This window comes from Sphingomonas sp. CCH21-G11 (assembly GCF_001555965.1).
Classification (GTDB): domain Bacteria; phylum Pseudomonadota; class Alphaproteobacteria; order Sphingomonadales; family Sphingomonadaceae; genus Sphingomonas.
This window is the reverse complement of the sequence record NZ_LSHX01000015.1, coordinates 1-55152: the sequence shown is the minus strand read 5'-3', so window position 1 is coordinate 55152 and position 55152 is coordinate 1. Positions and strand designations below refer to the sequence as shown.

Below are 55152 nucleotides of genomic sequence, written 5' to 3'. Positions count from 1 at the left end.
TCCGCAGGCACACTAAGCGTGCGGAAGCGCCAGCCGAGCAGGTCGACGAGCAGCAGCTTGCCCACGCTGTCCTCCCCGAAGGGGTGGATCGCGCGCAACGCCTCGACCGCGGCGAGCGTGCCGACGACGCCCGCCGTGGCGCCCAGCACGCCCTGATCCGCGCAACTGGTCTCCGCGCGCCCGGGATCGTCGCCGACGACGCAGCGATAGCAGGGGCGGCCCGTTTCCCAGCCGCGATAGAGCGCGACCTGCCCCTCGAACCCGCCGATTGCCGCGCTGACCAGCGGCACGCGCGCGGCGTGGGCGGCGTCGGCGACCGCCAGCCGGGTGGCGAAATTGTCGCTGCCGTCGACGACCGCGTCGACGCCGTCGAGCAGCGCGGGCAGGGTGGCCGCGTCCGCCCGGATCGCGTGTGCGTCGACCGCCACGCCGGGGTTGAGCCGCGCGATTGCGGCGGCGGCGGCATCGACCTTGCGCGCGCCGACCGCTGCGTCGCCGAACAGGATCTGGCGCTGCAGGTTGGACAGGTCGACGCGGTCGTCGTCGACGATACGCAGCCGTCCGATCCCCGCGGCTGCGAGATACTGGATCGCCGGGGTGCCGATGCCGCCGACGCCGACCACCAGCACCGTCGCGCCGCGGATGCGCCGTTGCCCGATGCCGCCGATTTCGCGAAGAATTAGGTGACGGGCGTAGCGATCAAGTTCATCATCGGCGAGCTCGGGGCCGGGTGAGGGTGCCGCCATCGCCGCTACCATTCGAAGACGAGCGTCGCGCGATACCAGCCGGTCGTGCGCGCCATGCGCTGGGTCAGGTTGTTGCGGGCATAGCTGACGACGATCCCGGCGGCATATTGCTCGACCGTCACGCAGTCGATCGCGTGCGGGATGGTGGCGCGGACCATGCCGTCTTGAACCAGCACCGCGACATCGGCGCGCACCACGCTGCGCCCGCCTTCGATCGCGGGTGGCGGGCATCGACCCGACCGGCTTTCCCCGGCGACATAGGCGGTCATTTCGGGCGCGATGGTCAGCGGCACGCGAAAGTCGAGCTGGGGCAGCGCATCCCACTGGATGCGCCCGGCGGGCCTATCGCCCTGGCCGCCCTGCATCGCAAGCATGAGTGCGAGCAGGGGACCCGCCGAGGGGACGATCGTCATCTGCCCGTGGAGCCGAAACCGCCGCTGCCGCGGGCGGTTTCGTCCAGCGTGGCGACTTCGTCCAGGGTGGCGCGCTGCACGGGGGCGGGGACGAGCTGGGCGATCCGCTCGCCGCGCACCACCTCGAACGGCGCATCGCCCAGATTGGCGAGGATCACCTTCACCTCGCCGCGATAATCGCTGTCGATCGTGCCGGGGGTGTTGAGGCAGGTAATGCCGTGCTTTAGCGCCAGCCCCGAGCGCGGGCGCACCTGGACCTCATAGCCCTCCGGGATGGCGAAGGCGAAACCCGTCGCCACCGCGTGGCGCGCGCCGGGGGCGAGCGTCAGGCTTTCGGCGGCGACGACATCCATCCCGGCGGCGCCCGACGTCGCATAGACGGGCATCGGCAGGCCGGCGCCATGCGCGAGCCGCTGGACGGCGATCCGGATCGGGGCGGGCGGTGTCATCGTGGCGGTTCCTGTCCGGTGGCGAGCTGCACGGCGGCGTCGACCAGCGCGGGGTCGCCCGCCAGATCGTGGCCCTTGCTGGGCAGGATGCGGAAATCGGTGTCGATGCCGCGCAGCGCCAGCGCCTCGGCATAGGCGCGCAGCAGCGACGGCGGGGTTTCGCGATCATCGCTGCCGACGATCAGCACCGCACGGAGCCCCGGCGCGACGCCGCCAGCGGTCTGCAGCGGGTCGAGGCTGGCCACGGGCTGGGTCCAGCCGCCGGCGGGGTCCGCCTTCGCCCGGAGCGCGCGCCATTCGGGCAGCGCGCACGGGCATGCCGCCAGCACCATCGCGCCGACCAGTTGGGGCCGGGTGCCGGCCAGATTGGCGACCGCGGCCGCGCCGGTGCCGATGCCGATCACGATCGGCCGCATGTCGGGGTGGCGCTGTTCGACATCGCGGATCGTCGCGGCCAGCAGGGCAAGGCGGTCGGCGGTCAGGTCGTCGCCATTGCCACGGCCTGCGTCGCCCGGCGAGGCGCGATCGGATGCAGCCTGATGGCCCGCGCGCAGGACCAGTATGGCGCGGCTTCCCGGCACGCGCGCGACAAGCGCCTGCGCCAGCGCGCGCTCGGCAATCCGCGTTTCGGCTCCGGGACGCGCGCTGACCAGGATGAACAGCGCCTTGCCGGTGCCGCGCGCGGGGCCGAAGCGTTCGGTCAGCAACAGCGTCGGCGGCGCATCGGTCACCGGCCGCGCTGCCGGGGCGGTCATGCACCCGGCAAGCAGCATCAGCGCCAGCAACGCGCCTGCGCGGCGGATGTCAAAGCGCATCGGCGATCCGTGCCGCCAGCCGCGCGGCGACCTCCTCCTTCGACAGGTCGGGCCAGGAGTCGACGCCGTCGGCGGAAATCAGGTGGACGGCGTTACGCGCGCCGCCCATCACGTCACCCGACACGTCGTTGGCGACAATCCAGTCGGCATTCTTGCGCACGCGCTTGTCGGCGGCATGGTCGAGCACGCCATGGGTTTCGGCGGCAAAGCCGATCAGCAGCCCCGGCCGCGCGCTGCTCGCGCCGAGTTCGGCCAGAATGTCGGGATTGGGGACGAGCGCAAGCGTCGGCGGCTGCGCGCCCTTCTTGATCTTGAGGCCGGCGGCGTCGGCGACGTGCCAGTCCGCGACCGCGGCGACCATCACGGCCGCGTCGGCGGGCAGCGCCGCGATCACCGCGTCGCGCATCTCGCGCGCGGTCATCACGTCGATCCGGTCGACGCCGGGCGGCGCGGGCAGCGCGACCGGGCCGGCGACCAGCGTGACGCGTGCGCCCAGTGCCGCGAGCGCGCCGGCAATCGCGAACCCCTGCTTGCCCGACGAACGATTGGCGATGTAGCGTACCGGATCGATCGGCTCGTGCGTCGGGCCGGCGGTGACCACCACATGCCGCCCGGCCAGCCGCCCGTCCGCGCCGCCGGCCAGCTTCGTTTCGATGGCATCGGCGATCGCCTGCGGCTCGGGCAGGCGCCCGGGGCCGTACTCGCCGCACGCCATCGCGCCCTCGTCGGGGTCGAGGACCTGCACCCCGTCGGCGACGAGCCGCGCGACGTTGCGCCGGGTTGCCGGATGCAGCCACATCCGCACGTTCATCGCCGGCGCGATCAGCACCGGCTTGTCGGTGGCAAGCAGCAGCGTGGTGGCGAGATCGTCGGCATGGCCCCCCGCCATGCGCGCGATCAGGTCGGCGGTCGCAGGGGCGACGACGACCAGGTCGGCCTGGCGGCTGAGCTGGATATGGCCCATCTCCGCCTCGTCCTTGAGATCCCACAGGTCGGTATAGACCGGGTTCTCGGACAGCGCGGCGAGCGTCATCGGCGTGACGAACTGCTGGCCGGCCCGGGTCACGACACAGGTGACGTCATGCCCGGCGCGGCGGAGCAGGCGGATGAGCTCGCATGCCTTGTAGGCCGCGATGCCACCCCCGACGATCAGCAGGATGCGCTTCATCGCGTGACCCTGTGCACCCGCACGCGCCGCATGTCGAGTATCGCGCGGGCAAGGTCGCGGATCAGGTCGGGCAGGAACGCGCCGCCAACGAGCCGCAGCGGGCTGGCCTGCACGAACGCGTCGAATGCCGCCGCCGCGCCCGTCAGCGGAAGCCAGTCGTCGCGCAGCGGGTCGACCGGCCCGGTGACGTCGGCGACCGCCGCTGCGTGAACGCCCAGCACGGCGGCGAGCACGAGCAGCGTCGCGCCCCACACCAGCGCCTCGCGCCGGTCACGGTCATGGAGCGCGGCCAGCGCCATCACGATCGGGTAGAGCGCGGCCAGTTCGCGGATCATCAACGCCATCGTCGCATAGCCCGCCGCCTCGACCGCGCGGCCGGGCCGCCAGCGCGCCATCGACAAGGCGATCAGGGTCCCCGCCCAGGCTTCGGGCCACAGATGCAGATCGCTGATCGTGAACAGCGTCAGCCCGCTGGCCAGCAGCGCCATCGCGGTGAACAAGCCAAGGCGCGCGCGGAACGCGGCCTGGAGCCGGTACGCCCAGGCGAAACCGGCGAGTCCCGCGACCAGCCAATAGGCCATCCGAACCAGATCGGCCGGGACGGCGGCGTGGAGGACGTTGAGCGTCGGCAGATGAAAGGCCGTGAACGGCCGGAGCGGCAGCCCGGCCTCGCGCAGCCGCCGCGCGGTCACCGGATAATAGCTCTCGCCGCCGCGCATCGCGTCGGTGATCGACTGGTTGAGCTCGATCGCGTCGCGCGCGCCGGCGGCCGCGCCGACGTTTTCCGGGGGCGACACACCGGCGAGCAGCAGGCAGCACAGCATCACCGCCAGGACGATGCCCAGCGCGGGCCGGCGTCCGATATGCGCATAGCGCCCCGGCACGCCCAGCCAGAGCGCGGCGCGGCGCGGGGCCGCCGATGCCATCAGCCCAGCAGGGCCAGCGTCGCGGCGACGCCGGCCGCCCCCGCGAGCAGCGCGACCACGACATAGCGCCAGCCGCCGCCGACGCGGACGACCTCAATCTCGCGCAGCGGCGGGGCGGGCGGCGCGCCGCCAGGGGCGGGAAAGCGATGCTCGATGTTGCGGATCAGCTCGGGCAGGCGGGCAAGCGTGCGCAGGTCGGTCATCAGCCGGTCGGCGATCGCGGCTTCGGGGCCTAGTTCGGTGCGGATCCATTCGCGCACGAACGGCGCGGCGGTTTCCCACAGGTTGACATCGGGGTCGAGCGAGGTCGCGACCCCTTCGACCATCACCATCGTCTTTTGCAGCAGCAACAGGTGCGGCTGGACCTGCATGTCGAATTCGCGGGTGATGTTGAACAGGCTGTCGAGCATCATGCCGACCGACATGTCCTTGACCGCCAGCCCGCGCATCGGTTCGCCGACCGCACGCAGCGCGGTCGCAAATTCGTCGACATTATGGTGCGGCGGCACATAGCCGGCCTCGAAATGAATCTCGGCCACGCGCGCATAGTTGCCGGTGATGAGGCCATAGAGGATTTCGGCCAGCCACACCCGCGCGCGCCGGTCGATCCGCCCCATGATGCCGAAATCAATGGCGGCGATCCGCCCGTCGGCCAGCGCGAACAAATTGCCCTGGTGCATGTCGCCGTGGAAGAACCCCTCGGCGATCGCCTGGCGCAGGAATGCCTTGACCAGCCTTTGCGACAGGCGGGGCAGATCGTGCCCGGCGGCGATCAGCGCATCGCGGCTGGACAGTTTGATCCCGTCGATCCACTCGAGCGTCAGCACGCTGCCGGTGGTGCGTTGCCAGTCGATGGCGGGAACCATGAAATCGGGCTCCGCCTTCATCCCCTCGGCCAGCTCCGACGCCGACGCCGCCTCGCGCCGCAGGTCGAGCTCGCGGATCGTCCAGCGCTTGAAGGTCTCGATCACCAGGCGCGGGCGCAGCCGGCCGGCTTCGCCGCCCATCGCCTCGACCTGGGCGGCGGCCCATTCATAGGTCTGGATCGCGTCGGCAAACTGGCGCTCGACGCCGGGGCGCAGCACCTTGACCGCGACGCGGCGACCCTCGGTCGTGACCGCGCGGTGGACCTGAGCAATCGAGGCGGCACCGATCGGGACCGGATCGATCTCGCTGAACAGCGCGTCGAGCGGCTTGCCGAAGCTGCGCATCATCGCGTCCGCAATCACCGGCCAAGGCAGAGGCGGCAGCGCATCCTGCAGCCGAAGCAGGTCGTGTGCGGCTTCCTCGCCGATCAGGTCGGGACGGGTGGCCAGCGTCTGGCCCAGCTTGATCGCGGCCGGGCCGATTGCCTGAAACGCGTCGGCATAGCGCGGCGTTGCCGGGATGCGCGCGCCGAAGCTGACGACCTGAATCAGCCGGCGGACCGGTGCCGGCGTGTTGGGATTGCGTGCGATGCCGCGCAGCGCGCCATGGCGTGCGAGGATGCGGCCCCATCTGACCAGCCGCCACAGATGCGTCGCGGGCGCCGTCACGCCGCGACCGATCGCAGATGTCGGGGCATCAGATCTTCCAGCCGCTGTGGATCGCGACCAGCCCGCCCATGATCGGTTCGACCCGGGTGCGCACGAACCCGGCCTCGCCGATCATCGCTTCGAACCGCGCCATGTCGGGAAAGCGCCGAATCGATTCGACGAGGTAGCGATAGCTGTCCTCGTCACGCGCGATCCATTTGCCCAGCCGGGGCACGAGATGGTGCGAATAGGCGTCGTAGACATCGGCGAAGCCGGGCCATTCGACCGTCGAGAATTCCAGGCAGAAAAACCGCCCGCCGCGGCGCAGCACGCGATGCGCCTCGCGCAGCGCGGCGGGGATGTCGGTCACGTTGCGGATGCCGAACGCGATCGTATAGGCGTCGAAGAAGCGGTCGGGGAAATCGAGGACCTCGGCATTGGCTTCGGTCCACACCAGCCCGTCGAGTCCGCGTTCGGCCGCGCGCTGCATGCCGACTTCCAGCATTGCCGGGTTGATGTCGGCAACCGTCACCGATGCGCCGGCTGCGGCGATGCGAAACGCGATGTCGCCGGTGCCGCCCGCCATGTCGAGCACCTGTTCGCCCGCGCGCGGCTTCAGCCGGCGGACGAACTGGTCCTTCCAGATCCGGTGCATCCCCGCCGACATCGCATCGTTCATCACGTCATACCGGCGCGCGACATTGGCGAACACCTCGCCGACGCGCGCGGTCTTTTCCTCGGGGGTGACGTCTTGATAGCCGAAGGAAACGGTGTCGGGCATATGCGCGGTATCACTCGATAGGCTGCGGGGCTGCGGCGTGCTGTAGCCAAGGGTTGAGCCGGGGGCAAACGCCGCCTAGGTCGGATCGGACATGCCAGAGCTTCCCGAAGTCGAAACGACCGTCCGCGGCCTGCGTCCGGTGCTGGAGGGGCGGCGGATCGCCCGTATCGTCGCGCACCGCCCCGACCTGCGCCGGCCGATTCCGGCGGATCTGGGCCAGCGGCTGACCGGCGCGGAGGTGATCGCGATCCGGCGCCGCGCCAAATATGGCCTGATCGACACCGATCGCGGCGACACGCTGGTCTTTCATCTGGGTATGTCAGGGCGGTGGCGACTCGACCCGTCCGAGCATCTGGCGCACGACCATCTGGTCGTCGATACCGATGCCGGCCGCCGTCTGGCGCTCAACGATCCGCGCCGGTTCGGCTCGCTCGACCTGATCGAGACCGCGCGCGTCGACACGCTGCCGGGGCTGGCGGGGCTGGGTCCCGAACCGCTGGGCCCGGCCTTCGACGCCGACCATTTGCGCGCCACGTTGAACGGCCGCATCGCGCCGATCAAGGCGATGCTGCTCGATCAGCGTGTCGTGGCGGGACTGGGCAACATCTATGTCTGCGAGGCACTGCATCTGGCCCGGATTTCGCCGATTCGCGGCGCCGGGACGCTGTCGCGCGCGGCCCATGTTCGGCTGGTCGCGGCGATCCGCGATGTCCTCAACGCCGCGATCGAGGCCGGCGGATCATCGCTGCGCGATTACGCGCGCCCCGATGGCGAGCTCGGCTATTTTTCCAAACAGTGGCGGGTCTATGGGCGCGAGGGTGAGGCCTGTTCGTGCGGCGCGACGGTCGCGCGCCGCGTCGATTCGGGGCGATCGACCTTCTGGTGCACGCGCTGTCAGCGGTAACCGGGCGCGGTCGGTTGACCGCGCGGGGGGAAGTCGTTAAGGGCCCCGGTTTCCGGAGCACGGGATAACCCTGCGCTTCTTGCCCATCAGATCAGGACTTCGAGGACGGCATGGCGAATACGCCGCAGGCGAAAAAGCGTATCCGGCGCAACGAACGGCGCACGGAAATCAACGGGGCGCGCGTCAGCCGCATCCGTACCTATGTGAAGAAGGTCGAGCTGGCCCTGGCGACCGGGGACAAGGCCGCCGCCACTGCGGCGCTCGCGGCGGTCCAGCCCGAGCTCGCGCGCGGGGTCGCCAAGGGCGTGCTCCACCGCAACACCGCGTCGCGCAAGTTTTCGCGGCTGACCAAGCGCGTGACCGCGCTCGCCTGAACCGCCACAGGTTTTTGAAAGACAGCGCCCTGCCGGAGAGTCCGGCGGGGCGCTTTCTTGCGTCCGGTGCAGCCGCGCCCGACGGGAATCGCCGTCGATTTGTGAATTGCGCGTGAAACCGCGAGTCGTGCGTGATTTGCTGGCTTGGTGGGCACTAAGTCACTGAAATAAAACAGTTAAACTTTTTATCTTGCTGCAAGTCCCGGCTATCCGATGTCAACCGGATTATTTCACTTTCTTGACATTCGCGGCTCTTGCTCGACTCGCAAAACCACCTCTAAACAACCTCTCCGGCCACCGACTCTGGGGACCAGATTGCGTTAGTTTTGTGAAAACAGGCGGATCGTGATTCCGGCTGTGGGGGGTTGTTGACCAATAAATAATCGACGGGCGGAGCCCTGCGCTTCGGTCGAGGGAGAGGTGCGTTCGCGTGACGGGATACCGCAATACGGTGAAGACTGAACCGGACGATACGCAGCCCGCGGCGTCGCCGGCGGAAGCGTGGGCGCAGGTGCGCCGCAACCTGCGTGCCCAGGCCGGCGCGCGCCTGTTCGATCAATGGCTGAAGCCCGCGGTGCTGGTCGGCGGCGATGCGGATCATGTTCGGCTGGGCCTGCCGTCGGCGTTCATGACCAACTGGGTCCGCAACCATTATGCGGACCGCATCCTTCACGAGTTCCGCGCCGCGCTCCCCGGGGTGCGTTCGGTCACGATCGACACGGTGACGGCGCCGGCGACGCGCATCCTGTCGGTCGACGACGAACCGCGCGCCGCCGTAGCGGTCGTGCCGCTCGCCGCGCCGTCGGCCGGAACCGACACGCCGCGTGCCGTCGTCGAGGCGCTGGTCGGCGACGATGTTCGTACGCAAAGCGCCGAGCGCGCGCCGTTCGATCCGCGCTTCACCTTCGACCGCTATGTCACCGACGCGTCGAACCGCGTTGCGTTCAACGCGGCACAGGCGCTGGCCGAACCGGGGCGTCCGCGCTTCAGCCCGCTCTATCTCCACAGCGCGACGGGGCAGGGCAAGACGCACCTGATGCACGCGATCGGCCACGCTTTTCTGGCGGCGAACCCCGACGCGACCGCGATCTACATGCCCGCCGAACGCTTCATGTTCGAATTCGTCCAGGCGATGCGCGCGCGCGATACCTTTGCGTTCAAGTCGCGGCTGCGGTCGGCCGACCTGTTGATGATCGACGACCTGCAGTTCATCGCGGGCAAGGACGCGACGCAGGAAGAATTCTTCCACACCGTCAACGAATATATGGCGGCGGGCAAACGACTGGTGGTCGCCGCCGACCGCAGCCCGCAGAATCTGGACGGCGTCGAGCCGCGGTTGCTCAGCCGGCTGGGGTCGGGCCTGGTCGCCGACATCAAGCCGCCCGAGCTCGCGCTGCGCCACGCGATCCTGCGCCGCAAGCTGGCCGACATGCCCGGCGCGCAGGTGCCGCAGGAGGTGCTCGACCTGCTCGCCGAGCGGCTGGTCAACAGCGTGCGCGAGCTGGAAGGCGCGCTCAACCGGTTGGTCGCCTATGCCCAGCTCATCAACGAGCCGGTGACGATGGATTTCGCGCTGGCGACGCTGGGCGAGGTGCTGAAGGGCGCGCAGCGGCGCATCACGATCGACGAGATCCAGCGCGCGGTGTCGACGCATTTCGACGTCAAGCAGCTCGACCTGATTTCCGCGCGGCGCGCGGTGGCGATCGCGCGCCCGCGCCAGATCGCGATGTACCTTGCCAAGCGGCTGACCACCCGGTCGCTGCCCGAGATCGGGCGCAAGTTCGGCAATCGCGACCATTCGACCGTGATCCACGCGGTCCGCCGGATCGAGGAACTGCGCGGCCGCGACAATGAGATCGACGGCGCGGTCAAGATCCTGCTGCGCAAGCTCGAAGGGTAGGGGGACGCGCGCTCAGTTGAACTGGGCGAGCGCGGCGCGCGCGGCGGTGGCGACCGCGCCGTCCCCGCCCAGGCGCGCTGCGGATTGCCACGCGGCGATCGCCCCCGACTGATCGCCGCGCAGCGCCGCGATATTGCCGGCTTCGAGCTGGACCGATGCGTCGTCGGGCGCGCGCTGCATCGCTTCGGCGATATCGGTCGCGGCGCGGTTCAGGTCGCCGCCCCGCCGTGCCAGTGTGGCCGAAAGCAGCCAGGCGAGCGGGTCGGCCGGGGCATGGCGCAGCGCCAGATCGAGATCGCCGCGCGCGCCGGTCGCGTCGCCCGCCGCCGCCAGGATGCGCGCACGGTCCAGATGCGCCTCGCCCAGCGCCTGCCCGGTCAGCGTCCCCGCCGCCAGCGCCGCGTCGAGTGCACCGCGCGCCCGGGCGACGTTGCCGGCGGCGAGCCAGGCATTGCCCGCCTGTGCCCAGTAATTGGCGGTGCGCGGTTCGCGGACGCGCTCGGCGGCGCGGGCCGCTTCCTCGAACGCCTCGCCCGCCGCCGCCCAGCGCTGCTGCGCGGCATAAGCAAGGCCGAGGCACTGACGCGCGAGATAGCCGCCGCCCGCCAGCGACCAGCTCGTCGCGGTCGCGACGCCGGCCAGCGGATCGTCGACCGCCTGATCGATGCAGCGGTCATATTCGGCCTGAAGCTGCGGCCCGGCCGGCGCGGACTGGAGCAGGAGGAGCAGGAACAGGGCGGTCATCGCGGGCGGCTCACATGTTCGATCGCGCGCAGGATCAGGTCGATGTCTTGCGGGCGCGAGAGGCGGTGGTCGCCATCCTTGACCAGCCACGTCTGCACATCGGCTGAACGCAGCTTTGCGGCCAGGTCGACGCTGCGCGTCCAGGGCACGTCGTCATCGCGCTGGCCGTGGATCAGGCGGACGGGCGCGTCGATCGGCACGGTGCCGAACGCGATCCGATTGGCCTCGCCCGAGGTCCAGAAGGCGCGCGTCGTCACCATCGGCTGGTCGGAGTAGGGCGTCGGGCGCGCGATGCGCCCTTCGGCCAGGATGCGCATCTTCTCATCCGCGGTGAAGCCCCAGTCGGTGAAGTCGGGCGCGGCGGCGATGCCGACCAGCCCGGCGACGCGATCGGGCCGGTCGCGCGCGACCAGCAGCATGATCCACCCGCCCATCGACGATCCGACCAGCACCACCGGCCCGCTCAACACCCGGTCGACCACCATCAACGCATCGTCGCGCCAGCCGGCCAGCGTCTGATCCTCGAACGCGCCTTCGCTCTCGCCGCAGCCGGCATAGTCGAAGCGCAGGAAGGCGCGGCCCGTCGCCTGCGCCCAGGCCTCGATCGCCAGCGCCTTCGACCCGCTCATGTCGGAGGCATAGCCGGGCAGGAACAGGATCGTCGGCCCGGCACCGGGGGTGTGGCGATAGGCGAGGCGCGGGGGATCGACGGGTGCAGTCATGGCGCCAGCCTTAGCCGAGCGCGCGGCTCAGGGCTTCAGGAAATCATCCACTGCTGCCCGGAAGCGTTCGGGCTGGTCGAGCATGATGAAGTGATAGCTGTCGTCGATCGGCACCAGCGTGGCCGGCGACCCGGCATATTCACGCTCCCACAGCACCTTCGCCATCGGTCCCGCGCCGGTCGCGTAGAGGATGGTGAAGGGGCGGGCGGTGACCTTGCCCAGTTCGGGTCGCAGGTCGGTCACGACATCCTCATACAATGCCTGGGCGACGACGCGGGGATCGGCCTTTCGGCCCCAATTGGCGACCTGAATGCGGCCTGCGGCGTTGTTGGACCAGATGCCGCCGGGGTCGCTGGTCACCGGCGCGGCGGCCGCGGCGGCGTTGGCGGCGGCAAGCGTGCCGGCGCGCATCTGTTCGGCGGCGGGACGGATGGTTTCCGCGGTCGCGCCAGGCATCATAAGCGCACCGAAAAAGGGCAGGCTGTCGACGACCATGATCCGGCCGGCCACGCCTGGATGGCGCGCGCCGACCATCATCGCGACAACGCCGCCCAGCGAGTGGCCGATGATCGCTGGCTTTTCCAGCTTCTCGCGCTTGGCATAAGCGACGATGTCGCGGACCACGCCGTCGATCACGCCGGGCGAGAGGTTCTTGCCGGGATCGTCGCCGCCAAAGCCGTTGACCTGGACAAGCAACACCCGGTGCCGCTTGGCGAGGTCGGGTACGATCCCGTCCCAGACTTCACGCGGGCTGGCGAGGCCGGGAACCAGGATCACCGGGCTGCCGCTGCCGACCGAGACGATCGAGATGTGATCCATGCGCAATTCGGCGGCGGAGGTGGCGGCCGTCTGTGGCGGCACCGGCTCGGCAAACGCCGCGGCGGGAAATGCGAACAGCATGGCGGCGGCGCATAGCGGCTTGATCACGGCAGTGGCTCCTTGGCGGGATTGATGAAGATCTGTTCGATCGAGAGTTCGAAAATGTCGGCGATGCGGAAGGCGAGCGGCAGCGACGGATCGTAACGCCCTGTCTCGATCGCATTGACGCTCTGGCGCGAGACCTGGAGCCGGTCGGCCAGTTCCTGCTGGCTCCAGCCACGCTCGGCGCGCAGCGTGCGCAGATGGTTGTTCACTCAGGCCGTCCGGTGCGGTCCCGCAGCCAGAGCACCGTCTGGCCGATGACCAGGCCGACGCACCACAGGGGAAAGGCGAGATGGCGCGGGCGGACGGGCACCATGCCGGTATCCTCGACGAACGCCCACACCGTCATCACCGCCAGCAGCAGCGCGGTGGCGAACAGCATGGCCTGGACCATGCGCATCCGGATAAACTCGTCGGATTGCTCGACCACCCACATCGCCATCGCCCAGATCACCGCGACGATCGCCAGCGCGGGCAGCGCGGCGAGCGCGAGCAACGCCACACCCTGCGGCTGGAAGCGGTCGATCACGAAATTGCTGCCGATCAGCAGCACGACATAGGCGGTCATGCTGGGCATGAAGCGACGCATGTAGCGGCGCTGAGTCTCGGCAGGCGAAAACATGGCAAGGCTCCAGATGACAAGGACGCTTTACGACAAGCGTCCTTTCCATGTCAAGGGAGCTTTCCATACGCGGTCTAACCCGCGCCGGCCGCCTCAAATCACGTAATCGACCGTCTTCATCTCGGTCTGTGCGGCGCGCTTGGCCTCGCGTTTGGCGACCAGGCGGGCGTTGAGGGTGGCGATGGTCTGGCTGCCGGTGCGCTGGAACACGGCGGGGACGACCGCGTGGACCAGGCAGGCGAGGCCGCCCGCGATCATCGTCAGGCCAAAGCCGGCGGCGACGCCGAAATGTTCGGCATAGCTTTCGCCGACGCTGTCGGGATGGTCGAGGAACAGGCGGCGGATCATCGGCGGTTCTCCGGGTCGGATGCGGCGCGCGCGGCGAGTTGATCGACCATCCGCGCGGCGAGCAGGCTCAGTGTATCGTCGCGCGCGCCCATGATGACAATCCGGTCGCCGGGCCGGGCGAGGTCGACGAGCAGGGCGGCGGCGGCGTCGCGGTCGGCGACATGGCGGGCGTCGCGGCCGGCGCGGGCGATGTCGGCGACCAGATCGGCGCTGGTCACCTCGCGGCTGACGGTGCCGCCCTGATAGACCGGATCGGGCAGGACGAGCAGGTCGTCGGCACGCAGCTCGGCGGTGAACATCTGGGCAAGTTCAGCACGCATCACCTTGAGCGGGCCATAGCCGTGCGGCTGGAACATCAGTAGCAAGCGGCCGGGAAAGGCGTGGAGCGTGGCCAGCGTCGCGGCGATCTTGTCCGGGTTGTGGCCGAAATCGTCGATGACCGCGACGCCGTTTGCCTCGCCGACCAGCTCGAAGCGGCGTTTCAGGCCGGCAAAGCCTTCGATCGCTTGCGCAGCGGCGTCCGGTGCGACGCCTGCCGCGATCGCGGCGGCAATCGCGGTCAGTGCATTGGCGACATTGTGCGCACCGGGGACGGCCAGCCGGACGCGACGGAGGTGCTTGCCGCGCAGGCCCAGATCGAAGGCGATCGCGAAGGGTTCGGGGGCGAGATTGCTCGCCGCGACATCGGCGGGGCGATTGATGCCGGTGGTGGTCAGCCGGGCGAGCGGCACGCGGGTCGAGAGCGCCGCCGCCTCGGCATTGTCGAGGTTGACGATCGCGTAGGCGGCGCGCGCGATGAAACCGCCGAACAGCGCGCGCAGCTCGTCGACCGACTTGTGATCGAGGCTCAGATTGTTGAGCACCGCGATTTTCGGTGTGTAGTGGGCAATCGACCCGTCGCTTTCATCGACTTCGCTGACGAAGGCCGGCCCGCGCCCGACCAGCGCGCTGGCAAACGGTGCCTGCGGGTCGGCGAAGTTCTTCATCACCGCGCCGTTCATCATCGTCGGGTCGGCGCCAGCGCTGTGCAGGATCCAGCCGATCATGCCTGTCACGGTCGATTTGCCGCTGGTGCCCGCCACCCCGATCGGCAGCGCGGCGTCGTTGAACAATTGCGCCAGCAGTTCGGGGCGGCGCATCACCCGCGCGCCGATCCGCCCGGCCGCGACCATGTCGGGCACGTCGTCCTCAACCGCGGCCGAGGCGATGACGAGCTGGTCGGGCGAGGTAACCCCGCTGCCGTCCTGGGGGTGGAGCGCGATGCCGAGCGTGCGCAGCGCGTCGAACTTTGCGGGGATGCGCCCCTGGTCGAGCGCGCGGTCGGAGCCGGCGACGACATGGCCGCGCGCCGCCAGAATCATCGCGAGCGGCATCATGCCGCTGCCGCCGATGCCGACCAGAAAACATGATTTGCGGTTGTCCATCCGCCCGCGCTATCCCCGCTTTCACCGGACGGGGCAAGGGAGCAGCGAAGATGCGGGACGAAGCGTGCGGATCGGCGTAGTCGCCCCGGCGCGCCCGATCGAGGAAATCGTCGCCTCGCGCGTCAAGGCGCTGGGCGCGCTGATCCACCCGGACGTCGGAATCGATTTCCACCCGCAATGCTTTGCCTCCGACGGGCATTTCGCGGGCGCGGACGGCACGCGCGCGGCCGCGTTCCTGGAATTCGCCAATGACAGCGGGTTCGACGCGATCTGGTTCGCGCGCGGCGGCTATGGCTCCAACCGCATCCTCGCCAGCGTGATGCCGCAATTGTCCGCCGCCGCGCGGCACAAGACCTATCTGGGCTATTCGGACATGGGGTTCCTGCTCGCGGCGCTCTATGCCCGGCGCATCGGACAGCCGGTCCACGGCCCGATGACCGCCGACATCAATCGTGACGATCAGGGCGCGTGCGCGGCGCGCGCACTGGGCTGGCTGGTCAGGCGCGACCGCGCGGCGCTGGAACCGTCGGTCGCCGACCGGCCGGTCGCGGCGTTCAACCTGTCGATCCTGGCGGCGTTGATCGGCACGCAATGGCTGCCCGACCTGGCCGACCATGTGCTGATGATCGAGGAAGTCGGCGAGCCGCTGTATCGCATCGATCGCATGCTGTTCCAGATGGCCAACGCCACCCAGCTGAAAGGGCTGTCGGGCGTGCGGCTGGGGACGGTCAACGACGTCCAGGCGAACGATCCGCCCTGGGGCGAGGCGCTGGAGGCGATGATCACGCGCTGGTGCGGCGACCTGGGCGTGCCCTATCTCGGGCGCGCGGAAATCGGGCATGCCGCCAGCAACCGGGTGGTGCCGTTCGGGGTGGTGTGAGCGCGCCTTCGCGATGTCGATCTATCCCCATGAGTTCGAAGGCGAGATGGCCGAGCACTGGCTGGGCACGATGCGCTATACCGTCATCTTCCTGCCCGATGTGATCGCCGCCGAGCTGCCCTTTGCCGGCAATCCGCGACTGCGCTTTTCGGGCGAGATCGCCGATCACGAAATCAGCGCAGCATGGCAGCCGGTGCGCGGGCGTTGGTATGCGATGCTGTCGAAGCCGCTGTTGAAGGCAACGGGCCTTGGCATCGGCGACGTGACCACGGTGCGTTTCCGGGTCGAGCCGCAGGAGAGTGTCGACCGCGTGGCCGAGCTGGAGGCGGTGCTGGACGCCGACGCGGCGCTGCGGGCGGCGTGGGCCGCGCTGTCGCCCGGTTTCCGGCGCGGCCAGACCCACCGGCTGATCCAGGCGAAGACCGCGACGACCCGGCTGAAGCGGCTGGGCGAGATCGTCGCGGCGTTGAAGGGCGAGGCGGACTGGGTCGCGCCGCCCAAGCGAACGTTGAAGGGGTAGGCTGGCCGGTTCTACCCATGGCACGGACCATCAGTTGACCCACCAGCGCATCCTGAGTAGCCGCTGAGCGCAGGCGAAGTGGCGTATCGAAGGACAGGGACTGTGCGCCCGTCCTTCGATACGGGCCTTCGTCAGGCTCAGTCCCTACTCAGGATGAGCGGGAACACCTATTTTTCTTCTCCATTGAGCAAAGAGCACCCCATGTCCGAGATGTTCACGATCACGCTGCCCGACGGTTCCGCCCGCCAGGTCGCGCCGGGGACTACCCCCGCGGACATCGCCGCCGCGATCGGGCCGGGGCTGGCCAAGGCGGCGCTGGCGGCGCGGGTCGATGGCGAGCTGCGCGACATCGGTCGCCCGTTCGAGGGCGATGCGGCGCTGGCGCTGGTGACCGCGCGCGATGAGGCGGATGCGCTCGAACTGGTGCGCCACGACTATGCGCATGTGCTGGCGGAAGCAGTGCAGAACCTGTTTCCGGGCACGCAGATCACGTTCGGCCCCTCGACCGACGATGGGTTCTATTACGACTTCGCGCCCAAGGATCGGCCGTTCACCGAGGACGACCTGCCGGCGATCGAGGCCGAGATGCGCGCGATCATCGCGCGCGACGAAGCACTGGTGCGCGAGGTGTGGCAGCGCGACGAGCTGATCGCGCTGTGGCGCGAACAGGGCGAGACGTTCAAGGCGGAATGGGCGGCGGAATTGCCCGAGGACGAGGAGCTGACCGTCTATCGCGCCGGCAAGTGGCTCGACATGTGCCGCGGCCCGCATCTGGCCAGCACGGGCAAGCTCGACAGCCAAGCGTTCAAGCTGATGCGCGTGTCGGGCGCCTATTGGCGCGGCGACCAGAAGAACGCGCAGCTGTCGCGCATCTACGGCACCGGCTGGCTCAACAAGAAGCAGCTCGACCAGCACCTGACCCGGCTGGAGGAGGCGGCGAAGCGCGACCACCGCAAGCTGGGGCAGGAAATGGACCTGTTCCATTTGCAACAAGAAGCGCATGGCAGCGTGTTCTGGCACCCCAAGGGTTATCTGATCTGGCGCGAGCTGGAGGCCTATATGCGCCGCGCGATCGACGCGGCCGGCTATCGCGAGGTCAAGACGCCGCAGGTGATGGACGCGCGCCAATGGGAGCAGTCGGGCCACTGGGGCAAGTATCGCGAAAACATGTTCGTCATCCCCGACGAAGTGCCCAATGTCGACGATGACGGGCCGATCGTGTCGAACGATGCCGAGTGGATGGCGCTGAAGCCGATGAATTGCCCGGCGCATGTCCTGATTTTCCGGCAGGGCATCAAGTCGTACCGTGATTTGCCGCTGCGGCTGTACGAGAATGGCTGCTGCCACCGCAACGAGCCGCACGGCGCGCTGCATGGGCTGATGCGCGTGCGCCAGTTCACGCAGGACGACGCGCATATCTTTTGCCGCGAGGACCAGATCGTCGCGGAGGTGCAGGCCTTCTGCCAGCTGGCCGACCGCATCTACCGCGATTTCGGCTTCACCTATTCGATCAAGCTGGCGTTGCGGCCCGACAAAAGGTTCGGGTCCGACGAAATGTGGGACAAGGCCGAGGCGGAACTGCGCGATGCTGTCGTGCGCGCTGGTCTTGCCACCGAGCAATATGGCTGGGAGGAGCTGCCGGGCGAAGGCGCGTTCTATGCGCCCAAGCTCGAATGGCACCTGACCGACGCGATCGGGCGGACGTGGCAGGTCGGCACGATCCAGTCCGACCGGGTGCTGCCCGAGCGGCTCGACGCCAGCTATGTCGGCGAGGATGGCGAGCGCCACCGCCCGGTGATGCTCCACCGCGCGATCTTTGGCAGCTATGAACGCTTCATCGGCATCCTGATCGAGCATTTTGCGGGCAAGCTGCCGGCATGGCTTGCCCCGGTTCAGGCAGTGGTGGCGACGATCGTGTCCGACGCGGACGATTACGCCCGCGAAGTCGAAGCAGCGCTGAAAGCCGCCGGCATCCGCGCCGAAGCCGATCTTCGCAACGAGAAGATCAACTACAAGGTGCGCGAGCATTCGCTGGCCAAGGTCCCCAACCTGGTCGTGGTCGGCAAGCGCGAGGCGGAAGAGCGCACGGTGGCGCTGCGCGTGCTGGGCGGCGAGGGGCAGAAGGTGATGCCGCTCGACGATCTGGTCGCGATGCTCAAGGGGGAAGCGACGCCGCCCGATCTGTGCTAGGTTTGCGGCATGACCGTCTTTCAGAACGTCAAAAAGGGCCTGATCCCCGCGCGGCTGACCGTCGCCGACGTGTATGCGCTGACCGAGTCGGGGATGTTTCGCGAAGGCGAGCGATTTGAACTGATCGACGGGGAGATTGTGCCGATGGCAGCGGCGAAAGCCAGTTGGCATTCGATCATGGAAGCCCGCCTGACGCGTTTCCTGGCGCGGAACCTGCCGGATCAATTCGCCGTGTATCCCGCGCCGTCGATCACACTATCGGAAACGCGGCTGGTCGAACCTGATCTGGTGGTGCTGCCGAGCGGCGCCATGACGCAGCACATGCGCGGCCCGGATCTCGTTCTGACCATTGAAGTCGCGGACAGCTCGCTTGCCTATGATCTGCAAGTAAAGTCACGGCTCTACGCGGAAGCCGGCGTGCGCGAATATTGGGTGGTCGATGCGGTGCGCCAGACGATCCGGGTCCACCGCGCGCCCGACGGCGGCGTCTATGGCGATGTCGAGGAATATGAAGCGCACGACAGCGTCGCACCGCTGCTGTTGCCGGGCATGTTGATCCGGCTGGACACGCTCGATTGATTGCGCCACGCGCCTGATCGCAACGCACCCGCTTTGCGCTGGGCGCGTTCCGCACTATATTGTCATGATAACGGTCAACAGGAGATAACCCTATACGTCCTCCCATGTCACGGCGCCCGATGGCGCCGCCGGTCCCGATGAACGGCCCCCGGTTCAACGAATTCATCCAGTCGCCCAAGGTCCGCGTCATCGACGAGAATGGCGAGAATCTGGGCGTCATGTACACGCGCGAGGCGATGGAGCAGGCGCAGAGCGTCGGGCTCGACCTGGTCGAGGTGTCGCCCAATGCCGACCCGCCGGTCGCCAAGTTCCTGGACGTCGGCAAGTTCAAGTACGAGGCGCAGAAAAAGGCGAACCAGGCCCGCAAGTCGCAGAAGACGCAGGAGATCAAGGAGATCAAGATGCGTCCGAACATCGACGATCACGACTACGACGTGAAGATGAAGGCGATCCACAAGTTCATCGGCGAGGGCGACAAGGTCAAGGTCACGCTGCGCTTTCGCGGTCGCGAATTGTCGCACGGCCAGCTGGGCATGAAGCTGTTGCAGCGCGTGCAGGAGGACTGTGCCGAGGACGCCAAGGTCGAAGCCTATCCGCGCATGGAAGGCCGCCAGATGCTGATGGTGCTCTCGCCGAAGTAACACGGCGTTTGCCGAGAGCCCCATCCCAACCCCTCCCCTGAAGGGGAGGGGCTAGAGTGAAATGGCATTTGGTTGCACCAACCCGCTCACGCCTTACCCAGGATGAGCGGTTCCGGTTTCATCGTCGCTGTCATGCCCCGCGCTATAGGCGCACGCATTCGTTCAGTCGCAGCCGCCACCACCGCCGTCGCCGCCCGATCCGCAATCGCTGCTGCTCGTGTCGCTTGCGACCCACCCGGTGTCGCTGCCGCCCGCCTGATCGTTGCGTGCTTTGGTCTTGGCCTGTGCGCCCATGCGTGCAATGGCCGATGCGCCGAGCGCGATGAAGACAGCACCGATCGCGATCCAGAAGGCGGTCATGGCTGGGGCGGCTCCCAGAGTTCGATGGCGTTGCCTTCGGGATCGTGGATGCGGGCGAAGCGGCCGGTATCGGGGTGATCCCATTCCTCACGCGTTTCTACGGCGATGCCGGCGGCGTGAAGCTGCTCGAGCAGGCTGTCGATGTCGCGCACCCGCAGGTTGATCATGAAGGCCTTGTCTGGTGCAAAATAGTCGGTGTCGGCCTTGAACGGCGCGAACACCACCGGCCCGGCTTCGGTCTGCCACGCCCAGTCGTCGCCCGCGCTGCCATCGGCGTTGCAGCCGGCGCCGATGTTCAGATGCTCGCGGTACCAGCCGTTCAGCGCGTCGGGATCGCGCGCGCGAAAGAACAGTCCGCCGATGCCCAGCACCCCCATCCGATCCGCTCCCCGCTGCCCGTCGCGGGCGAGGATACGCGGTTCAGGCGGCGTGCGCCAGATCGATGTCACCCGAAGCCGCATCGAGCAGACGGCGTTCCAGCGCCTTGAGCCGGCTCGCGCTCGTGATCTTGTCGCGCAACAGATCGGTGACATAGAAGGTGTCGACCGCGCGCTCGCCATAGGTTGCGACGTGCGCGGAATGAATCGTGACCTTCGACTGGAACAGCGCCTGCGCCAGATGGTGGAGCAGCGCGGGACGATCGCGGGCGTTCACCTCGATCACGGTGAAACGGTTCGACGCCTTGTTGTCGATCAGCACGTTGGGTTCGATCGTGAAGGCTTCCGCGCGCATCCGCACCAGCGGGCGCGCGCGCAGCCGTTCGGTCAGCTTGGCGCGATTGGCGAGCGAGTCGGCAATCGCCGTCTTCAGCCGGTCGAGCTGCGCCGGATCGCCGAACGGCCCGCCATTCAGCGGGTTCTGGACCAGGAAATTGTCGAGCGCCATGCCGGTGCGGGTGGTGTGGATGCGCGCGTCGATGATATTGCCGCCCGCCGCGTGGATCGCGCCCGCGATGCGATAGAACAGGCCGGGATGGTCGGCGGCGTGCACCGTGACGAGCGTCGCGTCGCGGTCGGGATAGACCTGGGCCTCGATCGCCAGGCTGACCGTGCCGTCGCGCGACAGCAGCCGCGCATTGCGCTCGAGCACGTCCTGGGGTTCGGCGATCCAATAGGCTTCGGGCAGCGTCGTGACATAGGTCTGGAGCTTCGCCGCGTCCCAGCCGAGCGCCTGGGCCAGCGTTTCCTGCTTGGCCAGGATCCGTTCGCTGCGGCCGCGCTGCTTGTGGCCGAGCCGGAGCACTTCCTCTGCGGATTCGTAAAGCGTGGCGAGCAGCTGGCGCTTCCAGCCGTTCCACACGCCGGGGCCGACCGCGCGGATATCGACGATGGTCAGCACCATCAGCATCATCAGCCGCTGCGGGCTCTGGACCATTTCGGCAAAGTCGAGGACGGTCTTGAAATCCGACAGGTCGCGCTTGAATGCGGTCGCCGACATCAGCAGGTGATGGCGGACCAGCCAGGCGACCGTCTCGGTCTCCGCAGGGGTCATGCCGAAGCGCGGGCATAGCCGCTCGGCGACTTCCGCACCGAGCACCGAATGGTCGCCGCCGCGCCCCTTGGCGATGTCGTGCAGCAGGACCGCGACATACAGCGCCCGGCGCGACACGATCTGGCCGATGATCCCGGTCGCGAGCGGATGGTCCTCGGCGAGTTCGCCGCGCTCGATCCGGCTGAGCAGCCCGATCGCGCGGATGGTGTGCTCATCGACGGTGTAATGGTGGTACATGTCGAACTGCATCTGCGCGACGACACGGCCGAAATCGGGCACGAAACGGCCGAACACCCCGGCCTCGTTCATCGCGTGAAGCCCCTGGTCGGGCGCGCGCGGCGATGTCAGCACCTCCATGAACAGCGCGTTGGCGCGGGGATCGTCGCGGTGATCGATCAGCAACCGGGCGTCGCGCGACGCCGCGCGCATCGCCAGCGGATGGATTTCAATGCCATGTTCGACCGCGAGCGCGAACATCTCGATCAGCCGCGTGGGGTCGCGCATGAAGAAATCGTCGCTCGGGATGGCGAGCCGGCCGCGATCGAGCTTGAAGCCGCGCAGCCTGCGCGGGCTGCGCCGGAAGCTGGGCAGGCCGAAACGCGAAAAGCGCGGTGCGGCGAACTTCTCGTCGAAATGGGCGAGGAAGAGCCCGGTCAGGTCGCCGACGCGCTTGGCGTGCAGGAAGTAGAGCTGCATGAAGCGTTCGACCTGCGACTTGCCGGGGCGATCGGAAAAGCGCATCCGATGCGCGATCTCGCGCTGGACGTCGAAGGTCAGCCGCTCCTCCGCGCGCCCGGAAATGGCGTGGAGATGGCCGCGCACCGCCCACAGAAAGTTCGCGGCCTGGCGGAACTGGCGATATTCCTGATCGGTCAGCAGGCCGGCGTCGACCAGTTCGGCTGCAGTGCGCACACCGAGCGCGTATTTGCCGATCCAGTACAGGGTGTGGAGGTCGCGTAGCCCGCCTTTGCCCTCCTTGACGTTGGGTTCGACGACATAGCGGCTGTCGCCCATCTTCTGATGCCGCTGGTCGCGCTCGGCGAGCTTCTGCGCCACGAAGGAGCGGACATCCGACTGGACCTCGGCGCGGAAGCGCGACGCGGCCTCGTCATAGAGCGCGGTGTCGCCCCAGACATAGCGCGCCTCCAGCAGCGCGGTGCGGATCGTCACGTCGCCGCGCGCCTGGCGGATGGTCTCGTCGAGCGAGCGCGACGAATGCCCGACGGTCAGCCCCATGTCCCACAGCGCGTAGAGGATCGATTCGATCACCTGCTCGCTCCACCCGGTCTGTTTCCAGGGCGTGATGAAGCCGATGTCGACATCGGAATAGGGCGCCATCTCGCCCCGGCCGTAGCCGCCGACGGCGATCAGCACCATGCGTTCGGCCGCGGTCGGATTGGCGTTGGGATAGAGTCGGTTGACGGTGAAGTCCCACAACAGGCGCAGGATCTGGTCGACCAGGAAAGCACCGGAGGCAGCCATTTCGTGGCCGTGCGACGGTTTGGCGAGCAGCCGCGCCGCGATTTCGGCCCGGCCGGCGAGCAATGCCGCCTTGAGCGTTGCCGTCGCGCCCCGGCGCAGCTCGGCGACATCGCGGCCGTCCAGCGCGTCGAGCTGCTCCGCCACCGCCCGACGATCAATGATCGCGCGGCGGTTGCGGACGGACGTGAAGCGATCGGCAGCGGGCATGGTCGTGAGATAGGGGGTTCAATGGCATTCGTCACGAGGATGCCTTTCGGCGCGTAAACGCCCGCCCGCTCGCCCGCGCGGCGTCCACCAATAAAGCCAAGATCGATTCCGAAATTAAGCGTTTCTTATCATTGTCTTGTCACCTTAGCGGGATGAGCGCCAGCTATCACGACGAAGACATCGACGCGGGCGTCGCCGCGGGTATTCTCTCAGTTGAGGCAGCCCAGAAATTGCGCAACCTGACGGCACGACGGCGCGGCGTGCCCCTGTCCACCGAAGAGTCCTTTCAGCTCGTGGCCGGGTTTGCGGACGTGATGACTGCAGTCGCCGTTATTTTGCTGATGGCGGGCGGCATGGCGTTCCTTCTGGCGATCATTGATCTCGCTTCATTCGCGATCCTCGCCGGTGTCGCATGGTTGCTCAGCGAGTTTCTGATTCGTAGACAAAGGCTCTTGCTGACAGCGCACGTGCTGTTTGCGTCCTTTGCGGTCGGCAGCGCGGGCACATTCTTCGCGAACGCTCAGTTTCTGCCTGGACTAAGCTGGGAAGCAGCAAGCGGTCCCGCTTCCACCGCGGCTGTCATCTCCCCGCTTCGTGGCCTGATTACGGCAGTCGGCACTAGTTTCGCATGCTGGCTGTTCTGGAGACGATTCCGGCTGCCGCTCGCCTACGCCGCTATGGTCGTCGCTGCCCTGAATGTCGTAGTCCATCTCCTGCGTATGATCGCGCCAAGCGCGCCGACGTGGATGGTGAGCTGGGTTCTGCTCGTTGCGGGCTTAACCACCTTGGCCCTCGCGATCTGGTGGGACATGTCTGATGTTCGCCGCGAGACCATTCGATCCCAGGTTGGTTTCTGGCTGCATGCTATCGCTGGGCTTGAAATCGCTAGTGCGTCGTTTCGGATGATCATCGGCGCTGGCGACCGGCCGGCGGGTTGGGAACGCTTGTATAGTCAAGACCTTGCTCATCCAGGTTTGTTGGCTGCTTTCGCAACGCTGCTATTGGCCGGCGCCTTCCTGATCCTCGCGCTTGCGATGGACCGCCGATCAATCCTGATGTCTAGCGTGATCTTCGTCTTTGTCGCGCTCAGCAGGATATTGGGCGCGGCAGGGCTGATCACATGGTCGATCAGCGCCATACTCGTCGGCGGAGCCCTCTTGATGGTAGCGACAAAGTGGATCCCGATGCGGTCATGGCTTCTCGACCGGCTTCCCGTCGCCATCCGTGCGCAACTGCCGCGCTTGAACGTGTCGCAATCGGCGACGGCTCGCCCAGTCACCTAGCCATGTTTACGCCGCCGAATCCGCCGGCGGGGTGATCCCGGCCTACGTGCCGCCTCAGGCAGCGAAGGCTTCGGGAATGAGCGAAGCGGCGCTGACGCCCTGGAGCACGGCGACGACCGACCAGTCGAACGCGGTGCTCGACCCGTCGAAATCGACTTCGAGCACCGCGCCCGCCTTGCTGTCGGTGATCCGGATGAAGCCGTTGGCGATGCCCCATGCGGTCGGGATGTCGAGGCCGTTGATGTCGAACAGGATCTTGTCGCCCTGGTCGACGGAGAAATCGGTGATCGTCACCTTGCCGTCGTGGAGCAGGAAAAAGGTATCCGCGCCGGCACCGCCACTGGCGACATTATCGCCCTGTGCCAGATCCAGCCAATCGTTGCCGCCGCCGCCGGCCACGGAATCGTTGCCGATGCCGGTCGCGAAATAATCGTCGCCGGCCCCGCCGAACAGCCGGTCATTGCCGCCGCCGCTTCGGATGCGCAGCAGTTCGATGTTCTGGATGGTCAGGCCGGTCGACAATAAAGCGGTCGCGCCCGAGCCCAGCGCACCGGTCATGACCAGATCAGTGGTCAGTCCGCCCAGGCTGATAGTGAGCGTGTCAAAGCCGCCGCGTCCATCGACGGTTCCGGCGGCCGGGCTTTCCCACATGAGCGAATCATTGCCTTCGGTGCCGCTCAGGACGGTCGGTGAAGGCGTCGGTGTGGGTGCTGGGGTCGGTGCTGACCGCTTTCTGCCCATCGAGGTTACTCCGGGACAATGAGGGTTTGACTAACCTGTTGTCCCGGAGCCGATTTTGATTTCAGATTGTTGCGCATCGGCCTGCACGTGCGACGCGGCGAGCCGAATGGCCGCTGGGGTGGCGACGCGTGCCGCTCCGTCGCCGCCGTTCAAGGCGGCGAGCGCTTGTGCCTCAGGCCGCGCCGGGCGAGTCGGGTGCCTTGGCCACGCCGACCAGGGCGGGGCGGAGCAGGCGGTCGCCGATCAGATAGCCGGTCTGGATTTCCTGGACGACGGTGCCCGGCGGCACGTCGTCGCTCGGCACCTCGAACATCGCCTGGTGGCGATTGGGGTCGAGCATCTCGCCCTTGGCGGCCAGCCTGGTGATGCCGTGGCGGGTGAACACCGATTCAAGCTCGCGTCCGGTCGCTTCCAGCCCGACGACCAGCCCCTTCATCTTCTCATCCTCGCGCAGATCGGCGGGGATGGCAGCGAGCGCGCGGCTGAGATTGTCGGCGACCGACAGGATATCGCGCGCGAACTGGGTGGCGGCATAGGTGCGCGCGTCGGCGGCTTCCTTTTCGGCGCGGCGGCGCATGTTCTGGGTTTCAGCGCGGGCATAGAGCAGGTCTGCCTTGGCCTGTTCCAGCTCCGCCTCCAGCGCCGCAGTCCGGTCGGCTTCGGCGACTTCGGGGGCGTCGGCGGCGGTTTCCTCGCGCAGTTGCTCGGCGTCTTGAGGCGTCGTTTCGTGGTCGGTCATGTCATCCCGTTCGTTTGTAGAGTGGCGCTCAACCCAGCAGGCGGGCGAGCGTTGCGGCCGTGAAATCCACCATGGGCACGACGCGCGCATAGTTCAACCGGGTCGGGCCGATCACCCCGACGACGCCGACGACACGGCCGTCGAGCGCACGCACGGGTCGCGCGATCACCGACGATCCCGACAGCGCGAACAGCTTGTTTTCCGATCCGATGAAGATGCGGGTCGCATCGCCGTCGCGCGCGCGGTCGAGCAGGCGGGCGATCTCCTCCTTGCCCTCCAGCTCGTCGAGCAGCTGGCGGACGCGCTCCATATCCTCCAGCGCCGCGGCGTCGATGAGCTGCGCCTGACCCCGCACGATCAGCACCGCGCGGTCGTCGCCGTCCTGGCTCCACACCGCCAGCCCGCGCTCGACCAGCACGCGCGCCGCCTGGTTGAGCGCGGCGCGCTCCTCGCGGATCTCGCGTTCGACGCGGGCGCGTGCCTCGCTGAGCGTCAGGCCGGCGAGCGTAGCGGACAGATAGCGGCTGACATCGTTGAGCGCGGTGGCTGACACGTCGCGCGGCAGGTCGACGACGCGGTTCTCGATCGAGCCGTCCTGGCCGACCATCACCGCAAGCGCGCGGCCCTCGGACAGCGGCACCAGGTTGAATTCGCGCAGGACCGGCTCGCGCTTGGGCACGAGCACCAGCCCGGCGCAGGCCGACAGGCCCGACAGCGCCGCGGTGGTATTGGCGATCGCCTCCTCCACCGTCGCGGCGCCGTCCGCCCGGCTGGCGATCGCGGCGCGTTCGTCGGCGGTCGGCTCGCTCGCCTGCATCATGCCGTCGACGAACAGCCTCAGCCCGCTCTCGGTCGGCATGCGCCCGGCGCTGGTGTGCGGTGCGGCGAGCAGCCCGGCTTCCTCGAGATCCTGCATGACGTTGCGGATCGACGCGGGCGACAGATTCAGCGTGGAGATGCGCGAAATCGTGCGCGATCCGACCGGCGCGCCGGTTTCCAGATAGCTTTGCACCGCGATGCGAAAGACATCGCGGGCGCGGTCGGTCAGCTCGGTGATGGGCGGGCCGCTGGTCATCGCGGCCTATCTAGGGCGGGCGGGGCCGGAACGGAAGCATCGCCGCGTCGGCTTCGCGGTTGCCCCGGCGCGACCAAGCGCCTAACCGGGCGCGATACCCCGAACTGGAGAAACATCGATGCGCCCATCCGGCCGTGCCCCCGACGAAATGCGCGCGATCACCATCGAGCCGAACTTCACCCGCCACGCCGAAGGCTCGGTACTGATCGGCTTCGGCGACACGCGCGTGCTGGTCACCGCCAGCGTCGAGGAGCGGGTGCCGCCGTTCCTGCGCGGCAAGGGCGAGGGCTGGGTCACCGCCGAATACGGGATGCTGCCGCGCGCGACGCACACCCGCGGCAGCCGCGAGGCCGCCAAGGGCAAGCAGTCGGGCCGTACCCAGGAAATCCAGCGGCTGATCGGCCGCTCGCTGCGCGCGGTCACCGACCTGAAGGCATTGGGCGAGCGCCAGATCACGATCGACTGCGACGTGATCCAGGCCGATGGCGGCACCCGCACCGCGTCGATTTCCGGCGCGTGGGTGGCGCTGCGGCTCGCGGTCGACAAGCTGATGGCGGCGGGCGCGATTGCCGCTGATCCGCTGACCCGCCAGGTCGCGGCGATCAGCTGCGGCATCCATCAGGGCACGCCGGTGCTCGACCTCGATTATGACGAGGATTCGGCCGCCGACGCCGACGCCAACTTCGTGCTGATCGGTGACGGCAGCATCGCCGAGGTGCAGGCGACCGCAGAAGGCGCGACCTATGACGAGGAAGGGCTGCTGCGCCTGCTCCGCCTGGCGCGCATCGGCTGCACCCGGATCTTCGCGGCGCAGCTGAAGGCGGTCGGGCGGTGAGCGATCCGACGGGCGAAGCGGAGGGCGTGCCGCCCCAGGCGATCCGCAAGCTGCAGCCGGGCCGCCTGGTGATCGCAAGCCACAATGAAGGCAAGGTGCGCGAGATCCGGGAACTGCTCGCCCCGTTCGGGATCGAGCCGGTGTCGGCGGCCGAGCTCGACCTGCCCGAGCCGGTCGAGAACGGCACGACCTTCTATGCCAATGCCGAGCTGAAGGCGATGAGCGCGGCCGACCTGTCGGGGCTGCCGGCGCTGTCCGACGACAGCGGTCTATGCGTCGAGGCGCTGGGGGGCGCACCCGGCGTCTACACCGCCGATTGGGCCGAGAAGCGCGCGTTCGAGGGCGGGCCGGGCCGCGACTGGTACATGGCGATGGGCAAAGTCGAGGGGAAGCTGGCCGAGCTGGGCCCGGATGTCAGCCGGAGCGCCTATTTCGCCTGCACCCTCGCGCTCGCCTGGCCCGACGGGCATGTCGAATGGTTCGAGGGGCGGGTGCACGGAACGTTGGTATGGCCACCGCGCGGCCGCCGCGGCTTCGGCTATGATCCCGTATTCGTGGCCCAGGGCGAGACCGAGACGTTCGGCGAGATGGACCCGGCGCGCAAGCATGCGATCAGCCACCGCGCGGCGGCGTTCCGGCAACTGGTCGACGCTGTCTTCTAGCGCGTCGTGCGCCTGAAGGCCCGGATCGTGCATTTCGGCCGTTCGGGGGTCCGCATCGTCGGGCTTGCCGGTTGATCCCGGCGCGTTCGAGCTTGCCCGACGCTGCACGTCCGCCCGGGCGCCAACTCGCCAGGGCATCCCGGGCGGGGCGTTGCGAGCACCACCCCCCGACTCGATTGCGATCGCGCACCCCTCACGGCATACTGGCCGACGAGACGCGTCGCCGCAGATTGTCCGATATGTCGCAGCCTGGAGTCATTGAGGCGAGGAGCGCGGGTGATGGATCATGCAAGTCTCGTCCGCCGCCGGGATTTTATCGCCGGGGCAACAGTGTTGAGCGCAAGTGCGGCCGCGGGGGCAGTGCCGGAACAGCGTTGGTCACGCGTCCGTTCGCTGCTCGACCGATACACTGCCGACAAGAAGTTCGCAGGTGCGGCCGCGGCGATTGCGCAAGGGCGATCGCGGACCGAATTTCAAGTCGCTGGCACGATCGCTTACGACTCCGCTGTCGCCGTCTCCCCCGACTCCCTGTTTCGCCTTTATTCCGTGAGCAAGCCGATCACGGGTATGGCCGCGATGCTGCTGATCGAGGACGGACTGATTGCGCTCGACCAGCCGGTTGCGGAGGTCTTGCCGGAACTCGGCCAGATGCGGGTCGCCATCGATCCCGACGCGAGCCTCGATTCACGGCCAGCTGTGCGGCAGATGACGATGCGGCACCTGCTGACGCACACTTCGGGCCTGTCGAACTGGCAGCCGGTGCTGGGCGATACGCCCCTTGCGCGCGCCTATCGCGAGCGGGGGGTGACGCCGGGCAGCTTCGTGCGGCAGCCTGGCGAGACGTGGTACGGCACGCAGGTCAACGGCCTGACCGAGATGGTCAGGCGTATGGCGGAGGTGCCGCTGATCGCCGAACCAGGAACGGCGTGGCACTATTCGATGGGCCTCGACCTCATGGGCGCTGTGATCGAGCGGGCGTCCGGACTGCCGCTGGACACGTTCATGCAGCGGCGGCTGTTCGCGCCGCTCGGGATGCGGTCGACCGGTTTCCGCGTTCGAAGGCGGGACGTGCATCGCCTGACGACCCTTTATGGCAACGCGCCCGAGGGACCCGTCGCCATTGACCAGGGTCGCAGCAGTTTTTGGCTTGATCCCCCGAAGCTGTTGGCGGGCGGCGGTGGCCTGGTAAGCTCGGCGCGCGATCTCGTCCGTTTCGGGCAAATGCTCCTGAACGAGGGCGAGCTTGACGGCGCGCGCGTGATGACACCGGCAACCGTGCGCATGGCATTGTCCAACCTCCTCCCACCCGATGTGTCCTATCCGCCGACCGGCGGGTTCGGCGCGGGTGCAGGGGTCGTCATGCCGGGGGTGCGGAGCGATAACGGCACCGAAGGGGTCTTTTCCGCCGTGGGGGCGTGCAGCACGTTTTTCAGCGTGGACCCGCTGCGTCAGCGTACCTGCCTATTCCTTGCGCAATATATGCCCGGCCGCCGTGTGCCGATGCCGGAGGCGCTCCGATACCGCGCCGAATTTCTCGCCGCGATGGAGCAAGATCTGGAGAGTCAGCGGCTTCGCTGATGGAAAGTTCCAGCCGTTCGGCCACGGTGCCGATCGCGGTCCGCTTCTCGGTCCAGTATGAGCGAGCGTCCGCGCCGGGTCGGGATCAGCCGCCCAGGATGTGTTCGAGCAGGTCGTGCATGGCGGGCGTCAGTGCCGGGCGTTCGTTGGTGAGTGCCTCGCCGTCGAGGACGGGGTCGATCAGCGCGTAGCCAAGCAGCGTGACCAGGCACAGCAGCGCCCGGGTGCGGGCGTCGGGCCGGTCGATCAGCGCCGCGATCGGCTCGATGAGCTCGTCCCGGACCGCTTCGCTGACGATCGCGGCGGCGCGCGGCGACGATGCGGAGCGCAGCATGATCATCAGCTGTTCCGCCTCACTATCCCGCTGGTCGTGGTCCGCATCGCCGTCGGCGTCGGTGACCATGTCGACCAGATGCTTTGCCAAGCCGGCGCGATCGACCCCGGCGAACAAATCTTCATCGTCGCCGCGCAGCGCAGTCTTGAACAATTCCTCCTTGCTGCCGAAATATCGGCAGACCAGCGCCGCATCGATGCCGGCCCCGCCGGCGATGTCGCGAAGACCGACCTGTTCATAGCTGTCGCGTGCAAAAAGCCGGCGCGCGTGATCGAGAATTGCATCGCGAGTGGCCGCGGCGTTGCGCGGACGTGGATCGGGTTTTGCGCAACGGTTCATCCGGGGTCAAAATACGCGCATCGTGCCAAGCGTCAACAATCGTTGATAAAAGTCTACAGCCGTTGACAAGCCGAAACCGCAATCTTATTCCAGAGCCGGTGCGACCGGCCAAAAAAGGCGCGGCGCGGTGAGGGCCTGCGTGGAGTCCGGCACAGACCGGACGGATCAAATCAGGGCTGGAAAGTTATGCAAAGAGTTGCGCTTGCGATTTTCGCCGTCACGTCCGCCCTGGCGATCTCCGGGTGCGGTTCGGAAGCCCAGCAGGGCGGCCCGCCGCCGGCGGTGCCCGTCACCGTCGCGCAGCCGCTGATCCGCAACGTCACCGATCAGGACGAATTTGTCGGGCGGTTCGAGGCGGTGAACAGCGTCGACGTGCGCCCGCGCGCTTCCGGCTATCTGGCGTCGGTGCATTTCACCGACGGGCAATATGTCCGCCAGGGCCAGCTGCTGTTCCAGGTCGATCCGCGGCCGGCCCAGGCGGCCCTGGCGCAGGCGCGCGCGCAGCTGGTTCAGGCGCAGGCGACCGCGACCAACGCCAGCACCGAGCTTGAGCGTTCGCGCACGCTGGCAAAATCGAACGCAGCGAGCGCGGAGGAAGTCGAGCAGCGTACCGCGGCCTTCCGCTCCGCCGAAGCCCAGGTCGCGGCGGCCCGGGCGGCGGTGCGTGCGCGCGAGCTGGAACTCGGCTTCACCCGCGTCACCGCGCCGATCAGCGGCCGTGCCTCCGATCGCCGCGTCGACCGCGGCAACGCCGTGATCGCCGACCAGACGGTGCTGACGACGATCGTATCGACCAATCCGCTGCACTTCACGTTCGACGGTTCCGAATCGCTGCTGCTCAAATATCAGCGCGAGAATGCGGGGATCGGATCGGGCACGCCGGTCGCGGTCAAGCTGCAGGACGAAGCGGGTTTCACCCATCGCGGGCGGCTCGATTTCGTCGACAACGCGATCTCGTCGGGAACCGGCACGATCCGTGCGCGCGCGGTCATTCCCAATCCCGACGGCCTGCTGCGCCCCGGCATGTTCGGCACCCTGCAGCTTCAGGCGTCGCGGCCCTATCGCGCGATCCTCGTCCCCGACACCGCGATCGCCACCGATTCGGCCCGCCGGCTGGTCTATATCGTCGACGGCCAGGGCAACATGACCGGCCGTCCCGTCGAGCTGGGGCCGCTGATCGGCGGCCTGCGCGTCGTGCGGTCGGGGCTGAAGGAGAATGAGCGCGTCGTCATCAGCGGCGCGCTGCGCGTCCGCCCGGGGCAGAAGGTGCAGCCACAGGGCGGGCGGATCGACCCCAAGCTGATCGACGAGGTGACCGCCCAGGCGGGAGCGGCACCGGCATCGTCGAGTGCGGCGGTGGCGGGCGGTTCAGCCCCCGCGTCGCGCTGAGCGGGAGCACGGGGTCGTGAACATTTCCAGCTTCTTCATCGAGCGGCCGATCTTCGCGGCCGTCATCTCGATCTTCATCACGCTGCTCGGCGCGTTCGCCTATCCGCTGCTGCCGCTGTCGCAATATCCCGAGATCGCGCCACCGACGATCGCGGTGCAGGCCTTCTATGCCGGCGCGTCATCGGAAACGATCGCGGAAACGGTCGCCACCCCGATCGAACAGGAGATCAACGGGGTGGAGGGGATGCTGTACCTGCAATCCTCATCCACCCAGGGCGCCGCGACGATCACCGTCACCTTCGAACCCGGCACCGATCTGGATGCGGCGCAGGTGCTGGTCCAGAACCGCGTGGCGCTCGCCGAGCCGCGGCTGCCCGAGCAGGTCCGCCAGATCGGCGTGACGGTCAACAAGCAGGAATCGGGCTTCCTCCTGATCGTCGCGCTGACCTCCGCCGATCCCAGCCTGGATGTCGACTATATCGGCAACTACGCCAACACGACGATCCGCGACCGGCTGCTTCGGCTGGAGGGCGTCGGCGCGGTCCAGGTGTTCGGCGGCGGCAATTATTCGATGCGCGTGTGGATCGACCCGGACAAGGCCGCCGCGCGCGACCTGACTGCGGGCGAGATCATCGCGTCGCTGCGCGGCCAGAATCTTCAGGTCGCCGGCGGTGCGCTCGGCCAGCCGCCGTTCGGCAAGGGCAATCCCGCATTCGAGACCGCGATCGACGTCAAGGGCCGGCTGGCCGATCCGTCCGAATTCGCCAACATCGTGGTCAAGGCCAACCCCGACGGCGGCGCGATCACCCGCCTGCGCGACGTGGCGCGTATCGAACTGGGCAGCCAGGATTACGGCGTTCGCGCCGCGTTCGGCGGCAAGCGCGGGATCGCGCTGGCAATCATCCCGCAGCCCGGTGCCAACGCGCTGAGCGCGTCGCAGCTGGTGCTCGACGAAATGGCGACGCTGTCAAAGGCGTTCCCGCCGGGGCTGTCCTATTCCATCCCCTACAACCCGACCGAATTCGTCGCGGCATCGGTCGAGGAAGTGCAGAAGACACTGTACGAAGCGGTGATCCTGGTGGTCATCGTCGTCATCGTCTTCCTTCAGACCTGGCGCGCGGCGCTGATTCCGATCATCGCCATCCCGGTCGCGCTGGTCGGCACCTTCCTGGTGCTGCTGGCCCTCGGCTTCTCGGTGAATTCGCTGTCGCTGTTCGGCCTCGTGCTGGCGGTCGGCATCGTCGTCGACGACGCGATCGTCGTGGTCGAAGCGGTCGAGAAGCATATCCGCGACGGCATGAACCCGCGCGACGCCGCGCACCGCACGATGCGCGAGGTGTCGGGCGCGCTGATCGCGATCGGCCTGGTGCTGGTGTCGGTGTTCATCCCGACCGCGCTGGTCCCCGGCATTCCGGGCATCTTCTATCAGCAGTTCGCGGTCGCGATCGCGGCGGCGTCGGCAATCTCGCTGCTCGTCTCGCTCACCTTGTCGCCGGCGATGGCGGCACTGCTGCTCAAGCCCCACCGCGAGGATCATCTGGACAGCGGGCCGCGCTGGCTGCGCCCGGTCAAGCTCGCCGGTCATCGCTTCAACCAGGGGTTCGACTGGCTGTCCGATCGTTACGGGCGCTTCACCGCGCGGGCGATCCGCATGGCGACAATCATGCTGATCATCTATGCGGGCTTGCTTGCGCTCACCGGCTGGCGGCTGGTGGCGACGCCGGGGGGCTTCATCCCCGAACAGGATCAGGGCTTCCTGATCGGCGTGATCCAGCTGCCGGCGGGCGCTTCGCTCGACCGCACCGAGGCGGTCGCGCGCCAGGTCGAGGCGATCGCCTTCAAGAACCCGGCGATCCAGACCACCGCGACCTTTGCGGGGCTGGACGGATCAAGCTTCAGCCAGGCGTCGAATGCGGCCACGGTGTTCCTGAAATTGAAGGACTGGGAAGACCGTGGCGGCGAGGGGCAGGACGCCGCGAGCCTGGCCGGCGCGCTGACCGGCGCGCTGTTCGGCGGCATCGACGGCGCCAACATCTTCGTCATCGCGCCGCCGGCGGTGCAGGGCCTGGGCAATGGCTCCGGCTTCGTGATGATGCTGCAGGACCGCGGCAACAACGGCTACAAGGCGCTGGAAGGCCAGACCTATGCGATGATGGGCGCGGCCGCCCAGCAGAACACGGTGACGCAGGTCTTCACGCTGTTCAACACCAACAGCCCGCGCATCTTCGCCGATGTCGACCGCGACCGCGCGCAGCTATTGGGTGTGCAGCCCGAAGCCGTGTTCGACGCGCTGTCGACCTATATCGGTTCCAACTATGTCAACGACTTCAACCTGTTCGGCCGCACCTTCCGCGTGACCGCTCAGGCCGAGCCGACCGCGCGCGACGACACCGCCGACCTGCGCCGCATTCAGGTGCGGTCGGCGAATGGCGAGATGCTGCCGCTGTCGTCGGTAGCAACGCTGCGCACCGAAAGCGGGCCGGCGCGCGTGGTGCGCTATAATCTGTTCCCGGCGGTCGAACTGCAGGGGCAGGCCGCGCCTGGCGTCGCGACGGGAACGGCGCTGACGACGATGGAGAATCTGGCGGGACAGGTGCTGGCACCCGGCTACAGCTATGAATGGACCGGCATCGCCTATCAGGAGCGCGCGGCGGGCAGCAGTTCGGGGCTGATCTTCGTGCTGGCGGTCGTGTTCGTGTTCCTCGTGCTCGCCGCGCAATATGAAGCGCTGTCGCTGCCCTTCGCGGTCATCCTGATCGTGCCGATGTGCATTTTGGCGGCGCTGATCGGCGTCAACCTGCGCGGCATGGACAACAATATCCTCACGCAAGTCGGGCTGGTCGTGCTGATCGCGCTGGCGGCGAAGAACGCGATCCTGATCGTCGAGTTTGCAAAGCAGGGCGAGGAAGAGGGCATGAACCGCTTCGACGCGGCCGTGCATGCCGCCCGGTCGCGCCTGCGCCCGATCCTGATGACCAGCTTCGCCTTCATCTTCGGCGTTATCCCGCTGGCGATCGCGACCGGGCCGGGCGCGGAGATGCGCCAGGCGCTGGGCACGGCGGTCGTGTTCGGCATGATCGGCGTGACGGTGTTCGGACTGGTGTTCACGCCGCTCTTCTACGTGCTGATGCGCGGGCTGGCAGGGCGGTTCAAGCGCAAGCCGAAGCCGACGCCGATGCCGCGCGAGGAGGCCGGACCGACTGGCGATCCCATGCCGGAGGCGGGCCAATGATCGCGCGCGCGGCACGGGCCGCCACCGTTTTGCTGGCCGCCACGCTGTTGGCCGGCTGTGTGGTCGGGCCGGATTTCGAAACGCCGTTGCCCGATGCGCCGGCGCAGGGCGCGTTCGTCGAGAGCAAGGTGGCGGGGGTCACGCCGGAGGAGCCACCGACGGCGTGGTGGCGGCTGTTCCGGGCGCCGCTGCTCGACGGGCTGGTAGATCAGGCGCTGGCGAACAACACCGACCTGCGCGCCGCCGCCGCAAATCTGCGCGAAGCCCGCGCGGCATTGAGCGAGAGTCGGGCAGGGCTGCTGCCCACCACAACGCTGACCGGCCAGCAAAGCTACAGCCGGACCCCGCTGGTCGGCTTCGGCGGCGCAGGCGCGTTTGAAACGCCGCTCTACAATGGCGGGTTGGACGTGAATTATCAGGTCGACCTGTTCGGACGTATCACCCGCACGATCCAGGCGAGCCGCGCGGACTATCAGGCGGTGCAGGCGGTTTACGATCGCACGCGGATCAGCGTCGTCGCCGACACCACCCGTGCTTATGCCCAGGTCTGTGCGCTCGGTCGCCAGATCGCGGTCGCGCGCGAAAGCCTGCGCGTGCAGCAGGAGACGTTCGGGTTGACCGAGCGGCAATATCAGGGCGGCCGCGGCACCGCGCTGGAGGTCAGCCGTGCGCGCTCGCAGCTGGAACAGACGCGTGCCGGCATTCCCAACCTTGAGGCATCGCGGCGCAGCGCGCTGTATGCGCTGGCGGTGCTGACCGGCAAGCCGCCCGCCGAGTTTCCCCAGGAGCTGGCGACCTGTGTCGGCGCGCCGGTGCTCGACACGCCGGTGCCGATCGGCGATGGCGCGACGCTGATCGCGCGGCGACCCGATATTCGCGAGGCCGAGCGGCGGCTGGCGGCAGCGACCGCGCGGATCGGGGTGGCGACCGCGGCGCTCTACCCGAACATCTCGATTGGCGGGTCGATCGGCGGCCAGGCAGCGACGGCGGGCGACGTGTTCAACAATCGCGGCTTCCGGTTCAATTTCGGGCCGCTGATCAGCTGGACCTTCCCCAACATCACCGCGGCGCGGGCACAGATCCGCCAGGCCGAGGCATCGGCGGATGCGGCGCTGGCCGGTTTCGACGGGGCATGGCTGGGCGCGCTGCGCGAAGTCGAGAGCACGCTGGCGCAATATTCGGCCGCGCTGGAAACGCGCGACACGCTGGCGCGCGCGCGCAGCGAAAGCGACGAAGCGGCCCGGATCGCCCGGCTGCGCTATCGTGCGGGGCGCGAGAATTTCCAGGTCGTGCTCGACGCCGAACGCGAGCTGGCGACGACGGAGGCGCAGCTGGCGGATGCGCAGGCGCAGCTCGCGGACCTGACGGTCACGCTGTTCCTCGCGCTCGGCGGCGGGTGGGAACAGGTGCCGGCGTAAAAGGTCCAAATCGGATCGAAAAGCGCGTCGCGCGTAACGATCCGCTAAGCCTGTCGTGCGAGCTTCGATCCAAGCGGTTCGGAGCTTTGGATGTCCCTGGATTTCATCCACTTCATCGCCACGGAATGGCCGTGGGTTCTTGCGCTCGGGCTGGCCGTGATGCTTGGCGCATTGGCGGAGCGGCAAAGCCATCCCAAGCGCCGATGGGACGGAGGGCACTCGCGGCGTCCTCAGCGGCAGCCTGATGCGCCTCCCCTCGGAAGAGGGGGCTGGCGCGGTCGCCCCCGCCAGAACGACGGGATTTCGCTGGACGTTCTCGTGGCGCGGACCGAGCAACGCCAAAATGACCCGAATGCCGCGCAGGTGCCATTCGATCCTGCGCAGCAGCTGCGTGAAGTCGAGGTCGCCACCTTTTCGTCCCGAAAGATTCTCAATCGTGGGGAGGCGCGGCTCTATTCGGTGCTGTGCAACGCAATCGAGGAAATGGGCCTCGGATGGCGGGTGATGGCGCAGGTGAGTCTCGGCGAGATCCTCGCCAGTCCAAGCGAAGCCGCGTATCGTGCGATCAACTCCAAGCGCGTCGATTTGCTGCTGGTGTGTGCCCAGGGCAACCCGCTGCACGCAGTCGAGTTTCAGGGCAGCGGTCATCATCTCGGCCCCGCCGCCACGCGCGACGCGATCAAGCGCGAGGCGCTGCGCAAAGCCGGAATCGGGTTCATCGAGGTCATGCCAGGTGACACGCCGGCCGAAATCCGGGCGCGCTTGATGAAGGTCAGCCTGCGTGCCGATGCGGCGTGAAGGCTGATCTGAAACACAGCTTTTCCCGCTGACAATCCTGCGGCGATCGGGCAGGGGCGGAGCGGTCGAGGCAGGGTGGAGCACGCGGGATGAGCGGGTGGACGATCGGGATCATCGGCGGGTCGGGGCTGTACGATGTCGAGGGGATCGAGGACGGCAAGTGGGTCGAGGTGACGACGCCCTGGGGCCGGCCGTCGGACCAGCTCTATACCGGCCGGCTGGGGCATGTGCGCGTCGTGTTCCTGCCGCGTCACGGCCGGGGGCACCGCATCGCGCCGGGTGAGCTCAATTTCCGCGCGAACATCGACGCGCTCAAGCGGCTGGGCGTCACCGACGTGCTCGCCGTATCCTCGGTCGGGTCGCTGGCGGAGGAGCGCGCGCCGGGAAGCTTCACGCTCGTCGACCAATTCATCGACCGTACCCGCGACCGCCCGGCAAGCTTTTTCGGCACCGGCATGGTCGCGCATGTCTCGATGGCCGACCCCGTCTGTCCGCGGCTGTCCGCCTTCGCCGCCGACGCCGCCGAGGCAGCCGGAGCGGTGACGATGCGCGGCGGCACCTATCTGGCGATGGAGGGGCCGCAATTCTCCTCGCGTGCGGAAAGCCACCTGTATCGCCAATGGGGCTGCCACGTCATCGGCATGACCGCGATGCCCGAGGCCAAGCTGGCGCGCGAGGCCGAGCTGCCCTACGCGCTGGTCGGCATGGTCACCGACTATGATTGCTGGCGCGAAGGCGAGGCGGCGGTCGATGTCGCGGCCGTCATCCGCCAGCTGACCAGCAATGCGCAAAAGGCGCGCGCGATGGTCGTCAACCTGTTGCGCACCCTGCCCGAACAACGCCCGCCGTCGCCGATCGACACTTGCCTGGACGCGGCGCTGATCACCGCGGAGGGCGTGCGCGATCCCGAACTGCTCGCCCGGCTCGACGCAGTGGCCGGGCGCGCGCTGCGGCGCTAGGCGCACTCAGCCCGGCAAGATGCCATCCCATTCGTCGCGGTGGCTGCCTTCGTGACTGGCCATCCCCGGTTTGGTCAGGTAGCCGCGGCTGTCGGGGATGTGGCTGAAGATCATCCGCGTCGGCGCCTCGTGCCAAGACAGGTTGAAGGCGAAGCGGACGGGGAAGAACTCCATCGTCGCATAGGGCAGGTGGTCGTGGATCCACCAGGCGAGCCGCTTCCAGTCGCCGGGTTCGGTGAAGCGGTTGGCAAAGGACGGGACGACCAGACACGCGGTCGCGCCCATTTGCCCCTTGGCATCGCGCACGTCCCAGATGTGGCGAGCGTAGTTGCGGTCGTTGGGCGCGCAATTATGCCCCTTGGCATTGCCCAGCGCGTTGACCTCCGCCGAGCGATAGGCCGAGCGGATCGTCAGCCGGCCGAACGCCGCCTGAAGCGGTTCCAGCAGTTCCTCGCACAGCCGCGTGCCCGCGGCGATCGCCAGATCCGGGTTGTCGGGAATGTTCGACAGGCCGTGGATCGCCGCGATCTCGGAATAAAGAAAGTCGCGCATGAAGAAATTGGGCGACAGCTGGACACGGCCCAGCTCGGTCAAGGCCGCGACGGTCATCGGTTTGCGCATGGCGGTCTATGGTCCCCGGTCGAACGAAGTTGCGGGGATAATCGAAGCGGTGTCGGCTGACACCCCAAAAGCGACGAGTGGCGCGGCGGGGGGTCAGCTTGCCGGGGTCCAGCGCTGGGTCTTGCAGAACGGACCCCAGCAACCCTTGACCTTGAGCACATTGCCCTCGCGCTTCAGCTCGGAACGATAGGTGCGGCCGCTTTCGGGATCGTAGATGCGCCCGTTCCAGTGCGACTTGCCGGCCTCGAAGCTCGACAGGATGCGCAGCCCCTCGATCGGTCGCTTGCGCAGCGATTCATCGGGATTGTGGATGTCGGTCGCGTTCTTGGGCGCGCGCGGGTCGAGCACCTTGACGACACGGCCGCAGATGCTGTCGCCGCAGGGCGAAACTTCGACAATCGCCTTGCGCCCCTCGGTCAGCCAGCGTCCGGTGACTGGCGCGGGGGCGGCGATTGCGGACGCGGCCATTGCCAGGGTCGCAAAGGTCAGCGTCGTCACAGCAATTCGGCCTCGCATCGTCATCCTTTCGACAGGTCTCATGTCAGCGCGAACCGCGCACCCCGCGATCAAGGTTCGTCCGACACCCGAAAAAGTTGCATCACGCCCGCGCGTTGCGCAACCGCCACAGCGCGGCCAGGCCGATGCCCATCCAGATCAGGTTGAGCGTGGCGGACGGCAGCGCGCCATGCCACCAGCCATTGACCAGAAAGCCGCTCGCACCGACCACGTTCATCCACTGATAGACGGGGGAGCGGCCGTCGAGCCGCCCCGCCGACAACAGGCCATAGGCGATCAGGATCAGGACCGCGCCCGCCCAGCCGGCGACCTCGATCCCGATCTCGATCGGCGTCACGCCGCCAGCTTGCGCAGCACGTAATGCAGGATGCCGCCGTTGAGGAAATAGTCCAGCTCATTGGCGGTATCGATGCGACAGCGCGCGGTGAAGCTGCCGGTCGAGCCGTCGGCGCGGGTAAAGGCGACCTCGACATCCTGACGCGGTTTCAGCCCGGCGACATTGGTGATGGTGAAGGTTTCGTCCCCGGTCAGCCCCAAAGTCTGGCGGCTGGTGCCCTCGGCGAACTGCAGCGGCAGCACGCCCATGCCGACCAGATTGGAGCGGTGGATGCGCTCGAAGCTCTCGGCGATTACCGCGCGCACGCCCAAGAGGTTGGTGCCCTTCGCCGCCCAGTCGCGCGACGATCCGGTGCCATATTCCTTGCCGGCGATGACGACCAAAGGCGTGCCGTCGGCCTTGTGGCGCATGGCCGCGTCATAGATCGCCATGACTTCGCCGTTGTAGCGGGTCATGCCGCCCTCGACGCCGGGCACCATCTCGTTCTTGATGCGGATATTGGCGAAGGTGCCGCGCATCATCACTTCATGGTTGCCGCGGCGCGCGCCATAGCTGTTGAAATCGGCCTTGGTCACCTGATGCGACTGGAGGAACAGGCCGGCGGGGCTGTCCGCCTTGATGCTGCCGGCTGGGCTGATGTGATCGGTGGTGATCGAATCGCCCAGGATCGCCAGCGGCCTGGCATCGACGATATCGGCGGTGGGCGCCGGGGTCATCGTCATCCCCTCGAAATAGGGCGGGTTGGCGATGTAGGTCGATCCGGCACGCCAGGTGTAGGTGTCCGACCCCTCGACCTGGATCGCGCTCCAATGCTGGTCGCCGGCATAGACGTTGGAATAGCGCGCGCGGAACATCGCGTCGTCGATATTGGCGTTGACGGTCGCGCGGACTTCCTCGTTGGTCGGCCAGATGTCCTTGAGGTAGACCGGGCCGTCGGTGCCTTCGCCGATCGGCGTTTCCACCATGTCCTCGGTCACCGTGCCCTTCAGCGCATAGGCGACGACCAGCGGCGGGCTGGCGAGGAAGTTGGCGCGCACGTCGGGCGACACGCGGCCTTCGAAATTGCGATTGCCCGACAGAACCGAGGCCGCGACGATGTCGTTGCCATTGATCGCCGACGAAATCGCCGGCGCGAGCGGCCCGGAATTGCCGATGCAGGTGGTGCAGCCATAGCCGACCAGGTTGAAACCGACGGCGTCGAGATCGGCCTGCAGCCCCGACTTGACCAGATAGTCGGTCACGACCTGGCTACCGGGGGCGAGCGAAGTCTTGACCCACGGCTTGGGGCTGAGGCCGAGCGCACGCGCCTTCCGCGCGACCAGTCCGGCGGCGACCAGCACATCGGGGTTGGAGGTGTTGGTGCAGCTGGTGATCGCGGCGATCACCACGTCACCGTCGCCGATATCGTGATCCCTGCCCTCGACCGCGACGCGCGCGGGGGCAGCCTTCTTGTAAACCTTGCTCAGGTCGCCGTTGAACACGTCATCGACATTTTCCAGGCTGACCCGGTCCTGCGGGCGCTTCGGCCCGGCCAGGCTCGCCTGCACGCTGCCCATGTCGAGTTCGAGCGTGTCGGTGAAGATGGGGTCGGGCGCGCCGGCGTCGCGCCACATGCCCTGCGCCTTGGCATAGGCCTCGACCATCGCGACCGTCTGCGGGTCGCGGCCGGTCAGGCGCATGTAATCGAGCGTCTTGCCGTCGATGGGGAAGAAGCCGCAGGTCGCACCATATTCGGGTGCCATGTTGGCGATGGTCGCGCGATCGGCCAGCGCCATGGTGTCCAGCCCGGGGCCGAAAAATTCCACGAAACGGCCGACCACGCCCTTGGCGCGCAGCATCTGGGTGACGGTCAGCACCAGGTCGGTGGCGGTGATGCCCTCGCGCAGCTTGCCGGTCAGCTTGAAGCCGACGACTTCGGGGATCAGCATCGACACCGGCTGACCCAGCATCGCGGCCTCCGCCTCGATCCCGCCGACGCCCCAGCCGAGCACGCCCAGGCCGTTGACCATCGTCGTGTGGCTGTCGGTGCCGACGCAGGTGTCGGGATAGGCGATCATCGCGCCGTCGCCCGTCGCCGACGACCAGATCGCGTCCGCGATATACTCCAGATTGACCTGATGGCAGATGCCGGTGCCGGGCGGCACCACCTTGAAATTGTCGAGCGCCTTGCTGCCCCATTTCAGGAACTCATACCGCTCCAGGTTGCGCTGATATTCCAGCTCGACATTGTCCTCGAACGCCTTGGGCGTGCCGAATTCATCGACCATGACCGAGTGGTCGATGACGAGGTGGACGGGGACCAGCGGATTGATCTTCGCCGCGTCACCGCCCAGCCGGGTGATCGCGTCGCGCATCGCCGCCAGGTCGACGACGCAGGGCACGCCGGTGAAATCCTGCATCAGCACGCGCGCGGGGCGGTACTGGATTTCGCGGTCGGGCGCGTTGGGGTTCTGCTGCCAGTCGACGATGGCCTGCGCATCTTCGGTCGTGACGGTCACGCCGTCCTCGAAACGCAGCATGTTTTCGAGCAGCACCTTCATCGAGAAGGGCAGGCGGGAAATGTCGCCGAGCTTTGCCGCTGCCTTGGCCAGGGAGAAATAATGATAGGTGGTGCCGCCGACATTCAGCGTGTCGCGGGTGCCGAGCGTATCCTGGCCGATGGCGGTCATGGCGCGGGGTTCCTTTCCCAAGTTCAATGCCGTGGCGCGGACGGGGAGGGCGGGAGTTTCCCCCGCACGGGCGCGCCGTGAGCTGGCTCACGGATGTGAGTTCCGCGCGGGCCATAGCAACAGCTTGGCGGGGCGAAAAGGCCATTGCGTCGCAACATATATCGGCTAATCTCGATATATGGATTCAGATGACGCGATTCTCGTGTTCGACGCGCTTGCGCAGCCGACCAGACTGGCGGCGTTTCGCTTGCTCGTGCGTCATGCGCCCGATGGACTCCCGGCCGGGGAAGTTTCCAACCGACTGAATATACAGCAAAATACCATGTCGACACATCTTGGTATCCTCGCCCGCGCGGGCCTCGTCGAACCGCGGCGGGTGGGGCGGTCGATCCGCTACCATGCGCGGCTCGACCGGGTGCGGGCGCTATCGCTTTTCTTGCTCAAAGATTGCTGTGGCGGCGATGCCGAGCTTTGCCGGCCGATCGTCGCCGAACTCATGCCCTGCTGCTGAACCGAGCCCAACCGAGGGAGACGCCGTCATGGCGACCGACATCGTCATTTATCACAACCCCGCCTGCGGCACGTCGCGTAACACGCTGGCGATGATCCGCGCATCGGGCATCGAGCCGCATGTGGTCGAGTATCTGAAAACGCCGCCTGCCCGCGCGTTGCTGGTCGAGCTGATCGCGCGCGCCGGCCTGACGCCGCGCGAGTTGTTGCGGGAAAAGGGGACACCCTATGCCGAGCTGGGGCTCGACGACGTGACGCTGAGCGATGACGCGTTGGTCGACGCGATGATCGCGCATCCGGTGCTGATCAACCGGCCGATCGTCGTTTCGCCGCTCGGCGTCCGATTGTGCCGCCCGTCGGAAGCGGTGCTCGACCTGCTGCCCGACCCGCCCGCCAGCTTCGTCAAGGAAGATGGCGAAGTGGTCCGGGTCGCGCCGCGCGGGGCCTGAGCATGGACGCGCAGCCCCGCCTGTCGTTTATCGACCGCTACCTGACGCTGTGGGTCTTTGCCGCCATGGTGCTTGGCGTGGCCGTCGGCAGCGTGTTTCCCGGCATTGCGAGCGCACTCGACGCGGCAACGGTCGGCGCGACCAATGTGCCGATCGCAATCGGGCTGATCGCGATGATGTATCCGCCGCTGGCGCGCGTGAAGTATGAGGCGCTGGGCGAGGTGTTCGCCGACCGCCGGGTGCTGGCCCTGTCGCTCGTCCAGAACTGGATCATCGGCCCGGTGCTGATGTTTGCCCTCGCCGTGATCTTCCTCGCCGACCAGCCCGCCTATATGACCGGCGTGATCCTGATCGGGCTGGCGCGGTGCATTGCCATGGTGCTGGTGTGGAACCAGCTGGCGCGCGGCGATGCGCAATATGTCGCCGGACTGGTCGCGTTCAACTCGATCTTCCAGATCCTGTTTTTCAGCGCTTATGCGTGGCTGTTCCTGACCGTCCTGCCGCCGCTGTTCGGTCTGGAGGGCAGTGTGATCGACGTGTCGTTCGCGACGATTGCCCAAGCGGTCCTTTTGTATCTCGGCATCCCGTTTCTGGCCGGATTCCTGACGCGGCGCTGGCTGATCCGCGCCCGGGGCGGCGAATGGTACGAGCGCGCGTTCCTGCCGCGGATCGGGCCGATCACGCTCATCGCGCTCTTGCTGACCATTGTCGCGATGTTCAGCCTGAAGGGCGGTGATGTCGTCCGGCTGCCGATCGATGCGCTACGCATCGCGCTGCCGCTGGCGATCTATTTCATCATCATGTTCTCGGTCAGCTTCTGTCTGGGCCGGCTGATCGCGCGCGACTATCCGCGCACGACCGCCATCGCCTTTACCGCCGCGGGAAACAATTTCGAGCTGGCGATCGCGGTGGCCATTGCCAGCTTCGGCCTCGCCTCTCCCGTTGCCTTCGCGACGGTGATCGGCCCGCTGGTCGAGGTGCCGGTGCTGATCTTGCTGGTCGGTGTCGCGCTGCGCTGGCGCTGGGGCAGTGAAACGGTGCGCGTTCGGGACAAAGTTGCTCAACTATGAGGCAAATCGTGCGCTGCCGACGTTGACTGCTGGATTGGCCGGGGTTTCCGGGTTAGGGTGGCGCATGAGTTCTGACGACAAGGTTTCGGTTCTGGCGCCGCTGGGCAATGGGCTCGACAAGCTGATCGCCGCCAGCCCGATTGCGTCGGTCATCAGCAATCCCCGCTTGCCCGACAATCCGATCATCGCGTGCAACCGGGCGTTTTGCGAGCTGACCGGCTACGACGCCGGCTATGTCATCGGCCGCAACTGCCGGTTTCTGTCGGGACCGGGCACCGAGCCATGGCTTTCGGAGACGATCCGCCGCGGCGTGGAGGAGCATCGCCCGGTGCTGGTCGAGATCCTCAACTACAAGAAGGACGGCACGCCGTTCCGCAACGCCGTGCTCGTCGCGCCGATCTATGACGACCGCGACTCGCTGCTCTATTTCCTCGGGTCGCAGGTCGAGATCCCCGATGATTCGCCCGGGCCGTCGAGCACGCGACGCATCCGCGCGGCCGAATTGGTCAAGGGCCTGTCCGAACGCCAGCGCCAGGTGCTCAAACTTGCTGCAGACGGACTGCTCAACAAGCAGATCGCCGGGGTCCTCGGCGTGTCAGAAAAAACGGTGAAGATGCACCGTGCTATCCTGATGGAACGGCTCGGCACGCCCACTTCGGCGGACATGGTGCGGGTGGCGGTGGAAGCGGGCCTGTGACCGATCTTGCGCCGGTCATGGTCCTATTGCCGTATCGGTGATCCGGGCCCGTCGCACCTAACCCGATGCTGTCACGGCGATCGCTCGCTGGCCCGGGAGGCGAGCCCTCCAAATCCCCGGCCGGTTACAGGTTCGTTCCGCCATTGAGTTCGGATCGCCGTGGCACATCCGCTTCTGCCATCCCCGAATAGTCGATCCGCCACAGCCGATAGGGCGCGCCGGCGGGCAGCTTCACAGGACGCAGCCAGGCGGGCACCCGACCGGCGACGAGCTGACTGTAGAAACCGTCGGGCGCGCGCACGCGGTAGACGGTCGTTTCGGCCATGTTCGGGCATGTCAGCAAATAGGAAGCATGGTGGCGCGCGATGATCTGCTGCGCTTGCGCCGCCGATCCGCTGAACGCGTGATGGACATCGAGGATCGCGTCGCCATTGCGGTGATAGGGGCCCGCCACCGCATCATGGTGGGTGGTGGTGATCAGGCGCGGCCCCAGATCGACATGGGTGAACATCAACCCCGCCGGCTGGCGGTCGAGCAGGCGCAGCGACGCCAGCCCGGCACAGCGGCGATTGGCGGCGGACACCACCTGCGCCCGCCGGCTCGGCGGGTCGATCCGCAGCTCGCGGATGACGAGGCCGGTGAACAGGCCCGACAGCAGCATGAATGCCGCCACCGAACCACCGACGCGGACGATGATCGACGGGTGCTCGATCAGGCGGGGCAGGATGCGCCACGCCAGGCTGGTCGCGCCGATCAGCCCCAGCAGCTGTGCGGCCGGTCCGGCGCGCACCTGCCAGGCGAGCATCGCGACGGCAAAGGCCGTGAACAGCGCGATCGCGACCCAGCCGGTCCGCCGGGTGGGATCGGTCGTGCGCCACGCTGAAACGACCGCGCCGATCAGGCCGATGACCGGCACCGCCGCAAGCGGGATGGTCACGCGCAGCGGATGGGCGAATATCGGCTTGGCTTCGCGGACATTGCCGAGCCACAGCCGGTAAAGCTCTGGCGAGACGTTTTCGGGGCGGCCGAGGCATTGCGGAAACAACGCAGCAAAGCCCGCGACGATGATCGCGCCTGCACCCGCCGCCAGCGCCAGCCGGGTTGTCCGCGTCGTGGGGCTGGTGCGCGCCAGCAGCGCGAGCAGCACGCCGGCTGCGACCATGACCGACAGCCAGACCGGGGTCAGCGCATCGCAGACGAGCGCCCGGTTGGCGTGCGAGGCGAACAGCAGGAAGCCGGTCGCGCTGCCCGTCCCGAGCGCCAGCGCATAGCGCGACAGCCGCGCCGCTTCGTCGCGTGCCCAGACCCAACGCAGCGTGACGATCGCACCCGCCATCGCGCAATAGGGCAGCAGTTCCAGCCCGATGGTCAGCGACACCGCGCTCGACACGCCGACGGTCATGCCGCCGCGCGCGCCGTCGCGATCGGCAAGCCCCGCGACCGTCCAGGCAAGGCAGGCGAGCTGCCAGCCGTGATGATCGATCCGCAGCGGCATGAACATCAGCAGCGTCGCGGTGCAGCCGAACAGGAAGATGATCGCGAGCGGCCAGGCGACCGGCGCGATCAGCCGCCGCGCGGTAACCGCGATCGCGGCGAGCGCAGCCCCGAACGGCAGCAGCGGCGCGACGCCGACCGCGATCCGTTCGGCCCAGGCGACGCCGATCAGCGGCTTGAGCAGCAGGATCAGCCCGGCGATCGGCAGGTCCACCAGCCGCGACCAGTGGATGTCGAACCCCGCGGGCGGGTTCATCCGATACTGGCGCAGATCGTACCAGTCCTGCCCCGCCAGCAGCGCGCGGACCTGCATCAGCCGCATATTGTCGTCGGTGTCGCTGAGCGCGAGCCAGGTGATGCCGCCCCAACGCTGATAGAGCCAGTAGGCGGCGATAACGAGCCACGCGACCGCGACCCAGCGCCGCCAGTGCCGGTCGAGTTCGCGTTCCAGGCTGAACCCCGGCATGGCTGTGTCGTTCAATTTCGCTTCCCTCGTGTGCGCGCGACGATTAGGGCGAGCGCCACGTTTTGAGCAAGGCCAAGATGCTGGGTGCAGTCGAGCGCGTGTCCCGAGTGGTGAACCAACGGCCGGTGGTGGGTCAGTTGATCCGCTTCCTGATTGCGGGCGGCATCTCCACCCTGATCTACAGCGCGGTCTATCTGCCGCTCGCGCTCTACGTCTTTACCGGCGACCGCGCGGTGCTTGCGGTGCCCTTCGCCTTTGCCGCCGCGGTCAGCGCGGGCTTTTTCCTGCACAGCCGCTGGAGCTTTCGCGGCCAGGGTATCGACCGTCGCGGGCCGGGCCAGCAGGCGCGGTTCGTGTTCGTCCAGGCGCTGGGCCTGGCGATGCATGCGGTCATCACCTGGGTCGTGACCGACCGGCTGGGCCAGCCCGCCTGGGTGCCGCTGATCCCCGGCGTTCTGCTCGTCCCGGTCGTCACCTTCCTGCTCAACCGGCACTGGGTGTTCCGGTGAGCGCGCGCGGGCGGAGCGACTGAGCGATGGACCGGATCGTCTATGACCGCATGGCGGCGCACGACACGACGCACTGGTGGTATCGCGCCCGGCGCGAGGTGCTGAACGACTATATCGCGCGCGAAGCCGGGCTGGGCGCGGGCGCGCGGATCCTCGAGATCGGGTGCGGCACCGGGCACAATCTGCCGATGCTGGCGCGCTTCGGCGAGGTCGACGCGATCGAGATCGACGCAGCGGCGCGCGCCATTGCCAGCGCGCGGCTGGGCAAGCCCGTGCTCGACGCGCCGCTGCCCGAACTGCCGGGCATCGCGCGCGGGCATTACGACCTGATCGCGGTGCTCGACGTGATCGAGCATGTCGATGCCGATGTTGCCGCGCTCGGCGCGATGGCGGATTGCCTGAAGCCGGGCGGTCACATCCTGATCGCGGTGCCGGCGCATCCGTGGATGTGGAGCGCGCACGACGTCGTCAATCATCATAAGCGACGTTACACCAAGGCGACGCTGGCGCGCGCGATCGCGGACGCTGGCCTGACCCATAATGGCCTGCGCTACATCAACTCGCTGCTGTTTCCCGCGGCCGTCGCCGCACGGGTCGCGGGCAAGCTGACCGGCAAGGACGACAGCGACGATTCGCCGCCCGCCGCGCCGCTCAATGCCGCGTTCGACGCGATCTTCCGGCTCGAACGCCATCTGGTCGGGCGCGTGCCGATGCCGCCGGGCCTGTCGATCCTGACGCTGGCGCGACGCGCCTGACATTAGGGGTGCAAAGGCGGCGGCGTCGCTATTTCACCTGTCGCCCATGTTTGACGACGATGTCGACGCGCTGGAGCAGCGCAATGTGCTTCAGCGCGTCGCCCTTGACCGCGATGATGTCGGCATATTTGCCCTCGGTGACGGTGCCATAGTCGCGATCGGCCTTCATCGCGACGGCGGGCCAGTAGGTGGCGGCACGGATCGCGTCGACGGGGGGCACGCCCAGCTGGTTCACCCACACGTCCAGCTCGTGCCACGTGCTCCCTGAATGGAATTTCATCGGGATGCCCGAATCGGTGCCGATCAGCATCAGCACGCCCGAGTCGCGCAGCTGCTGGAACTTGCGCTTGAGCGTCGGCCAGCGTTGCGGGGTCTGTTGGAAATAGCTGATTCGCTCGGGATGGCTCAGCGACTGGCGGATGTCGGCGACGATCTCGGGCGGCAGCCCCTCGTGCCAGTCGGTCGCATCGATATGCTCGTGATTCTTCACCGTATCGGGGAAATTGAACAGCCCCTCGATCGTGGGGGTCCAGAAGAGCGGCCCCGACGCCATGTCGGCGGTGCGTTCGCGCAGCGCCGCGATGATGTCGGCCGGGTATTCGGGCGCGGCGGACAGCCCGGTATGTTCAAAGCCGTCGACGCCCATCTTGAGCCCGCGCCGAACTTCGTCCGGGCGATGCGAATGCGCGATCACCGGCAGCTTGTGCTTGTGCGCCTCGTCGATGATCGCCGCGACTTCGGCCTCGCTCATTTCGTCCTGGTCGATCAGCTTGACGACATCGACCCCGGCGGCGGCGATGCGGCGCACCTTTGCCCGTGCATCCTCGGGCGAGGTCACGCCCCAGCGAAATGCCTCGGTGCCCGGATAGGGCGTTTTCTGGATGAACGGGCCAGAGACGAACAGGGTCGGCCCCGGAATGCGGCCCGCCCGGATCGCGTCGCGCACGGCGATGCTGTCCTCCAGCGGCGCGCCGAGATCGCGCGCGCCGGTCACGCCCGCCATCAGCAGCTGGCGGGCGGATGCCGGCATGATGACGTCGCGCAGCTGGTTGAGGTAGGTGCGGTCCCAATGCGCATAGTCGGCATGGCCGTTGAGCATCAGGTGGACATGCATGTCCCACAGCCCCGGCATCACCGTCATGCCCTCGGTCGAGATGACCCGCGCATCGGCGGGAACGGGCAGGCTGTCGACCGTCCCGACCGCCACGATCCGCTCGCCGTCGATCAGGATGACGCTGTCGCGGATCGGATCGCGCAGCGTCCCGTCGATCAGCGTCCCGCCGACCATCGCGAGCTTCTGGGCATCGGCGTCACCGGCCCCGCCCAACGCGATCAGCGCGGCGGCGACCCAGGCGATCAGGCGTGTGCGCATGCGGTCGTCCCCCACTTGGTTCCGCGCCCAGCCTATCAGGCGGTGACCGCGCGGCCAGCCCCGATTTTCGATCGGTTGCGCAACTTTGCATGCCCGATGTTCGCCGCCCGCCAAACCGGCTAGACGGCGCGCGTGAACGATCCGCGCCCCCTGTTGCCTTTCTTCGTCGTGATGACCGGCATCGCGATCTTCTCGGGCATGGACGCGCTGATGAAGGAACTCGTTCCCGCGATCGGGGTCTATTCGGCGCTGCTGTGGCGCACGCTGGCGGCGCTGCCGATGTCGGGCACATATTTCGCGCTCAACGGGCCGCGCCGCCCCGATGCGGCGGTGCTGCGCGTCCATTTGACGCGGGCGTCGGTATCGGTGGTCATGGCGCTGCTGTTCTTCTGGGGGCTCGGCCGGCTGCCGATGGCGCAGGCGATCGGGCTTTCGTTCATCGCACCCCTGCTCGCGCTGATCCTGGCCGGGCTGATCCTGAAGGAACGCGTGCCGCCGCGCGCGATATGGGCGACGCTGGTCGCGTTTCTGGGCGTCATGGTCATCATGTTCGGCCAGTCGCAGGCGCGGATGGGGGACGATGCGCTGCTCGGTGCGCTCGCCGTCCTCGCCTCGGCGCTGTGCTATGCGTGGAACATCATCCTGATGCGCCAGCAGGCGCTGGTCGCCGGCCCGGCGGAGGTCGTCTTCTACCAGACCCTGCTGGTCGGCACGCTGCTGCTGATCGGTGCCCCCATATGGCTGAGCGTACCGCCGGTCGCGCTGTTTGACGAAATCGTGGCGGCGGCGCTGTTCACCATCATTTCGATGGCGCTGATGTCGTGGGGCTATGCGCGCGCGGAGGCGAGCTTCCTGGCGCCGACCGAATACACCGCGTTCATCTGGGCCGCGTTGCTCGGCTGGATGGTGTTCGGCGAGCAGGTGTCGTGGTTCACGCTGGCGGGCACAGCGATGATCATCGCCGGCGTGGCGTGGGGCACTGGCCGCACGAAGGGCGCGGTGGTCGCGACGCCGGCCGCGCCCGCCTGAACGCACCCCGACCGGCCAAAGATTTGGGAGAAATGCCGATGCCCGTCACCATTCGCCGCGCCGAGCCGCGCGACCTGCCCGAGATCCAGGCCCTGCTGCACGCCTTTGGCCGGCATCTCGAGCGCCCCGAATGGGTGACGGGAAGCGCGGGGGCGCTGGAAGCCGCGCTGTTCGGCGATCCGCCGAGCGGACACGGCCATGTCGCCGAGCTCGACGGCCGCGTGGTCGGCATCGCGCTATGGTTCCTGACCTATAATTTCTGGACGACGCGGCCCGTGCTCTATCTGGAGGACCTGTATGTCGACGCCAGCGCGCGCGGCAGCGGGGCGGGCGAGGCATTGCTGCGCGCGCTGGGCGCGGAGGCGGTCGCGCGCGACTGCGCCTGGATGTCCTGGGCGGTGCTGGTCACCAACGGGGGTGCCAAGCGCTTCTACGAGCGGCTGGGCGCGGCGCACGACCCGAGCTGGGAAGTCTGGCGGCTGGAGGGGGATGCGCTGACGGCGCTTGGCACTGGCCGGAACTAGGAATCGGGCGTCGCCCCGGCGGGGGCCGGGGTCGCTACCCATACCGGGCGCTCGATTCTGTCAGCGGCCCCGGCCTGCGCCGGGCGACGCTTTCGTTCCTTGCCTGCTTGCAGCCGCCCGCTCAGGCAGCCTTTGCTTGCTCCGCGCGTGCAATCGCCTCGAGGACGATGCGGCGCGCATAATCGGCATTTTCCCAATGGCCGACCCGGACCCACTTCTTGGCCTCCAGGTCCTTGTAGTGGGTGAAGAAATGCTCGATCTGCTGCATCACGATCTCGGGCAGATCCTCTTTCTCGTCGACCTTGGTGTAATAGGGGAAGGTCGCGTCGACCGGCACGGTCAGCAGCTTCTCGTCGCCGCCGGCCTCGTCCTCCAGCAGCAGCACCGCGATCGGGCGCACGCGGACGATACAGCCGGGAATGAAGGGCGAGCGGGCGACGACGAGCGCGTCCAGCGGGTCGCCGTCGGGCGACAGGGTGTGCGGGATGAAGCCATAATTGGCCGGGTAGCGCATCGGCGTGTGCAGGATGCGGTCGACGAACAGCGCGCCCGATTTCTTGTCGAATTCATATTTCACCGGCTCGCCGCCGACGGGTACTTCGATAATGCAGTTCAGGCTGTTGGGCGGATCGTCCCCCACCGGCACCATGTCGATACGCATTGCTGTTCTTCCTTATTTTGCTGTCAACAGCCGATCCAGGCCCGCCTCTCCCGAAGCGATTTTTTCGAGGCGCGGATAACGCAGCCCTTCGCGATAGTCGACGACCACGTCACGATAGGCTTCGCCTTCCTTGACCATCAGCCGAATCGGCGTCGTCGTTCCCTTGGCGGCGGTGATGGCCTTCTTCAAACGCTCGGGAGTATAAGTCTGTCCATTGACCGCGACCAGCGTCGCACCCGTGGTCAGCCCCTGCTTATACGCCGGTCCGCCCCAATCGACGGATGAAATCACGCCTTCCTTGTTGAGCACGACGCCGATCGAATAGGTGAAGTCGTTCGCCTTGCCCCGGGTTTCGCGATCCTTGAGGAACGCGCTCGGCTCGTCGCCATAGACCAGCTTGTAGCCGTTGTCGGTCAGTCCGGCGAGCGGCGCGCGATCGCTGGGCCGATTGACGCGCGTGTCGAGCAGCGTGCGCCAGTCATAGGGCTGGATCGCATTCAGCGTCGCGACGACGTCGTCGAACGTGTAGGTCAGCACGCCCCAGTCGCCGTCATTGACCCCGAAAAACGCCCTCGCGAAATCGTCCATCGACTTTTTGCCGCGCGACTCGCGGCGCAGGATCGAATCCACCTCGAGCCAGATCAGCAGGCCCTCATTGTAGTAATCCTCCGAACGCTGATAGCTCACCCAGCCCTTGGGCCGGCGTGCGGAGATGATCGGATCGTTGGTGGTATCGACCAGCGGGCGCCATTCGCGGCCCTTGCGCGTGTCGAGCGAGGCCGCGATTGCCGCATAGGCGTCCAGCGTCTGCTGCTTGGTGAACAGGCCCGATCGCGCGCCGAGCACATAGCCCCAGAACTGCGTCTGCCCTTCATAGACCCAGAGCAGGCTGTCCTGCATCGGCGTCTTGAAATCGGGGGTGAACAGGTCGGCACCGCGGCGATACTTGCCGTTCCAGCTGTGCACCATTTCGTGCGGCAGCAGGTTGCGCTCGCCCGGCCCCTTGTCCCATTCGGTGAAATAGCCGGGATCGACGCCGTTTTCGGAGCTGCGGTGATGCTCGAGCCCGATCGAGCCCATCTTGTTGGTGATCGCCAGCAGGAATTCGTAGCGGTCATAATGCTGCGCGCCGAACAGCGCGACGGCCTGGGTCACCAGCGCGCGGTGCTTGGCGATCTGGTCCTCGGTCGCTGCGAGCTCCTCGGGCGTGTCGGCAACAACGTTCAGGTCGACGCGGTCGGACAATTTCCACTCGCGGAAATAGCGCCCGGCGAACACCGGCGAATCGACCAGCGTTTCGTAATCGGTCTTCTCATAGCGATAGACCGCGCCCTCGCGTGTCGCGGCCAGGCCGGACGCGGCGGTCCACCCGTCCGGATAGGTCACCGTCGCCTCGACCGGGATCTGGCGGGTGAAATAGCCGGCGGGATAGAGGCTGACGGCTTCCCATTGCAGGTTGAGCATGTCGGGGGTGACGACGACGCGTCCCTGGTTGGGCTGGGTTGCCGACAGGAATTCGAACGTGACGATGACCGCGCGCACGCCGGCGGGCACGTCGATATGAAAGGCATAGACGTCGAGCGGGTCGCGCCGCCACGCCAGCCGCTGGCCATTGGCGGTGATGGTCAGTCCCGCCAGCTTTTCGATTTCGCCGCGCGGCGCATGCTTGCCGGGCAACCATTGCGGCATCAGCAGCGCCATTGGCCCGGCGCCGGCGACGGGAATCGTCTCCTTTACGCGATAGATCGCCTGGTTGATCCGGGTCGCGTCGACTTCGAGCTTGATCGTGCCGGGATAGGGAATGTCGCGCGCGGCCGGGATGGTGCTGGTGATCGGCAGCGGCTGGGGCTGGGACCGGTTCTGCGCCGCCGCATCTGTGATCAGGGCGAGGGGGGCGGCGGCAAGCATCAGGGTGGAGAACGCGACCGATCGGAGCATCGACTGTCTTTCGTGAAAGGAACGGGAAAGGCGGCTGGTCGCGCAGATAAGCCGCCCCGCCGCGCCACGTAAAGACCGTCGGGGAAAATCGCCGGCCCCGGCCCCGGTCTCGCCAGGGCCAGGGTGCGCGTCTTCAGCGCACGATGACGCGGGTGTAGAGGTGCCAGGTCGCGTAACCGAGCCACGGCAGCACCACCGCCAGCCCGATCGCGAACGGGATCGTGCCGAGCACGAGCAGCACGCCGACACGCAGGCCCCAGCCCAGCGTCTCCCCCGGGTTGCGGCGTGCGGCGGCGAGCGACGTGCGCACCGCGTCGGGCGCCTCGACCGAGCGGTCGACGACCATCGGAAAGGAGATGAAGGCGAACACGAGCGTCACGGCGGCAAAGGCTGCGCCGACCAGATGGCCGATCACGATCATCGCCCAGCCCTCCGGCGTCGTGAACAGCCGCCCGAAAATGTCGCCGATCTGCATCGCGCCGGTCTGGCCCAGGGTCGCGGCATAGATGAGATAGGCCGCCATCAGCCACGCGCCGAACAGCACCGCCAGGCCCAGGCTGAGCATCGCCAGCGGCGTGCGGCTGCGACCGTTCAGCGGATCGAAGAAATGCCACCAGCTCGACTCGAGCCCGGCCTCGCGCCGTCGGGCAAGCTCGTAAAAGCCCGCCGCGACCGCGGGTCCTGCGATCGACAGCCCCGCGACGGCGGGGAAGAACAGCGGCAGCAATGAATCGTTGAGCGCGATTGCCCCGGCGAGCAGACAGACGAACGGATACAGCAGCCCCAGGAAAATGAGATCGCCGCGCTTGGCGGTGAAGTCCTTCCACCCTTCCGACAGCGCCCAGTTGACGTCGGCCATGCCGATCCGCCGGATTTCCGGAGCGACGGCGGCGGGAGCCGGGACGGGTTGTGCAGAATCAAGCATCGAAGCCATCTGGAGCGGTCCTTTGTCGGTTCGAATGGAACGGTCGGCGTGTATCCTTTTGTTTTGAGGTACGGAGCATACACCCTTGCGGGCGGGGGGGCAAAGAT

56 protein-coding genes (1 of these 56 only partly in view) are annotated in these 55152 nt (G+C 67.6%); 25 read left to right on the top strand and 31 right to left on the bottom strand.

What is annotated here, in order from left to right; genetic code table 11:
• The 8 genes in view from AX676_RS03280 to AX676_RS03245 are tightly spaced (at most 28 nt apart) and all read right to left on the bottom strand, a layout consistent with a single transcriptional unit that may run on beyond the window.
• Positions 1-746 carry the 5' portion of a HesA/MoeB/ThiF family protein gene (locus AX676_RS03280; protein ID WP_066480643.1) on the bottom strand. It extends 28 nt beyond the left edge of the window, so 746 of the gene's 774 nt are visible here — the first part of the coding sequence; its start codon is at positions 744-746; the stop codon falls past the left edge of the window.
• A gap of 5 nt (positions 747-751) precedes the next feature.
• The gene (locus AX676_RS03275; protein ID WP_066480578.1) at positions 752-1159 is read right to left on the bottom strand and encodes a hypothetical protein; all 408 of its coding nucleotides are present in this window, start codon (positions 1157-1159) and stop codon (positions 752-754) included.
• Complete coding sequence (gene dut / locus AX676_RS03270; RefSeq protein ID WP_066480579.1) at positions 1156-1608, bottom strand: dUTP diphosphatase; 453 nt, start codon at positions 1606-1608, stop codon at positions 1156-1158. Before dut ends, AX676_RS03275 begins: the two co-directional genes overlap by 4 nt.
• Positions 1605-2423 carry an alpha/beta hydrolase gene (locus AX676_RS03265; RefSeq protein ID WP_156437764.1) on the bottom strand — a complete coding sequence of 273 codons (819 nt, stop codon included), beginning with the start codon at positions 2421-2423 and terminating at the stop codon, positions 1605-1607. Before AX676_RS03265 ends, dut begins: the two co-directional genes overlap by 4 nt.
• Entirely contained in the window at positions 2413-3591 is a 1179-nt protein-coding gene (gene coaBC / locus AX676_RS03260; RefSeq protein WP_066480580.1) for a bifunctional phosphopantothenoylcysteine decarboxylase/phosphopantothenate--cysteine ligase CoaBC, read from the bottom strand. Before coaBC ends, AX676_RS03265 begins: the two co-directional genes overlap by 11 nt.
• Positions 3588-4517, bottom strand: coding sequence for a hypothetical protein (locus AX676_RS03255; protein WP_066544086.1), 930 nt, complete (start codon positions 4515-4517; stop codon positions 3588-3590). The genes coaBC and AX676_RS03255 overlap by 4 nt, the downstream gene beginning before the upstream one ends.
• Positions 4517-6052 (bottom strand): 2-polyprenylphenol 6-hydroxylase, encoded by a 1536-nt coding sequence (gene ubiB, locus AX676_RS03250; RefSeq protein ID WP_066481902.1) that lies wholly within the window; start codon positions 6050-6052, stop codon positions 4517-4519. The genes AX676_RS03255 and ubiB overlap by 1 nt, the downstream gene beginning before the upstream one ends.
• A gap of 28 nt (positions 6053-6080) precedes the next feature.
• Positions 6081-6812, bottom strand: a complete 732-nt coding sequence (locus AX676_RS03245; protein ID WP_066481904.1) for a class I SAM-dependent methyltransferase — start codon at positions 6810-6812, stop codon at positions 6081-6083.
• Positions 6813-6903: 91 nt separating this feature from the next.
• Between AX676_RS03245 and mutM the strand changes: the two genes are divergently transcribed.
• From mutM to dnaA, 3 genes are all read left to right on the top strand, one after another.
• Entirely contained in the window at positions 6904-7716 is an 813-nt protein-coding gene (gene mutM, locus AX676_RS03240) for a bifunctional DNA-formamidopyrimidine glycosylase/DNA-(apurinic or apyrimidinic site) lyase (RefSeq protein WP_066481906.1), read from the top strand.
• Between the two features lie 110 nt (positions 7717-7826).
• Positions 7827-8090, top strand: coding sequence for a 30S ribosomal protein S20 (rpsT, locus tag AX676_RS03235; protein WP_066481908.1), 264 nt, complete (start codon positions 7827-7829; stop codon positions 8088-8090).
• 451 nt (positions 8091-8541) lie between these two features.
• On the top strand, positions 8542-9990 hold the full coding sequence (gene dnaA, locus AX676_RS03230) for a chromosomal replication initiator protein DnaA (RefSeq protein ID WP_066481998.1): 1449 nt from the start codon (positions 8542-8544) through the stop codon (positions 9988-9990).
• Positions 9991-10002: 12 nt separating this feature from the next.
• Here the strand turns inward: dnaA and AX676_RS03225 are convergent, their stop codons facing one another.
• The 7 genes from AX676_RS03225 to AX676_RS03195 all read right to left on the bottom strand — a co-directional run bounded on the left by AX676_RS03225 (position 10003) and on the right by AX676_RS03195 (position 14771).
• On the bottom strand, positions 10003-10734 hold the full coding sequence (locus AX676_RS03225; RefSeq protein WP_066481909.1) for a hypothetical protein: 732 nt from the start codon (positions 10732-10734) through the stop codon (positions 10003-10005).
• The gene (locus AX676_RS03220) at positions 10731-11456 is read right to left on the bottom strand and encodes an alpha/beta fold hydrolase (RefSeq protein ID WP_066481911.1); all 726 of its coding nucleotides are present in this window, start codon (positions 11454-11456) and stop codon (positions 10731-10733) included. Before AX676_RS03220 ends, AX676_RS03225 begins: the two co-directional genes overlap by 4 nt.
• Positions 11457-11483: 27 nt before the next feature.
• Positions 11484-12383: an alpha/beta fold hydrolase gene (locus tag AX676_RS03215; protein WP_231726100.1), complete on the bottom strand. Its 900-nt coding sequence runs from the start codon at positions 12381-12383 to the stop codon at positions 11484-11486.
• The gene (locus tag AX676_RS03210) at positions 12380-12589 is read right to left on the bottom strand and encodes a helix-turn-helix transcriptional regulator (RefSeq protein WP_066481914.1); all 210 of its coding nucleotides are present in this window, start codon (positions 12587-12589) and stop codon (positions 12380-12382) included. Before AX676_RS03210 ends, AX676_RS03215 begins: the two co-directional genes overlap by 4 nt.
• Positions 12586-12999, bottom strand: coding sequence for a hypothetical protein (locus AX676_RS03205; protein ID WP_066481917.1), 414 nt, complete (start codon positions 12997-12999; stop codon positions 12586-12588). Before AX676_RS03205 ends, AX676_RS03210 begins: the two co-directional genes overlap by 4 nt.
• Positions 13000-13092: 93 nt before the next feature.
• Positions 13093-13347 (bottom strand): DUF6356 family protein, encoded by a 255-nt coding sequence (locus AX676_RS03200; protein WP_066481919.1) that lies wholly within the window; start codon positions 13345-13347, stop codon positions 13093-13095.
• On the bottom strand, positions 13344-14771 hold the full coding sequence (locus AX676_RS03195; RefSeq protein WP_066481921.1) for a glutamate ligase domain-containing protein: 1428 nt from the start codon (positions 14769-14771) through the stop codon (positions 13344-13346). The genes AX676_RS03200 and AX676_RS03195 overlap by 4 nt, the downstream gene beginning before the upstream one ends.
• A 64-nt stretch (positions 14772-14835) precedes the next feature.
• Between AX676_RS03195 and AX676_RS03190 the strand changes: the two genes are divergently transcribed.
• The 5 genes from AX676_RS03190 (at position 14836) to infC (ending at position 19581) form a co-directional block, all read left to right on the top strand.
• Positions 14836-15651 (top strand): LD-carboxypeptidase, encoded by an 816-nt coding sequence (locus AX676_RS03190; RefSeq protein ID WP_066481923.1) that lies wholly within the window; start codon positions 14836-14838, stop codon positions 15649-15651.
• A 13-nt stretch (positions 15652-15664) separates the two neighbouring features.
• Positions 15665-16171, top strand: coding sequence for a YdeI/OmpD-associated family protein (locus AX676_RS03185; protein WP_066481927.1), 507 nt, complete (start codon positions 15665-15667; stop codon positions 16169-16171).
• Positions 16172-16372: 201 nt separating this feature from the next.
• Complete coding sequence (gene thrS, locus AX676_RS03180; protein WP_066481929.1) at positions 16373-18361, top strand: threonine--tRNA ligase; 1989 nt, start codon at positions 16373-16375, stop codon at positions 18359-18361.
• Between the two features lie 9 nt (positions 18362-18370).
• On the top strand, positions 18371-18940 hold the full coding sequence (locus tag AX676_RS03175; protein ID WP_066481930.1) for a Uma2 family endonuclease: 570 nt from the start codon (positions 18371-18373) through the stop codon (positions 18938-18940).
• Between the two features lie 104 nt (positions 18941-19044).
• Positions 19045-19581 (top strand): translation initiation factor IF-3, encoded by a 537-nt coding sequence (gene infC, locus AX676_RS03170; protein ID WP_066481932.1) that lies wholly within the window; start codon positions 19045-19047, stop codon positions 19579-19581.
• Positions 19582-19743: 162 nt separating this feature from the next.
• Here infC and AX676_RS03165 read toward each other — a convergent pair whose 3' ends face one another.
• From AX676_RS03165 to AX676_RS03155, 3 genes are read right to left on the bottom strand one after another with little or no spacing between them, the layout of a single operon-like run.
• Complete coding sequence (locus AX676_RS03165; RefSeq protein WP_066481935.1) at positions 19744-19941, bottom strand: hypothetical protein; 198 nt, start codon at positions 19939-19941, stop codon at positions 19744-19746.
• Positions 19938-20318, bottom strand: coding sequence for a VOC family protein (locus AX676_RS03160; RefSeq protein ID WP_066481941.1), 381 nt, complete (start codon positions 20316-20318; stop codon positions 19938-19940). Before AX676_RS03160 ends, AX676_RS03165 begins: the two co-directional genes overlap by 4 nt.
• Positions 20319-20361: 43 nt before the next feature.
• Positions 20362-23121, bottom strand: coding sequence for a [protein-PII] uridylyltransferase (locus tag AX676_RS03155; RefSeq protein ID WP_066481942.1), 2760 nt, complete (start codon positions 23119-23121; stop codon positions 20362-20364).
• Positions 23122-23273: 152 nt separating this feature from the next.
• Here AX676_RS03155 and AX676_RS03150 point away from each other — a divergent pair, with 152 nt between their 5' ends.
• The gene (locus AX676_RS03150; protein WP_066481943.1) at positions 23274-24404 is read left to right on the top strand and encodes a hypothetical protein; all 1131 of its coding nucleotides are present in this window, start codon (positions 23274-23276) and stop codon (positions 24402-24404) included.
• A 54-nt stretch (positions 24405-24458) separates the two neighbouring features.
• Here AX676_RS03150 and AX676_RS03145 read toward each other — a convergent pair whose 3' ends face one another.
• The 3 genes from AX676_RS03145 to hrcA form a co-directional block, all read right to left on the bottom strand.
• A complete protein-coding gene (locus tag AX676_RS03145; RefSeq protein WP_066481949.1) occupies positions 24459-25055 on the bottom strand; it encodes a calcium-binding protein in 597 nt (198 codons plus the stop codon).
• 262 nt (positions 25056-25317) lie between these two features.
• On the bottom strand, positions 25318-25950 hold the full coding sequence (gene grpE / locus AX676_RS03140; protein WP_443026108.1) for a nucleotide exchange factor GrpE: 633 nt from the start codon (positions 25948-25950) through the stop codon (positions 25318-25320).
• Entirely contained in the window at positions 25913-26959 is a 1047-nt protein-coding gene (gene hrcA, locus AX676_RS03135; protein ID WP_066481954.1) for a heat-inducible transcriptional repressor HrcA, read from the bottom strand. Before hrcA ends, grpE begins: the two co-directional genes overlap by 38 nt.
• A 118-nt stretch (positions 26960-27077) precedes the next feature.
• Between hrcA and rph the strand changes: the two genes are divergently transcribed.
• From rph to AX676_RS03120, 3 genes are all read left to right on the top strand, one after another.
• Positions 27078-27794 (top strand): ribonuclease PH, encoded by a 717-nt coding sequence (rph, locus tag AX676_RS03130; protein ID WP_066481956.1) that lies wholly within the window; start codon positions 27078-27080, stop codon positions 27792-27794.
• Entirely contained in the window at positions 27791-28456 is a 666-nt protein-coding gene (gene rdgB / locus AX676_RS03125) for an RdgB/HAM1 family non-canonical purine NTP pyrophosphatase (RefSeq protein WP_331709226.1), read from the top strand. Before rph ends, rdgB begins: the two co-directional genes overlap by 4 nt.
• A gap of 279 nt (positions 28457-28735) precedes the next feature.
• Positions 28736-30034 (top strand): serine hydrolase domain-containing protein, encoded by a 1299-nt coding sequence (locus tag AX676_RS03120; RefSeq protein WP_066481959.1) that lies wholly within the window; start codon positions 28736-28738, stop codon positions 30032-30034.
• A gap of 85 nt (positions 30035-30119) precedes the next feature.
• Here AX676_RS03120 and AX676_RS03115 read toward each other — a convergent pair whose 3' ends face one another.
• Positions 30120-30707 carry a TetR/AcrR family transcriptional regulator gene (locus AX676_RS03115; protein WP_066481961.1) on the bottom strand — a complete coding sequence of 196 codons (588 nt, stop codon included), beginning with the start codon at positions 30705-30707 and terminating at the stop codon, positions 30120-30122.
• A gap of 186 nt (positions 30708-30893) precedes the next feature.
• Here AX676_RS03115 and AX676_RS03110 point away from each other — a divergent pair, with 186 nt between their 5' ends.
• From AX676_RS03110 to AX676_RS03090, 5 genes are all read left to right on the top strand, one after another.
• Positions 30894-32096: an efflux RND transporter periplasmic adaptor subunit gene (locus AX676_RS03110; RefSeq protein WP_066481962.1), complete on the top strand. Its 1203-nt coding sequence runs from the start codon at positions 30894-30896 to the stop codon at positions 32094-32096.
• A 16-nt stretch (positions 32097-32112) separates the two neighbouring features.
• Positions 32113-35328: an efflux RND transporter permease subunit gene (locus AX676_RS03105; RefSeq protein ID WP_066482003.1), complete on the top strand. Its 3216-nt coding sequence runs from the start codon at positions 32113-32115 to the stop codon at positions 35326-35328.
• Entirely contained in the window at positions 35325-36746 is a 1422-nt protein-coding gene (locus AX676_RS03100; protein WP_066481964.1) for an efflux transporter outer membrane subunit, read from the top strand. Before AX676_RS03105 ends, AX676_RS03100 begins: the two co-directional genes overlap by 4 nt.
• Before the next feature lie 90 nt (positions 36747-36836).
• Positions 36837-37544, top strand: coding sequence for a DUF2726 domain-containing protein (locus tag AX676_RS03095; RefSeq protein WP_082730979.1), 708 nt, complete (start codon positions 36837-36839; stop codon positions 37542-37544).
• An 89-nt stretch (positions 37545-37633) separates the two neighbouring features.
• Positions 37634-38503: an S-methyl-5'-thioadenosine phosphorylase gene (locus AX676_RS03090; RefSeq protein ID WP_066481971.1), complete on the top strand. Its 870-nt coding sequence runs from the start codon at positions 37634-37636 to the stop codon at positions 38501-38503.
• Positions 38504-38509: 6 nt separating this feature from the next.
• Here the strand turns inward: AX676_RS03090 and AX676_RS03085 are convergent, their stop codons facing one another.
• The 4 genes from AX676_RS03085 to acnA form a co-directional block, all read right to left on the bottom strand.
• Positions 38510-39112, bottom strand: coding sequence for a hypothetical protein (locus AX676_RS03085; protein WP_231726101.1), 603 nt, complete (start codon positions 39110-39112; stop codon positions 38510-38512).
• A 105-nt stretch (positions 39113-39217) separates the two neighbouring features.
• Positions 39218-39640, bottom strand: a complete 423-nt coding sequence (locus AX676_RS03080) for a DUF2147 domain-containing protein (protein WP_066482005.1) — start codon at positions 39638-39640, stop codon at positions 39218-39220.
• A gap of 82 nt (positions 39641-39722) precedes the next feature.
• The gene (locus tag AX676_RS03075) at positions 39723-39977 is read right to left on the bottom strand and encodes a CBU_0592 family membrane protein (RefSeq protein ID WP_231726102.1); all 255 of its coding nucleotides are present in this window, start codon (positions 39975-39977) and stop codon (positions 39723-39725) included.
• Positions 39974-42646, bottom strand: a complete 2673-nt coding sequence (gene acnA, locus AX676_RS03070) for an aconitate hydratase AcnA (RefSeq protein ID WP_066481975.1) — start codon at positions 42644-42646, stop codon at positions 39974-39976. Before acnA ends, AX676_RS03075 begins: the two co-directional genes overlap by 4 nt.
• 178 nt (positions 42647-42824) lie before the next feature.
• Here acnA and AX676_RS03065 point away from each other — a divergent pair, with 178 nt between their 5' ends.
• From AX676_RS03065 to AX676_RS03050, 4 genes are all read left to right on the top strand, one after another.
• Positions 42825-43157 carry an ArsR/SmtB family transcription factor gene (locus AX676_RS03065; protein WP_066481977.1) on the top strand — a complete coding sequence of 111 codons (333 nt, stop codon included), beginning with the start codon at positions 42825-42827 and terminating at the stop codon, positions 43155-43157.
• A 28-nt stretch (positions 43158-43185) separates the two neighbouring features.
• Complete coding sequence (arsC, locus tag AX676_RS03060; RefSeq protein WP_066481980.1) at positions 43186-43605, top strand: arsenate reductase (glutaredoxin); 420 nt, start codon at positions 43186-43188, stop codon at positions 43603-43605.
• Positions 43606-43607: 2 nt separating this feature from the next.
• Complete coding sequence (gene arsB / locus AX676_RS03055) at positions 43608-44675, top strand: ACR3 family arsenite efflux transporter (RefSeq protein ID WP_197417134.1); 1068 nt, start codon at positions 43608-43610, stop codon at positions 44673-44675.
• Between the two features lie 64 nt (positions 44676-44739).
• Positions 44740-45372 (top strand): PAS domain-containing protein, encoded by a 633-nt coding sequence (locus AX676_RS03050; protein WP_197417135.1) that lies wholly within the window; start codon positions 44740-44742, stop codon positions 45370-45372.
• 124 nt (positions 45373-45496) lie between these two features.
• On the opposite strand, the gene AX676_RS03045 is transcribed toward AX676_RS03050, so the two are convergent.
• Positions 45497-47332, bottom strand: a complete 1836-nt coding sequence (locus AX676_RS03045; protein ID WP_231726105.1) for an AcrB/AcrD/AcrF family protein — start codon at positions 47330-47332, stop codon at positions 45497-45499.
• A gap of 62 nt (positions 47333-47394) precedes the next feature.
• Between AX676_RS03045 and AX676_RS03040 the strand changes: the two genes are divergently transcribed.
• Both AX676_RS03040 and AX676_RS03035 read left to right on the top strand, forming a co-directional pair.
• Positions 47395-47841: a GtrA family protein gene (locus tag AX676_RS03040; protein ID WP_331709224.1), complete on the top strand. Its 447-nt coding sequence runs from the start codon at positions 47395-47397 to the stop codon at positions 47839-47841.
• Positions 47842-47867: 26 nt separating this feature from the next.
• Positions 47868-48596 (top strand): class I SAM-dependent methyltransferase, encoded by a 729-nt coding sequence (locus tag AX676_RS03035; RefSeq protein ID WP_066481992.1) that lies wholly within the window; start codon positions 47868-47870, stop codon positions 48594-48596.
• A gap of 28 nt (positions 48597-48624) precedes the next feature.
• Here AX676_RS03035 and AX676_RS03030 read toward each other — a convergent pair whose 3' ends face one another.
• Positions 48625-49968 (bottom strand): amidohydrolase family protein, encoded by a 1344-nt coding sequence (locus AX676_RS03030; protein ID WP_066482016.1) that lies wholly within the window; start codon positions 49966-49968, stop codon positions 48625-48627.
• Positions 49969-50100: 132 nt separating this feature from the next.
• On the opposite strand from AX676_RS03030, the gene AX676_RS03025 reads away from it, so the two are divergent.
• Together AX676_RS03025 and AX676_RS03020 are read left to right on the top strand one after the other, a co-directional pair.
• On the top strand, positions 50101-50997 hold the full coding sequence (locus AX676_RS03025) for a DMT family transporter (RefSeq protein WP_231726103.1): 897 nt from the start codon (positions 50101-50103) through the stop codon (positions 50995-50997).
• 32 nt (positions 50998-51029) lie between these two features.
• Complete coding sequence (locus tag AX676_RS03020) at positions 51030-51521, top strand: GNAT family N-acetyltransferase (RefSeq protein ID WP_066481993.1); 492 nt, start codon at positions 51030-51032, stop codon at positions 51519-51521.
• A gap of 121 nt (positions 51522-51642) precedes the next feature.
• On the opposite strand, the gene ppa is transcribed toward AX676_RS03020, so the two are convergent.
• From ppa to AX676_RS03005, 3 genes are all read right to left on the bottom strand, one after another.
• Positions 51643-52182 (bottom strand): inorganic diphosphatase, encoded by a 540-nt coding sequence (ppa, locus tag AX676_RS03015; RefSeq protein WP_066481994.1) that lies wholly within the window; start codon positions 52180-52182, stop codon positions 51643-51645.
• Positions 52183-52194: 12 nt separating this feature from the next.
• Positions 52195-54120 (bottom strand): M61 family metallopeptidase, encoded by a 1926-nt coding sequence (locus AX676_RS03010; protein ID WP_066481996.1) that lies wholly within the window; start codon positions 54118-54120, stop codon positions 52195-52197.
• A 133-nt stretch (positions 54121-54253) separates the two neighbouring features.
• The gene (locus AX676_RS03005) at positions 54254-55054 is read right to left on the bottom strand and encodes a DUF2189 domain-containing protein (RefSeq protein WP_082730977.1); all 801 of its coding nucleotides are present in this window, start codon (positions 55052-55054) and stop codon (positions 54254-54256) included.
• Positions 55055-55152: the final 98 nt, after the last annotated feature.

Excerpts from the sequence above, each read along its gene's own strand:
- AX676_RS03275 (WP_066480578.1), bottom strand. The coding sequence starts at position 1,159 with ATGACGATCGTCCCCTCGGCGGGTCCCCTGCTCGCACTCATGCTTGCG.
- dut (WP_066480579.1), bottom strand. The coding sequence starts at position 1,608 with ATGACACCGCCCGCCCCGATCCGGATCGCCGTCCAGCGGCTCGCGCAT.
- AX676_RS03265 (WP_156437764.1), bottom strand. The coding sequence starts at position 2,423 with ATGCGCTTTGACATCCGCCGCGCAGGCGCGTTGCTGGCGCTGATGCTG.
- coaBC (WP_066480580.1), bottom strand. The coding sequence starts at position 3,591 with ATGAAGCGCATCCTGCTGATCGTCGGGGGTGGCATCGCGGCCTACAAG.
- AX676_RS03255 (WP_066544086.1), bottom strand. The coding sequence starts at position 4,517 with ATGGCATCGGCGGCCCCGCGCCGCGCCGCGCTCTGGCTGGGCGTGCCG.
- AX676_RS03245 (WP_066481904.1), bottom strand. The coding sequence starts at position 6,812 with ATGCCCGACACCGTTTCCTTCGGCTATCAAGACGTCACCCCCGAGGAA.
- mutM (WP_066481906.1), top strand. The coding sequence starts at position 6,904 with ATGCCAGAGCTTCCCGAAGTCGAAACGACCGTCCGCGGCCTGCGTCCG.
- rpsT (WP_066481908.1), top strand. The coding sequence starts at position 7,827 with ATGGCGAATACGCCGCAGGCGAAAAAGCGTATCCGGCGCAACGAACGG.
- AX676_RS03225 (WP_066481909.1), bottom strand. The coding sequence starts at position 10,734 with ATGACCGCCCTGTTCCTGCTCCTCCTGCTCCAGTCCGCGCCGGCCGGG.
- AX676_RS03220 (WP_066481911.1), bottom strand. The coding sequence starts at position 11,456 with ATGACTGCACCCGTCGATCCCCCGCGCCTCGCCTATCGCCACACCCCC.
- AX676_RS03205 (WP_066481917.1), bottom strand. The coding sequence starts at position 12,999 with ATGTTTTCGCCTGCCGAGACTCAGCGCCGCTACATGCGTCGCTTCATG.
- AX676_RS03200 (WP_066481919.1), bottom strand. The coding sequence starts at position 13,347 with ATGATCCGCCGCCTGTTCCTCGACCATCCCGACAGCGTCGGCGAAAGC.
- AX676_RS03195 (WP_066481921.1), bottom strand. The coding sequence starts at position 14,771 with ATGGACAACCGCAAATCATGTTTTCTGGTCGGCATCGGCGGCAGCGGC.
- AX676_RS03185 (WP_066481927.1), top strand. The coding sequence starts at position 15,665 with ATGTCGATCTATCCCCATGAGTTCGAAGGCGAGATGGCCGAGCACTGG.
- thrS (WP_066481929.1), top strand. The coding sequence starts at position 16,373 with ATGTCCGAGATGTTCACGATCACGCTGCCCGACGGTTCCGCCCGCCAG.
- AX676_RS03175 (WP_066481930.1), top strand. The coding sequence starts at position 18,371 with ATGACCGTCTTTCAGAACGTCAAAAAGGGCCTGATCCCCGCGCGGCTG.
- infC (WP_066481932.1), top strand. The coding sequence starts at position 19,045 with ATGTCACGGCGCCCGATGGCGCCGCCGGTCCCGATGAACGGCCCCCGG.
- AX676_RS03165 (WP_066481935.1), bottom strand. The coding sequence starts at position 19,941 with ATGACCGCCTTCTGGATCGCGATCGGTGCTGTCTTCATCGCGCTCGGC.
- AX676_RS03160 (WP_066481941.1), bottom strand. The coding sequence starts at position 20,318 with ATGGGGGTGCTGGGCATCGGCGGACTGTTCTTTCGCGCGCGCGATCCC.
- AX676_RS03155 (WP_066481942.1), bottom strand. The coding sequence starts at position 23,121 with ATGCCCGCTGCCGATCGCTTCACGTCCGTCCGCAACCGCCGCGCGATC.
- AX676_RS03150 (WP_066481943.1), top strand. The coding sequence starts at position 23,274 with ATGAGCGCCAGCTATCACGACGAAGACATCGACGCGGGCGTCGCCGCG.
- AX676_RS03145 (WP_066481949.1), bottom strand. The coding sequence starts at position 25,055 with ATGTGGGAAAGCCCGGCCGCCGGAACCGTCGATGGACGCGGCGGCTTT.
- hrcA (WP_066481954.1), bottom strand. The coding sequence starts at position 26,959 with ATGACCAGCGGCCCGCCCATCACCGAGCTGACCGACCGCGCCCGCGAT.
- rph (WP_066481956.1), top strand. The coding sequence starts at position 27,078 with ATGCGCCCATCCGGCCGTGCCCCCGACGAAATGCGCGCGATCACCATC.
- AX676_RS03120 (WP_066481959.1), top strand. The coding sequence starts at position 28,736 with ATGGATCATGCAAGTCTCGTCCGCCGCCGGGATTTTATCGCCGGGGCA.
- AX676_RS03115 (WP_066481961.1), bottom strand. The coding sequence starts at position 30,707 with ATGAACCGTTGCGCAAAACCCGATCCACGTCCGCGCAACGCCGCGGCC.
- AX676_RS03110 (WP_066481962.1), top strand. The coding sequence starts at position 30,894 with ATGCAAAGAGTTGCGCTTGCGATTTTCGCCGTCACGTCCGCCCTGGCG.
- AX676_RS03100 (WP_066481964.1), top strand. The coding sequence starts at position 35,325 with ATGATCGCGCGCGCGGCACGGGCCGCCACCGTTTTGCTGGCCGCCACG.
- AX676_RS03095 (WP_082730979.1), top strand. The coding sequence starts at position 36,837 with ATGTCCCTGGATTTCATCCACTTCATCGCCACGGAATGGCCGTGGGTT.
- AX676_RS03090 (WP_066481971.1), top strand. The coding sequence starts at position 37,634 with ATGAGCGGGTGGACGATCGGGATCATCGGCGGGTCGGGGCTGTACGAT.
- AX676_RS03085 (WP_231726101.1), bottom strand. The coding sequence starts at position 39,112 with ATGACCGTCGCGGCCTTGACCGAGCTGGGCCGTGTCCAGCTGTCGCCC.
- AX676_RS03080 (WP_066482005.1), bottom strand. The coding sequence starts at position 39,640 with ATGCGAGGCCGAATTGCTGTGACGACGCTGACCTTTGCGACCCTGGCA.
- acnA (WP_066481975.1), bottom strand. The coding sequence starts at position 42,646 with ATGACCGCCATCGGCCAGGATACGCTCGGCACCCGCGACACGCTGAAT.
- AX676_RS03065 (WP_066481977.1), top strand. The coding sequence starts at position 42,825 with ATGGATTCAGATGACGCGATTCTCGTGTTCGACGCGCTTGCGCAGCCG.
- arsC (WP_066481980.1), top strand. The coding sequence starts at position 43,186 with ATGGCGACCGACATCGTCATTTATCACAACCCCGCCTGCGGCACGTCG.
- arsB (WP_197417134.1), top strand. The coding sequence starts at position 43,608 with ATGGACGCGCAGCCCCGCCTGTCGTTTATCGACCGCTACCTGACGCTG.
- AX676_RS03050 (WP_197417135.1), top strand. The coding sequence starts at position 44,740 with ATGAGTTCTGACGACAAGGTTTCGGTTCTGGCGCCGCTGGGCAATGGG.
- AX676_RS03045 (WP_231726105.1), bottom strand. The coding sequence starts at position 47,332 with ATGCCGGGGTTCAGCCTGGAACGCGAACTCGACCGGCACTGGCGGCGC.
- AX676_RS03035 (WP_066481992.1), top strand. The coding sequence starts at position 47,868 with ATGGACCGGATCGTCTATGACCGCATGGCGGCGCACGACACGACGCAC.
- AX676_RS03030 (WP_066482016.1), bottom strand. The coding sequence starts at position 49,968 with ATGCGCACACGCCTGATCGCCTGGGTCGCCGCCGCGCTGATCGCGTTG.
- AX676_RS03020 (WP_066481993.1), top strand. The coding sequence starts at position 51,030 with ATGCCGATGCCCGTCACCATTCGCCGCGCCGAGCCGCGCGACCTGCCC.
- ppa (WP_066481994.1), bottom strand. The coding sequence starts at position 52,182 with ATGCGTATCGACATGGTGCCGGTGGGGGACGATCCGCCCAACAGCCTG.
- AX676_RS03010 (WP_066481996.1), bottom strand. The coding sequence starts at position 54,120 with ATGCTCCGATCGGTCGCGTTCTCCACCCTGATGCTTGCCGCCGCCCCC.
- AX676_RS03005 (WP_082730977.1), bottom strand. The coding sequence starts at position 55,054 with ATGGCTTCGATGCTTGATTCTGCACAACCCGTCCCGGCTCCCGCCGCC.